This window comes from Geminicoccus sp. (assembly GCF_036263595.1).
In the GTDB taxonomy this organism is placed as follows: Bacteria; Pseudomonadota; Alphaproteobacteria; order Geminicoccales; family Geminicoccaceae; genus Geminicoccus.
Genome location: NZ_DATAGQ010000158.1, coordinates 1 through 55,380, shown reverse-complemented (window position 1 = coordinate 55,380; position 55,380 = coordinate 1). Strand labels below are relative to the sequence as shown.

Annotated in this window: 57 protein-coding genes (1 of these 57 only partly in view); 28 read left to right on the top strand and 29 right to left on the bottom strand. The window is 67.3% G+C overall.

Going from position 1 to position 55,380, the window contains the following annotated elements; all coding sequences use genetic code 11:
• From VHL31_RS17385 to VHL31_RS17375, 3 genes are all read left to right on the top strand, one after another.
• On the top strand, positions 1-527 hold the 3' portion of the coding sequence (locus VHL31_RS17385) for an alpha/beta hydrolase (protein WP_329662504.1). It extends 166 nt beyond the left edge of the window; only the last 527 of its 693 coding nucleotides appear in the window; its start codon lies beyond the left edge, outside the window; it ends in the stop codon at positions 525-527.
• Positions 528-634: 107 nt separating this feature from the next.
• Entirely contained in the window at positions 635-1,957 is a 1,323-nt protein-coding gene (locus tag VHL31_RS17380) for an NAD(P)/FAD-dependent oxidoreductase (protein WP_329662503.1), read from the top strand.
• 9 nt (positions 1,958-1,966) lie between these two features.
• On the top strand, positions 1,967-2,731 hold the full coding sequence (locus VHL31_RS17375) for a DUF1365 domain-containing protein (protein ID WP_329662502.1): 765 nt from the start codon (positions 1,967-1,969) through the stop codon (positions 2,729-2,731).
• A gap of 8 nt (positions 2,732-2,739) precedes the next feature.
• Here the strand turns inward: VHL31_RS17375 and VHL31_RS17370 are convergent, their stop codons facing one another.
• From VHL31_RS17370 to VHL31_RS17345, 6 genes are all read right to left on the bottom strand, one after another.
• Entirely contained in the window at positions 2,740-3,378 is a 639-nt protein-coding gene (locus VHL31_RS17370) for a ChrR family anti-sigma-E factor (protein WP_329662501.1), read from the bottom strand.
• Between the two features lie 22 nt (positions 3,379-3,400).
• Positions 3,401-3,961, bottom strand: a complete 561-nt coding sequence (locus VHL31_RS17365) for a sigma-70 family RNA polymerase sigma factor (protein ID WP_329662500.1) — start codon at positions 3,959-3,961, stop codon at positions 3,401-3,403.
• 196 nt (positions 3,962-4,157) lie between these two features.
• Positions 4,158-4,904 (bottom strand): SDR family NAD(P)-dependent oxidoreductase, encoded by a 747-nt coding sequence (locus tag VHL31_RS17360; protein WP_329662499.1) that lies wholly within the window; start codon positions 4,902-4,904, stop codon positions 4,158-4,160.
• Positions 4,901-5,557 (bottom strand): DUF6134 family protein, encoded by a 657-nt coding sequence (locus VHL31_RS17355; protein ID WP_329662498.1) that lies wholly within the window; start codon positions 5,555-5,557, stop codon positions 4,901-4,903. Before VHL31_RS17355 ends, VHL31_RS17360 begins: the two co-directional genes overlap by 4 nt.
• A gap of 52 nt (positions 5,558-5,609) precedes the next feature.
• Positions 5,610-7,061 (bottom strand): FGGY-family carbohydrate kinase, encoded by a 1,452-nt coding sequence (locus VHL31_RS17350; protein ID WP_329662497.1) that lies wholly within the window; start codon positions 7,059-7,061, stop codon positions 5,610-5,612.
• Between the two features lie 58 nt (positions 7,062-7,119).
• Positions 7,120-7,341 carry a DUF1127 domain-containing protein gene (locus tag VHL31_RS17345; RefSeq protein ID WP_329662496.1) on the bottom strand — a complete coding sequence of 74 codons (222 nt, stop codon included), beginning with the start codon at positions 7,339-7,341 and terminating at the stop codon, positions 7,120-7,122.
• Between the two features lie 128 nt (positions 7,342-7,469).
• Between VHL31_RS17345 and VHL31_RS17340 the strand changes: the two genes are divergently transcribed.
• From VHL31_RS17340 to VHL31_RS17275, 14 genes are all read left to right on the top strand, one after another.
• Positions 7,470-8,384: a LysR substrate-binding domain-containing protein gene (locus tag VHL31_RS17340; protein ID WP_329662495.1), complete on the top strand. Its 915-nt coding sequence runs from the start codon at positions 7,470-7,472 to the stop codon at positions 8,382-8,384.
• Between the two features lie 14 nt (positions 8,385-8,398).
• Positions 8,399-8,875, top strand: coding sequence for a DUF2390 domain-containing protein (locus tag VHL31_RS17335; RefSeq protein ID WP_329662494.1), 477 nt, complete (start codon positions 8,399-8,401; stop codon positions 8,873-8,875).
• A gap of 55 nt (positions 8,876-8,930) precedes the next feature.
• Complete coding sequence (locus VHL31_RS17330; RefSeq protein WP_329662493.1) at positions 8,931-9,848, top strand: sulfite exporter TauE/SafE family protein; 918 nt, start codon at positions 8,931-8,933, stop codon at positions 9,846-9,848.
• A 57-nt stretch (positions 9,849-9,905) separates the two neighbouring features.
• The gene (locus VHL31_RS17325) at positions 9,906-10,346 is read left to right on the top strand and encodes an RbsD/FucU family protein (protein WP_329662492.1); all 441 of its coding nucleotides are present in this window, start codon (positions 9,906-9,908) and stop codon (positions 10,344-10,346) included.
• 3 nt (positions 10,347-10,349) lie between these two features.
• A complete protein-coding gene (locus VHL31_RS17320; RefSeq protein WP_329662491.1) occupies positions 10,350-10,925 on the top strand; it encodes a DUF1349 domain-containing protein in 576 nt (191 codons plus the stop codon).
• 155 nt (positions 10,926-11,080) lie between these two features.
• Entirely contained in the window at positions 11,081-12,901 is a 1,821-nt protein-coding gene (gene typA / locus VHL31_RS17315) for a translational GTPase TypA (protein ID WP_329662490.1), read from the top strand.
• Positions 12,902-13,069: 168 nt separating this feature from the next.
• A complete protein-coding gene (locus VHL31_RS17310) occupies positions 13,070-13,573 on the top strand; it encodes an NUDIX domain-containing protein (RefSeq protein WP_329662489.1) in 504 nt (167 codons plus the stop codon).
• Positions 13,574-14,036: 463 nt separating this feature from the next.
• The gene (locus VHL31_RS17305) at positions 14,037-14,783 is read left to right on the top strand and encodes a GntR family transcriptional regulator (RefSeq protein ID WP_329662488.1); all 747 of its coding nucleotides are present in this window, start codon (positions 14,037-14,039) and stop codon (positions 14,781-14,783) included.
• 44 nt (positions 14,784-14,827) lie between these two features.
• Positions 14,828-15,871 carry an SIS domain-containing protein gene (locus VHL31_RS17300; protein ID WP_329662487.1) on the top strand — a complete coding sequence of 348 codons (1,044 nt, stop codon included), beginning with the start codon at positions 14,828-14,830 and terminating at the stop codon, positions 15,869-15,871.
• Between the two features lie 80 nt (positions 15,872-15,951).
• Positions 15,952-16,689 (top strand): PfkB family carbohydrate kinase, encoded by a 738-nt coding sequence (locus VHL31_RS17295; RefSeq protein WP_349262472.1) that lies wholly within the window; start codon positions 15,952-15,954, stop codon positions 16,687-16,689.
• A gap of 7 nt (positions 16,690-16,696) precedes the next feature.
• The gene (locus tag VHL31_RS17290) at positions 16,697-17,638 is read left to right on the top strand and encodes a threonine/serine dehydratase (protein ID WP_329662485.1); all 942 of its coding nucleotides are present in this window, start codon (positions 16,697-16,699) and stop codon (positions 17,636-17,638) included.
• Between the two features lie 89 nt (positions 17,639-17,727).
• The gene (dgcN, locus tag VHL31_RS17285; protein ID WP_329662484.1) at positions 17,728-18,732 is read left to right on the top strand and encodes an N-acetyltransferase DgcN; all 1,005 of its coding nucleotides are present in this window, start codon (positions 17,728-17,730) and stop codon (positions 18,730-18,732) included.
• Between the two features lie 6 nt (positions 18,733-18,738).
• Positions 18,739-19,722 carry a dipeptide epimerase gene (locus tag VHL31_RS17280; protein WP_329662483.1) on the top strand — a complete coding sequence of 328 codons (984 nt, stop codon included), beginning with the start codon at positions 18,739-18,741 and terminating at the stop codon, positions 19,720-19,722.
• A 15-nt stretch (positions 19,723-19,737) separates the two neighbouring features.
• Positions 19,738-21,477, top strand: a complete 1,740-nt coding sequence (locus VHL31_RS17275; protein WP_329662482.1) for a dihydroxy-acid dehydratase — start codon at positions 19,738-19,740, stop codon at positions 21,475-21,477.
• 20 nt (positions 21,478-21,497) lie between these two features.
• Here the strand turns inward: VHL31_RS17275 and VHL31_RS17270 are convergent, their stop codons facing one another.
• Positions 21,498-22,613, bottom strand: a complete 1,116-nt coding sequence (locus tag VHL31_RS17270) for a cellulase family glycosylhydrolase (RefSeq protein WP_329662481.1) — start codon at positions 22,611-22,613, stop codon at positions 21,498-21,500.
• A 516-nt stretch (positions 22,614-23,129) separates the two neighbouring features.
• Here VHL31_RS17270 and VHL31_RS17265 point away from each other — a divergent pair.
• On the top strand, positions 23,130-25,265 hold the full coding sequence (locus tag VHL31_RS17265) for a family 1 glycosylhydrolase (RefSeq protein ID WP_329662480.1): 2,136 nt from the start codon (positions 23,130-23,132) through the stop codon (positions 25,263-25,265).
• 15 nt (positions 25,266-25,280) lie between these two features.
• On the opposite strand, the gene VHL31_RS17260 is transcribed toward VHL31_RS17265, so the two are convergent.
• The 7 genes from VHL31_RS17260 to VHL31_RS17230 form a co-directional block, all read right to left on the bottom strand.
• Entirely contained in the window at positions 25,281-26,510 is a 1,230-nt protein-coding gene (locus VHL31_RS17260; RefSeq protein WP_329662479.1) for a catalase family protein, read from the bottom strand.
• On the bottom strand, positions 26,507-28,027 hold the full coding sequence (locus tag VHL31_RS17255; RefSeq protein ID WP_329662478.1) for a hypothetical protein: 1,521 nt from the start codon (positions 28,025-28,027) through the stop codon (positions 26,507-26,509). Before VHL31_RS17255 ends, VHL31_RS17260 begins: the two co-directional genes overlap by 4 nt.
• Positions 28,009-29,307, bottom strand: a complete 1,299-nt coding sequence (locus VHL31_RS17250) for a hypothetical protein (protein WP_329662477.1) — start codon at positions 29,305-29,307, stop codon at positions 28,009-28,011. The genes VHL31_RS17255 and VHL31_RS17250 overlap by 19 nt, the downstream gene beginning before the upstream one ends.
• A gap of 18 nt (positions 29,308-29,325) precedes the next feature.
• The gene (locus VHL31_RS17245; protein ID WP_329662476.1) at positions 29,326-29,757 is read right to left on the bottom strand and encodes a hypothetical protein; all 432 of its coding nucleotides are present in this window, start codon (positions 29,755-29,757) and stop codon (positions 29,326-29,328) included.
• 2 nt (positions 29,758-29,759) lie between these two features.
• On the bottom strand, positions 29,760-31,643 hold the full coding sequence (locus VHL31_RS17240; RefSeq protein ID WP_329662475.1) for a GMC family oxidoreductase: 1,884 nt from the start codon (positions 31,641-31,643) through the stop codon (positions 29,760-29,762).
• An 8-nt stretch (positions 31,644-31,651) separates the two neighbouring features.
• Positions 31,652-34,096: a hypothetical protein gene (locus VHL31_RS17235; protein WP_329662474.1), complete on the bottom strand. Its 2,445-nt coding sequence runs from the start codon at positions 34,094-34,096 to the stop codon at positions 31,652-31,654.
• 313 nt (positions 34,097-34,409) lie between these two features.
• Positions 34,410-34,730, bottom strand: coding sequence for an L-rhamnose mutarotase (locus VHL31_RS17230; protein WP_349262471.1), 321 nt, complete (start codon positions 34,728-34,730; stop codon positions 34,410-34,412).
• Between the two features lie 158 nt (positions 34,731-34,888).
• On the opposite strand from VHL31_RS17230, the gene VHL31_RS17225 reads away from it, so the two are divergent.
• A complete protein-coding gene (locus VHL31_RS17225; protein ID WP_329662472.1) occupies positions 34,889-35,602 on the top strand; it encodes an intradiol ring-cleavage dioxygenase in 714 nt (237 codons plus the stop codon).
• On the opposite strand, the gene VHL31_RS17220 is transcribed toward VHL31_RS17225, so the two are convergent.
• The 5 genes from VHL31_RS17220 to VHL31_RS17200 all read right to left on the bottom strand — a co-directional run bounded on the left by VHL31_RS17220 (position 35,599) and on the right by VHL31_RS17200 (position 40,759).
• Complete coding sequence (locus VHL31_RS17220; RefSeq protein WP_329662471.1) at positions 35,599-36,492, bottom strand: amidohydrolase family protein; 894 nt, start codon at positions 36,490-36,492, stop codon at positions 35,599-35,601. The two genes, VHL31_RS17225 and VHL31_RS17220, sit on opposite strands and share 4 nt — an antisense overlap.
• 93 nt (positions 36,493-36,585) lie before the next feature.
• Positions 36,586-37,887, bottom strand: coding sequence for a calcium-binding protein (locus tag VHL31_RS17215; protein WP_329662470.1), 1,302 nt, complete (start codon positions 37,885-37,887; stop codon positions 36,586-36,588).
• 81 nt (positions 37,888-37,968) lie between these two features.
• Entirely contained in the window at positions 37,969-39,027 is a 1,059-nt protein-coding gene (locus VHL31_RS17210; RefSeq protein WP_329662469.1) for a calcium-binding protein, read from the bottom strand.
• A 300-nt stretch (positions 39,028-39,327) separates the two neighbouring features.
• A complete protein-coding gene (locus VHL31_RS17205; RefSeq protein ID WP_329662468.1) occupies positions 39,328-39,978 on the bottom strand; it encodes a MarC family protein in 651 nt (216 codons plus the stop codon).
• Between the two features lie 28 nt (positions 39,979-40,006).
• Positions 40,007-40,759, bottom strand: a complete 753-nt coding sequence (locus VHL31_RS17200) for an SDR family NAD(P)-dependent oxidoreductase (RefSeq protein WP_329662467.1) — start codon at positions 40,757-40,759, stop codon at positions 40,007-40,009.
• 160 nt (positions 40,760-40,919) lie between these two features.
• Between VHL31_RS17200 and VHL31_RS17195 the strand changes: the two genes are divergently transcribed.
• Both VHL31_RS17195 and VHL31_RS17190 read left to right on the top strand, forming a co-directional pair.
• Positions 40,920-41,306: a hypothetical protein gene (locus tag VHL31_RS17195; protein ID WP_329662466.1), complete on the top strand. Its 387-nt coding sequence runs from the start codon at positions 40,920-40,922 to the stop codon at positions 41,304-41,306.
• An 86-nt stretch (positions 41,307-41,392) separates the two neighbouring features.
• Entirely contained in the window at positions 41,393-42,244 is an 852-nt protein-coding gene (locus tag VHL31_RS17190) for a lysophospholipid acyltransferase family protein (RefSeq protein WP_329662465.1), read from the top strand.
• A 35-nt stretch (positions 42,245-42,279) separates the two neighbouring features.
• Here VHL31_RS17190 and VHL31_RS17185 read toward each other — a convergent pair whose 3' ends face one another.
• Positions 42,280-42,615: a cytochrome c gene (locus VHL31_RS17185; RefSeq protein WP_329662464.1), complete on the bottom strand. Its 336-nt coding sequence runs from the start codon at positions 42,613-42,615 to the stop codon at positions 42,280-42,282.
• A gap of 10 nt (positions 42,616-42,625) precedes the next feature.
• Complete coding sequence (locus tag VHL31_RS17180; RefSeq protein ID WP_329662463.1) at positions 42,626-43,813, bottom strand: calcium-binding protein; 1,188 nt, start codon at positions 43,811-43,813, stop codon at positions 42,626-42,628.
• A gap of 183 nt (positions 43,814-43,996) precedes the next feature.
• Here VHL31_RS17180 and VHL31_RS17175 point away from each other — a divergent pair, with 183 nt between their 5' ends.
• Complete coding sequence (locus VHL31_RS17175; RefSeq protein ID WP_329662462.1) at positions 43,997-44,527, top strand: hypothetical protein; 531 nt, start codon at positions 43,997-43,999, stop codon at positions 44,525-44,527.
• A 10-nt stretch (positions 44,528-44,537) separates the two neighbouring features.
• Here VHL31_RS17175 and VHL31_RS17170 read toward each other — a convergent pair whose 3' ends face one another.
• The gene (locus tag VHL31_RS17170; RefSeq protein WP_329662461.1) at positions 44,538-44,690 is read right to left on the bottom strand and encodes a hypothetical protein; all 153 of its coding nucleotides are present in this window, start codon (positions 44,688-44,690) and stop codon (positions 44,538-44,540) included.
• 23 nt (positions 44,691-44,713) lie between these two features.
• On the opposite strand from VHL31_RS17170, the gene VHL31_RS17165 reads away from it, so the two are divergent.
• On the top strand, positions 44,714-45,619 hold the full coding sequence (locus VHL31_RS17165) for a GNAT family N-acetyltransferase (protein ID WP_329662460.1): 906 nt from the start codon (positions 44,714-44,716) through the stop codon (positions 45,617-45,619).
• A gap of 4 nt (positions 45,620-45,623) precedes the next feature.
• On the opposite strand, the gene VHL31_RS17160 is transcribed toward VHL31_RS17165, so the two are convergent.
• From VHL31_RS17160 to VHL31_RS17150, 3 genes are all read right to left on the bottom strand, one after another.
• Positions 45,624-46,049, bottom strand: a complete 426-nt coding sequence (locus VHL31_RS17160) for a CBS domain-containing protein (protein WP_329662459.1) — start codon at positions 46,047-46,049, stop codon at positions 45,624-45,626.
• Positions 46,050-46,119: 70 nt separating this feature from the next.
• Positions 46,120-46,608, bottom strand: coding sequence for a ferritin-like domain-containing protein (locus VHL31_RS17155; protein WP_329662458.1), 489 nt, complete (start codon positions 46,606-46,608; stop codon positions 46,120-46,122).
• Between the two features lie 111 nt (positions 46,609-46,719).
• On the bottom strand, positions 46,720-47,859 hold the full coding sequence (locus VHL31_RS17150; RefSeq protein ID WP_329662457.1) for a ceramide glucosyltransferase: 1,140 nt from the start codon (positions 47,857-47,859) through the stop codon (positions 46,720-46,722).
• Positions 47,860-48,083: 224 nt separating this feature from the next.
• Here VHL31_RS17150 and VHL31_RS26985 point away from each other — a divergent pair, with 224 nt between their 5' ends.
• A complete protein-coding gene (locus VHL31_RS26985; protein WP_414653760.1) occupies positions 48,084-48,542 on the top strand; it encodes an AbrB/MazE/SpoVT family DNA-binding domain-containing protein in 459 nt (152 codons plus the stop codon).
• Between the two features lie 187 nt (positions 48,543-48,729).
• Entirely contained in the window at positions 48,730-49,677 is a 948-nt protein-coding gene (locus tag VHL31_RS17140) for an adenylate/guanylate cyclase domain-containing protein (protein ID WP_329662455.1), read from the top strand.
• 17 nt (positions 49,678-49,694) lie between these two features.
• On the opposite strand, the gene VHL31_RS17135 is transcribed toward VHL31_RS17140, so the two are convergent.
• On the bottom strand, positions 49,695-50,780 hold the full coding sequence (locus tag VHL31_RS17135) for a sensor histidine kinase (RefSeq protein ID WP_329662454.1): 1,086 nt from the start codon (positions 50,778-50,780) through the stop codon (positions 49,695-49,697).
• 149 nt (positions 50,781-50,929) lie between these two features.
• Between VHL31_RS17135 and VHL31_RS17130 the strand changes: the two genes are divergently transcribed.
• The 3 genes from VHL31_RS17130 to VHL31_RS17120 all read left to right on the top strand — a co-directional run bounded on the left by VHL31_RS17130 (position 50,930) and on the right by VHL31_RS17120 (position 53,428).
• Entirely contained in the window at positions 50,930-52,120 is a 1,191-nt protein-coding gene (locus VHL31_RS17130; RefSeq protein WP_329662453.1) for a DUF3182 family protein, read from the top strand.
• A complete protein-coding gene (locus VHL31_RS17125) occupies positions 52,117-52,884 on the top strand; it encodes an alpha/beta hydrolase family protein (RefSeq protein ID WP_329662452.1) in 768 nt (255 codons plus the stop codon). Before VHL31_RS17130 ends, VHL31_RS17125 begins: the two co-directional genes overlap by 4 nt.
• 109 nt (positions 52,885-52,993) lie before the next feature.
• Positions 52,994-53,428 carry a CBS domain-containing protein gene (locus VHL31_RS17120; protein WP_329662451.1) on the top strand — a complete coding sequence of 145 codons (435 nt, stop codon included), beginning with the start codon at positions 52,994-52,996 and terminating at the stop codon, positions 53,426-53,428.
• An 82-nt stretch (positions 53,429-53,510) separates the two neighbouring features.
• On the opposite strand, the gene VHL31_RS17115 is transcribed toward VHL31_RS17120, so the two are convergent.
• The 3 genes from VHL31_RS17115 to VHL31_RS17105 all read right to left on the bottom strand — a co-directional run bounded on the left by VHL31_RS17115 (position 53,511) and on the right by VHL31_RS17105 (position 55,191).
• Entirely contained in the window at positions 53,511-53,732 is a 222-nt protein-coding gene (locus VHL31_RS17115) for a DUF1127 domain-containing protein (RefSeq protein ID WP_329662450.1), read from the bottom strand.
• A 146-nt stretch (positions 53,733-53,878) separates the two neighbouring features.
• Positions 53,879-55,054, bottom strand: a complete 1,176-nt coding sequence (locus VHL31_RS17110) for an HlyD family type I secretion periplasmic adaptor subunit (protein ID WP_329662449.1) — start codon at positions 55,052-55,054, stop codon at positions 53,879-53,881.
• Entirely contained in the window at positions 55,039-55,191 is a 153-nt protein-coding gene (locus tag VHL31_RS17105) for a hypothetical protein (RefSeq protein WP_329662448.1), read from the bottom strand. The genes VHL31_RS17110 and VHL31_RS17105 overlap by 16 nt, the downstream gene beginning before the upstream one ends.
• Positions 55,192-55,380: the final 189 nt, after the last annotated feature.

Genomic DNA, 55,380 nt, shown 5'->3' with positions numbered 1-55,380 from the left:
AAAGCCTGCCCGACGCGCTGTTCATCGCACCCGATGCGCCATTCGCCTACGACATGGCGCCGTTCGGCCGGCAATGGTTCTCCCTCCAGTCGCGCCTGCCTGCCGACGTGGAGGCCGGGATCGGCCGGGCCGGTCCGATCCTGGTCGATTTCATCAAGGCGAAGCTTGAGCGGTACGGCCTCGGACCGGACAGGCTGGCCCTGGTCGGCTTCTCGCAGGGCGCGATGATGGCCCTGCATGTGGGGCTGCGGATGGTCCCGGCACCGGCAGCCGTGGTCGGCTTCTCCGGGCGGCTCGTCCCGGCGGTCCGGGAGCCGGGCCAGCCGTCGGGCACACCGCCGGTCCTGCTGGTGCATGGCGAGGCGGACGATGTCGTGCCGGCCAGTGCCATGCCGGCGGCCGAACAAGCCTTGCAGGCGCAGGGCGTGCCGGTCGAATGCTGCCTGCGGCCCGCACTGGGCCACGCGATCGATGCCGAGGGATTGGCGCGGGCCGCCCAGTTCCTGGTCCGCCACCTGGGTCCCTGACAGGACGCCACGGCCGACGACGACCTCGACACGGGTCTCCGTGTCCCTCTAGCGTATGGAGGGCTGGCCGGGAAACCGGCGGGCGATCCGGGAGAGCGATCGGGCCGATGCGAATTGCGGTTGTTGGAACGGGCATCGCCGGCCTTTCTGCAGCATGGCTCCTGTCGTCCCGCCACGAGGTCGTCGTCTACGAGCGCGAGCCCCGCCTAGGCGGTCACGCGAACACCGTGGACGTGCCTGGACCGGATGGCCCGATCGGGGTGGACACCGGCTTCATCGTGATGAACCGGCGCAACTACCCGCTGCTCACCCGGGCGTTCGAGCATCTGGGCGTCAAGCTCGTTTCGACCGGCATGAGCTTCGGCGTGTCCGCGGAAGGCGGCTCGGTGGAATGGAGCGGTTGCCGGATCGGCGGCCTGCTCGCCCAGCCCAGCAACTTCCTCCGCCCGCGCTTTGTGCGCATGCTGGCCGACATCGCGCGCTTCAACCGGGCCGCGGCCGAGTTCGCCCATGGCAGCCAGGAGGACATGACCCTCGGCGCCTTCCTCCAGCGCGGCCGGTTCGGCGCCGGCCTCCGCCGCTGGTACCTCCTGCCGATGATCGCCGCGATCTGGTCGGCACCGATCGAGACGGTCGCAGCCTTCTCGGCACGCAGCACGCTCCGCTTCTTCGCCAACCACGGCCTGCTGCAGGTCGTCCGCGACAGGGCCTGGTACTCCGTGGCCGGCGGGGCGCGGACCTATGTCGCGCGCATGGCCAGGCCGATCCTGCCGCAGGCCCGCATGGGGGTGGCAGTCGCCGAGATCCGCCCCTCGCACGGAGGGGTCACGGTCATCGACACGAGCGGGGCCGCCGATCGGTTCGACCACGTGGTGGTCGCCGCCCATGCCAATCAGGCGCTGGCCATGCTGTCGCCGCCCACGGAGATCGAGCATCGGCTGCTCGCCCGCTTTCCCTACCAGCCGAACCGGGTCGTCCTGCACGGCGACGTCCGGCTGATGCCGCGGCGCCGGGCGGTCTGGTCGGCCTGGAACCACATGGCCGAACGCCAGCCCGATGGCACGGAAAGGGTAGCCGTCACCTACTGGATGAACCGGCTGCAGCAGTTGCCGGACCACACGCCCTTGTTCGCGTCGCTCAACCCCTACCACGAGCCGGATCCTGCTACCGTCCATGGCGAGTTCCACTATTCCCACCCGGTCCTGACGGCCGATGCCGTGCGCACGCAGGACAACCTCCACCTGATCCAGGGTGCCCGGGGGGTCTGGTTCTGCGGTGCATGGACCGGCTACGGGTTCCACGAGGACGGCATCCGTTCGGGCGTCGGCGTGGCACGAACCCTGGGCGCGGTGGTGCCCTGGGAGAAGGCTTCGGTCCCGCTGCCCTCAGGCCCGCTCATGCCGGAGTGGGCGCCGGCCTTCGCCGTCTAGGCCCCGGGCATGCCCATAGCCTGCCTCTACCGCGGCTGGGTCATGCACTGCCGGATGCGGCCGTTCCGCCACCGTTTCGCCTACCGGGTCTTCTCGATCCTGCTCGACATCGACCGCCCGGACGACCGGCCGGCCACCCGGCTGTTCTCGATCGGCCGGGCCAACCTGTTCTCCTGGCATGCGAGCGACCACGGCCCGCGCGACGGCTCGCCGCTGCGCCCATGGGTCGACGACCGCCTGCGAGCCGCCAATCGTCCGCACATGGGCAGGACCGTGTGGATGGCCTGCTTTCCCCGGGTGCTGGGCTACGTGTTCGACCCGCTCAGCGTCTACTTCGTGTATGCCGGCGCGCAGCTGGAAACAGTCATCTACGAGGTCAAGAACACGTTCGGCCGCCAGCATGCCTATGTCCTGCCGGCCATGGCCGACGGCGACGGCGTCATCCGCCACGGCGCCGACAAGGACTTCTTCGTCTCGCCTTTCATCGGCATGACCGCCCGCTATCGCTTCCGGGTGGCGCCACCCGAGCAGCGCTTCTCGCTGGCCATCAGGCAGACGGTGCCGGAAGGGCTGCAACTGCTGGCATCGCAGACGGGCGAGCGCTGGCCACTGTCCGACCGTGAACTGCTGCGCGCCCTGGTCTGGGCGGGGCCGGTGACCTTCAAGGTCATCACGGGGATTCACTGGGAGGCGCTCAGGCTCTGGTGGCGCGGTGCTGCCTTCGGTGGACCCTCGACCGTCCCCGTCGACAAGGGCGGGACGAGCCGACGCTGAGCTAGCGCTCAGAAGCGGATGAAAGGGTTGAGCAGGCGGCCGAGCGTGCCGGTCAGCCGCAGCCGCGCGTCGGTCACGGCCAGGCAGAGGCATTCCTCGCCCTCGTCGGCCTTGGGCTGGTGATTGATCGAGCCGTCCGCCACGGATAGGTCGCCGCGGGCATAGTGGCCGATGCCGTCGCCGTAGGCGCCGCGCAGCACCACGGTCAGCTCATTGCCGTCATGGGTGTGCTGGGGAACCTTGCGGCCGGCCTGGATCCGCAGGAGCTGGGTCTTGTAGCCTGCCACCTCCTTGAGCAGCGGGTACTCGGCCACCGGGCCCAGGCGCTTCCAGGGAAGCTGGTCGATGGGGGCTGGAAGATATCTGGCGAGCACCGGCGGGATGCTGGGGTCCTGCTGGATGCCCGTTCGCGGCCGCGGCGTCACCGGTGGGGTGTCCAGCAGTGCCATGACCGCATCCAGGCTTCCCGGCGGCAGCGGCTCCGGCTCGAGTTCCTCCAGGAAGCGCCCGCCTAGCTCCTCGTAGGCGCGCACCACCGCATGCGCCTTGGGGTTCAAGGCGACATGGGTCGCGATGGCCAGCGTCACGGGCTCGGCCAGTCGACCGGCCGCGAAAGCCATCAGCAATTCCTGGCGGACGTCGTCCATGTCCATAATACGCGTACGATTCCTAATCGTTCATGTTCATCAACGTGCGCATCTTTGCCAGCGCGAGCCGCAACCTGGACTTCACCGTACCCAGGGGCAGCTCCATTTCTTCCGCGATCACGCTGTGAGACTTTTCCTCGAAATAAAAGACCTTGAGCAGCCGGGCTTGGTCTGGTGGCAGGGCATCCACCGCCACCAAGACCTTCTCGCGCATCTGCCGCGCGATCGCGATCTCGTCGCTCAAGGGCGCGTCGTCCGGCTCCTGCTCGATCGTGTCGTCCAGGCTGGTTTCGGCACCACGGTCCCGGCGCAGGGCGTCGATGCGCTTGTTGCGGGCGATCGTGTAGACCCAGGTCGCAGGCGCCGCGAGCCGGCGGTCGTATTGCCCGGCACGACGCCACACCGAAAGCATCACTTCCTGGGTCAGATCATCGGCCATGGTGTCGCCCACACCAAGACGCCTGAGATACGATCTGATCTTTGGAGCGAAGTGGTGGAACAGCGCGGCAAACGCAGCTTTGTCATGGCTTCCTGCCACACGTTCGATGAGCTCGGCAAAATCCGGCTCGAGCGGGTGATTCATTGGCGACGGCGGCGTTCCCATAGAGCCAGTTAGCTTGGCAGACTGCCTTCCTACAAGCCGCACGGGGCGCCGATCACCATTGAACCGATCGATCCTCTCACCGCGTGGCTACGCGCAGCGTGACGAGCTGGATCACGGATTTACTGGATGCGATCGAGGAATCCGCGCCATCGTGTCGCCATCGAGGTGATGGAGATCACACCCGCGTGGTTCTGGCGACGATCGGGAAGTAGAGCCGGTAGGGCAGGAGGCGCAGGAGCTTCAGGATCCAGCCGAAGCGCCGTGGGAACACGATCTCGAAGGCCGGCTGGTCCAGCCCGTCCGCCAGCCGCCGCGCGGCTTCCTCCGCGGATAGCAGGAACGGCATCGGGAACCGGTTGCGCCGGGTCAGCGGCGTGTCGACGAACCCTGGCTGGACCAGCTGCAGTGCGACGCCTGAGCGGTCGCAGTCGAACTTGAGCGCCTCCACCATCGCCGTCAGCGCCGCCTTGCTCGCCGCATAATAGGCGGCGGTCGGCAGCCCGCGATAGGCGGCGAGCGAGCCCAGCACGGCGATCTTGCCCCGCCGCCTGGCCAGCATCGGACCGAGGAGGGCCTCCAGGCAGTTGGCGGTACCGAACAGGTTGAGGTCGCAGAGCTGTTGCAGCTCGGCGGCCCGGAAGTTCCGCGCCGACACGGGAGCATGTGTTCCGGCGGCCAGAACGGCGATGTCGATCGGGCCATGCGCCGCCTCGATGGCCGTCACCGCCGCGACCACCGCGCCATGGTCGGTGATGTCCAGCGGCCAGCCCACCACGCCCGGCTGTTCGGCCGCCAGCCGGTCCAGCTCGTCGCGGCGGCGTGCCGAGGCGATTACATGGTTCCCGCGGGCGGCCAATTCGCAGGCGAGTGCCCGACCGATGCCGCTCGATGCACCGGTGATCCACACTGTCCGCGCACTCATCCCGCGCGGCCCAGCGGTGATATGCGGCGGTAGGTGATCGAGGAACCGTCGCCGGGGCCGAACCTCAGTCCTACCCAGTCCGGCCCCGTGTACCAGAGGGTCAGGTCGATCTCGCCCTGCATGTCGTAGCGGTCCGCCCCAACTGTAGCCGCGGCCGTTTCTACGTCCTCGCGGCCGGTCTGGACCATGCGTCCATGGATGACCTTGTCGGCCTGCGTGTCCAGCCACGCGTCGCGCTGGACCGTGCGCCGGTCCCAGTAGCTCGTCGGCATCATGTCGGCCGGCAGCTCCGCCCGTCCCTGGACGCTCCGCACCAGCATCAGTGCCCCCTGGTTCTCCGCCCGGACCGACAGCAGGTCGCCGTCGTCGTCGGTCCTGGCATCCAGCGCCACCAGCCGCCCGTCCCGCCAGGTTTCCCGGCTTTCGTGGCGGTAGCCATAGACCGTGAACCCCAGCAACTTCACGTCGAGCGCGACCGCGATTCGCACATGCAGCATGTCGTCGACGGAGGAGAACCGGACGGCATGGGTTCCGATGGTCTCGCCGTTGCGGGCAACCTCGAATTGAATGTCGGCCGGTACGGCGGCACGGCCCGCCGTCGGCAGCATTGCCGATGCGACCAGGGCCAGCGTGGAGCGCCGTGATCGGACCATTTCCATCTCGTTCCGAACCGCCTGCCGGACGGGGCCGTATCGCCCAGAACCGTTACGGTCTCGCGACCGCCTCGCGCCAGCGCGCCCGGTAGTCGGCCAAGCCATCGATTCCTGCTGGCGCCACCGGTGTCAGCGCGATCGGCGGTGTGGGCCGAACAGTGCGCCAGAACAGCTCGGCGGCTCCCAGGGCCGTGCTGTCGGGTTCGCTCGACGATGCCAGCGGCTGCGATGCCCGCAGGGCCGCCAGGATCGGGGCGTAGAGCCGGTCCTTGGCGAGCCCGCCTGCCAGGATTACCTGTCCCTTGCTCTGCAGGAGGTCGAGCACGACGTCGGTGCCCAGCGCCACGTAGAGCGAGGCCAGCGCCTTGGCCTCGGTCGCATCGGCAAGCTCCGGCCCGACCACATGGCCGCGCCCTCCCGTCCCGGGGAAGGTGTCGCCATTCACGTTGAAGGTCGGCAGCGCCATCGTGCCGCGCCGGATCAGCCGGAGGACCGTGTCCCACTCTGGCTCGCCCGTGCCGGCGCCCTTGAGCTGCGAGACCAGGTCGAACTCGCGGCCCGCCATGAACCGCGCGGTGGCCACCGGCTTGCCGGTGAAGTCGGTGTTGCTGACCATGTCCCGCTCGGGATCGAGCTTGGAGAGCGGCAGGTCCGTGTCGAACGTGATGAGCCAGGTTCCGGATGAAAGCAGGGTGAAGTGGTCGAGACCAGCCATGCGGTAGCGGCCATAGTCGGCATTGCTGTCATGGATGCCGACCAGCACCGGCGTCTCGGTCGGCAGGCCGGTCGCAGCCGCGATCTCCGGTCTGATCCGCCCGAGCACGTTGTCCGCCTGCTGGCGCTTGGGGAACAGCCGGTCGAACCCGAACTGTCTGGCGACGCTCGACCATTCGCCGGTAGCGGTCGCGATCAGCTGGGTCTGCGCCCCCAGCGCACAGTGTTCCCAGGCCAGCTCGCCCGTCAGCCGGAATCCCCAGAACTGGGCCAGCGGCACCACGGCCCGCACTGCCTCGAACTGCTGCGGATGCTCGCGCCGCGCGCGCCAGAGCTGGCGGGCCAGCAGCATGCCGTTGGGCGCGATCGAGCAGAAGGTTTCCGCGAACGGCGGCGCCACCTCTGCATAGCTGCGGATCACGTCCGGCGAGTGCTCGTCCTCGTAGTCCATGATCGGGAAAGCCAGATTTCCCTCCGCATCCAGCATGGCGCAGGTGGAGCCGTAGGCGGTGGGCACGATCGCCTGCACGTCGACTGCTGCGGCCAGCTCGCGGATCGCCCCGATCATCCACGCTTCGGTCGCTGCCGTGTCCGGATGCTTCCATGGCGGCCCGGGCAGCGTGGGATTGGGCGTGCGGCTCTGCCCGAGGATCCGGCCGTCCTCGTCGATCGCCAGGAGCTTGACGTTGGTCTTGCCCACGTCGAGCACCAGCACCGCCTTGCGCCTGTCGCCCATCCCGGCCTCCCGCCACCTCGCCTGCCCGTCCGGCGAGGGCATCGGCAGGAACATGGCACAGGTCAAGCATCGCAAGTGCAGGTCACGGTCCGCCGGCCATGACGATGGCCGGTCATGGCTGCCAGAACGGCTTGCACACTTCCTCTGCCACCTGCTGCTTCGTCAGCCCGATGTCATGCAGCAGGTAGGGCCCGAGATCAGCCAGCCGCCTGAGATCCTCCCGGTAGCGTCGGCGAACCCGCCAAGCGTGCAGCAGCTGCCGGGGACGCAGGATCCGCCAGATGCTCCTGGGGCGCGAGAGCGGCAGCATCGGTCGGGCGACGAGATCATTCACGGCATCCTCCAGACCACGGCAGAGGGAAGCTAGGCCATGGAGCCAGAGAAAACGCTTCTTCCGCCGCCGTCGCAAACCAGGTTAGCTTCGCCTCAGCCTCAGGTAAGCTGAGGCTAAAGGAGCCGAGCTTGCCCCTGCCGCCGCTCAATGCTTTGCGTGCCTTCGAGGCGGCCGCTCGCCATGAGAGCTTCGCACGCGCCGCCAACGAGCTGCACGTCACCCAGGGTGCCGTGAGCCGTCACGTGAAACTCCTGGAGGAGCATCTGGGGCTCGTCCTGTTCCGGCGCCTGCCCCAGGGGATCGAGCTGACTGCGCCCGGCCGCGCCCTCCTCCCGGAACTCACGGCCTCCTTCGAGCGCATTGCACGCGCAACCCGTCTCGTCACCGATGGCGACCGGGAGCTGAAGGTGGCCTCGCCGCCGACGCTGGCGGCGCGCTGGCTGGTCCGCCGGCTCTCACGTTTCCAGGAGCTGCGGCCGGACATGCGGGTGACCTTGGGCATCATCTGCGATCATGGCGACTTTCTCCGCGGCGGGTTCGACCTGGGCATCCTCGATGTCCAGACCGACCTGAACCGGCCGGCGCGCCTGGAAGCCGTCCCGCTGCGCCCGGAAGCGATGACACCGGTCTGTTCGCCCGCATTGCTCGCCGGCCCGAACGGCCCCCTGCGCGATCCGGACGACCTGGCCGGACGGATCCTGCTCCATCCCTACGTGGACCGGCAGGACTGGCTGCGCTGGGCTCGGGCGGCCGGGTTGCCCGACCATGTGGCACTGGAGGGCGGCTACGTCTTCGAGACGCTGGAGATGGCGATCGCGGCCGCGATCGGCGGGTTGGGCGTTGCCATCGCGGACCTCCACCTGATCCGTGAGGAGCTGCGGTCCGGGGCACTGGTGGCTCCCTTCGACCTCGTGAGCAGCCATGGGACGGGCTATGTCCTGTTCAGCGAAAAGGGGCGTTTCGACGAGCCGAAGATCGCCGCCTTCCGCGACTGGCTCCTGGCCGAGGTGGCATCCGACGGGATCAGCCCGCCTTCCATTTGAGGGAATGCATCCAGATGCAGCGTGCAGCACGCTCCGAGCTGTTCCGTCGAATCAGTGCCATGTATGGCCGGGATGGTGTCGCCCCTCTATGCCTGCGCCTGCAGGACGAGTTCGGCCTCGACGTCAGCCTCGGACTGTCCGCGCTGGTTGACGGAGCGGGAGGCCGGTGCTGGTCGTCCGCGATGCTCGCGGAGCTGCGGCAGGGCGGATGGGACGATCGGACCGCCGTCACCCGCGCACTCCGGCGGGCGCGTGAGCTGGCAAAGCCGCTTGCGGCCAGTGACCCAGCCGTGGCCGAGTTGCGGACTACGATCCTGCGCCAGGAGCTGGAATCCGAGCGCCTTGCGGTGGTATGGCTGGAAGCACGCCTTGCCGCCCTGCCTGCCGGTGCGGCAAGCGATGGCGCGGCGCTGGCCAACCTGCACCTCGTGGCTGGCGCAGAAGTCCCACACCACCTCCTGGAACGTCTTGTGGAGGTGTGCGGGCATTGACATGGACGGCTGGCTGCCCTGATCGATCATGCCTGTCGCAAGCACAGCAGGCCCGATGGAACTCTATCTGCCGATTGCCGGCATGTCCGTGGACATGGTGCTGCTCCTGGGCCTGGGCTCCGTCGTCGGCTTCCTGTCCGGCATGTTCGGGGTGGGCGGCGGCTTTTTGATGACGCCGTTGCTCCTGTTCGTCGGGATCCCGGCGACGGTGGCGGTCGGCACGCAGTCCGTGCAGATCCTGGCTTCCTCGTTCAGCTCGGTCCTGAACCACGTCCAGCGCCGCACCGTCGACGTGAAGATGGGCGCGGTCCTGGTCGCCGGCGGCTTGATCGGCGCCGGCATCGGCATCGTCATCTTCCGGGTGGTCCGCTCGCTCGGCTATATCGACGTGACCATCGCGTTTTCCTACGTGATCCTTCTGGGCGTCGTCGGCACGACCATGCTGAACGAGAGCCTGCGCACGGTGCTGCAGACCATCCGCCCGGGCCGTAGCACAAGCCAGCCCAAGCGCAGCCACCGCCATGGCTTCGCCCATCGCTGGCCCCTCAAGGTCCGCTTCCCCCGCTCCCGCCTCTACATCAGTGCCCTGCTGCCGGGCCTGATCGGCGGGGCCGTTGGCATTCTCACCGCCATCATGGGCGTGGGCGGCGGCTTCGTGATGATCCCGGCCATGATCTACCTGATCGGCATGCCCGCCTCGATCGTGGTGGGCACATCGCTGTTCCAGATCACCTTCGTGGCGGCACTCACCACCTTCCTGCAGGCCGCCTTCAACCACACGGTCGACATCGTCCTGGGCCTGCTGCTCATCGTAGGCGGCGTGATCGGCGCGCAGGTCGGCACTCGCGTGGCACTGCAGTTGCGCGGCGATTACATGCGCCTGGCGCTGGCCATCCTGATCGTCGGGGTCTGCCTGAAGCTGGTCTACGATCTGGTTGCCACGCCCTACTACCCCTACGAGCTGGTGGGCTGAGGCTTCTTTCAAGCTGGCTGTGCCCCTATGGTGCGGGCAACGCTCGAGGGAGGCGACATGCTCAAGGGAATCGATCCGCTGCTCAATGCGGACCTGCTCTACGTCCTGCGTGCCATGGGGCACGGCGACGATCTGGTCATCGCCGACGCCAACTTCCCGTCCGAGACCATGGCCACCCGCAAGCTCATCCGCATGGATGCCGCGGACGGCCCCCGCATGCTAAAGGCCGTCCTGTCGGTCATGCCGCTCGACGACTTCGTGCCCGATCCGGCCCTGCGTATCGAGGTCGTCGGCGACCCGGACTCGGTGCCAGAGGTCTGCGCCGACTACGCGAAGCTCGTGGAACAGGCATCGGGCGGCTCGGTGAAGCTCGGCGCCATCGAGCGCTTCGCCTTCTACGAGCGCTCCAAGATGGCCTTCGCCGTGATCGCCACCGGCGAGACCCGCCTTTATGGCTGCATCCTCCTGAAAAAGGGCGTCATCCGTCCGGGTAAGTGAGCGATGTTCGAGCGATGCAGCTGGCTGAACGAGCCGCGCAGCTGGCAGTTGGCCGGCGACGTCCTCCGGGTCACCACCGACAAGGGCACCGACTTCTGGCGGGAAACCCATTACGGGTTCACCCGCCATAGCGGCCATTTCTTCGGTGCGCTGGCAGAAGGCGGCTTCACCGCCCAACTGCGGGTCCAGGCGCGCTACGAGCAACTCTACGATCAGGCTGGAGTCATGGTGCGGATCGACGAGGCGCACTGGGTGAAGTCGGGCATCGAGCTGTCGGACAGCATGCCGCTTCTGAGCAGCGTGCTGACGGTCGGCCGGTCCGACTGGGCGACGGGCGCCTTTTCCGGCGACCCCGCCGACTTCTGGATCAGGGCGACCGTAGCCGATGGGGTGCTGCGGCTCCAATGCTCGCTTGACGGCAAGGCCTGGCCGCTCGTCCGCCTCTGCCCATTTCCCGCATCGGCCAGCTACAGGGTCGGCCCGATGTGCTGCACGCCCGAGCGTGCGGGCCTTGACGTCCAGTTCTCGAACTTCACCATCGGGCCGCCCTCAGGCAAGGATCTTCACGACCTGTCCTGACCGGACGGAAAGGTCGCGCATGGCGCAGGTGAGCCACTGTTTGTTGTTGCAGTGCGGCAGAACGGTGGAATTCTTGCCATACTCCCTATATAAGGTCGACCACGATTACGCGAGCAGCCAGCTCGCGCCCAAAAACACGGCCGAGCATAGGTTTCATGGATCTGCGGAACATCGCGATCATCGCGCACGTTGACCACGGCAAGACAACTCTTGTCGACAAGCTTCTCCAGCAGTCCGGACTGTTCCGCGACAACCAGACGGTCCAGGAACGGGCCATGGATTCCAACGACCTGGAGCGCGAGCGCGGGATCACGATCCTGGCCAAGTGCACCTCGGTCGCCTGGAAGGACGTCCGGATCAACATCGTCGACACGCCGGGCCATGCCGATTTCGGCGGCGAGGTCGAGCGTATCCTGGGCATGGTCGACGGCGTGGTGCTGCTGGTCGACGCGTCGGAAGGCCCGATGCCGCAGACGAAGTTCGTGCTGGGCAAGGCGCTCCGGCTCGGCCTGCGCCCGATCGTGGTCATCAACAAGGTCGACAAGCCCGACCAGCGTGCCCACGAGGTCCATGACGAGGTCTTCGACCTGTTCGCGGCCCTGGATGCCAGCAATGAGCAGCTCGACTTCCCGACCGTGTTCGCCTCGGCCAAGAACGGCTGGGCCGCGAACGATCCGGAAGGCCCGCGCGAGAACCTGGCGCCGCTGTTCGACCTGATCGTGTCGCACGTCCACCCGCCGAAGGTGGACCTGGACGCGCCGTTCTCGATGCTAGCCACGACGCTGGAGGTGAACCCCTATCTGGGCCGCCTGCTGACCGGCCGCATCTCCACCGGCAAGATCCGGGCGAACACCACCATCAAGGCGATGAGCCGCACGGGCGAATTGCTGGAGCAGGCGCGCGTCACCAAGATCCTGGCCTTCCGCGGGCTGGAGCGTACCCCGGTCGAGGAAGCCGAGGCGGGCGACATCATCGCGATCGCCGGCATCCAGAAGGCCACCGTCGCCGACACGCTCTGCGACCTGTCGATCTCCGAAGCGATCCCGGCGCAGCCGATCGACCCGTCCACCATCGCGATGACCTTCTCGGTCAACGACAGCCCCTATGCCGGCCAGGACGGCTCCAAGGTGACGTCGCGGGTGATCCTCGACCGCCTGAAGCGCGAAGCCGAGGGCAACGTCGCGATCAAGGTGACCGAGAGCGCCGGCAAGGATGCGTTCGAGGTGGCCGGCCGCGGTGAGCTGCAGCTGGCGGTGCTGATCGAGCAGATGCGCCGCGACGGCTACGAGATGTCGATCAGCCGCCCGCGCGTGCTGATGCAGACCGACGAGAACGGCCAGAAGCTGGAGCCGATCGAGGAAGTCACCATCGACGTCGACGAGGAGTATTCCGGCATCGTCGTCGAGAAGCTGACCAAGCGCCGCTCGGAGCTGAAGGACATGCGCCCGGCCGGTGCCGGCAAGCAGCGCCTGGTCTTCCACAGCCCTTCGCGCGCGCTGATCGGCTATCTCGGCGAGTTCCTGACCGACACGCGCGGCACCGGCGTGCTCAACCGGATCTTCCATGCCTTCGAGCCCTTCAAGGGCACGATCGAGCAGCGCAACAACGGCGTTCTGATCAGCAGTGAGCTGGGCGAGGCCGTGGCCTATGCGCTGAACTATATCAGCGAGCGCGGGCCCTTGTTCGTCCACCCGGGCGAGAAGCTCTATGCCGGCATGATCATCGGCGAGCACACCCGGGACAACGACCTCGAGGTCAATCCGATCAAGACCAAGAAGCTCACCAACATCCGCGCGGCCGGCAAGGACGACGCGATCAACCTTTCGCCGCCGATCAAGATGACCTTGGAAAAGGCCATCGCCTATATCGCCGACGACGAGCTGGTCGAGGTGACGCCCAAGGCCATCCGCCTGCGCAAGCGCTACCTGGACAGCAACGAGCGCAAGCGGGCCTCGCGGCAGAGCGAGGCGGCCTGAGCCTTACAGGTCGCGTCGGAGAATCATGAAGAGCGGGGTCACCCCCGCTCTTTCTGTTTGCAGGGCATGCAGTGGCCATGCTGGCGGAAGAACCATCAAGGATGCAGGGCTGCCACGTCCGTGGCATCCGTGGCTTCAGCAACCGCGCCGCCTGAGCTGGAACCATTCATGCCGATGTCCGACTACGTCCGAAAGCTCCGCACTCATCTCGGCCACGACCTGATCCTGCTGCCGTCGGTGGCGGCGGTGATCCGGGACGACCGGGACCGAATGCTGCTCGTGCGCCAGATCGACAGCGGTATCTGGTCCACCCCGGGCGGGGCCATCGATCCGGACGAGAACCCCTCGGATGCGGCGGTGCGCGAGGCGTACGAGGAAACTGGCTACCATGTCGAGCTGGTCCGGGTTCTCGGCGTCTATGGCGGGCCGGACTACCGGGTGACCTATCCGAATGGCGACGTCACCTCCTACGTCTCCATCGGCTTCGAGGCGCGCATCGCCGGCGGCACGCCGCGACCGGACGGCGAGGAAACCTCGGAGCTGCGTTGGTTTTCGGAGGCGGAGCTGGCGAGTGCCAAGCTCAGCATCTGGGCGCGGGTGATGTCTGCCGATCTCTTCGCCAATCGCCCTGCGACCCAGTTCCTGCCGCCAAGCTGGGGGCCCGCCGTCTGACCGGCTGGCCTGCTCGCCGTCTCGCTCGTGCTGCCGGCCGCCTTCACGGCCCGGTCGTCCCTGGACGACCTGCCCTGCCCGTTATGAATCCTGCAACCCGGTGTCTTCGTCGCCGCCGGCGTGGTGCTCAACCTCCGCTTCGGGCCGAGGCCCCGCCATTGCGGTGCCATGATTCTCTCGTCGGTCGCCGATACCGCCGGGACGCCGAAGTTCGACCGTCGTCCCATGCGGCGTATGCCCCCGCTCCCCCGCCGTGCCTGGCGATGGCGGCCTTCTTGGCTGCACTCCTCGCCCTGAGCAAGGCAGGCTCGACCGTGCTGGCGTGCGGCGGCGGGCTCTGCCTACACAACTCGACAGGTCAGGAGCTGTTGCCCGATGCCGGTTGACACGGCGCATGGCACGGCTTGACAGAAGCACCTGCTCGACGCAGTAGATGTCATCAGACGTCTGATGAGTTGCGCTGATGCCGATGACTGCCTTAGAGCGCCCCGCCTTCCACACGTCCAGTGCCGTCGAGCGCGCCAGTCGCGCGGTCGCCGCGATGATCGGCGACGGTGGGCTGCGGCCCGGGGCGCGGCTGCCGTCCGAGGCCGATCTCGGACCCAGGCTCGGCGTGTCGCGGGCCACGCTGCGCGAGGCCATGAAGCTGCTGGAGCAGGACGGCCTCATCCAGACCCGCCATGGCAGCGGCCGCTACGTCACGGCGGCAGCCGCCCTCAAGGTCGAGCGCCCGATCACCACCTACGAGAGCATCAGCCAGATGCTGCGCCGGCAGGGATGGCTGCCGGAGGTGGACGTCCTGTCGGTCGAGGTAGGTGCCCCGGAGGCCGAGACGGCCACGGCACTGCAACTGGAGCCCGACCACCCGGTGGTCCGGATCGAACGCCTCTACCGCCATGCGGACAAGCCGCTGGTCTTCTGTATCGACGCGGTGCCGGCCGACCTCCTGCCGGAGCTGCCGGACCATGCCGACCTGTCCGCGTCGCTGAACGATCTGCTGGAGCGCCACGGCTGCCGGCCGCGCATGTCCACGGCGAACGTGTCGGCCGTGATCCTGCCCAAGCCCCTTGCCCAGCGTTATCGGGTCACCGGGCTCGACCCCTGGCTTCTGGTCACCGAGACCTGTCTTGCGGATGATGGGCGGCCAGTCATGCATGCCCGCGACCACCATCGCGGCGACATCTTCTCCTTCAACTTCTCTCGGCGCTGACGCACGAGGGGCCCAATTTCCCGTCGCTAACGGAGTTCGATATCGTGGAAGAACTCGCCACCTACGTGGCCAAGGCCAAGCAGTCGCTCTACTTCAGCGGCGCCGTGATCGAGCGTGACCTGGGTGGCTTCCTCAAGGAGCACACGGATGCCGCAAAGAGCATCGGCAAGGATTTGTCCGGCAAGATCGACGGAATCACGCTGATCGGCAGCGGTGGCTCCTGGGCGACGCTGCAGACCGCGAAATATGCGCTGGACGGCGCGCTCGACATCCCGGTCGAGTGCTATTTCAGCTTCGACCTGCTCTGGCGCCAACCCAGGCGGATCGACGGCAACAAGCTGTTCGTGTTCGCGAGCTACTCGGGCGAGACCGACGACGTCGTCCGCGCGCTCCGCTTCGCCAAGTCCAAGGGTGCCCGCACCCTGGGTCTCGTCGGCAAGGGCGGCTCGACGATCGACCGGGAATGCGACCACTCGATTGTCTACGAGAACGGCGCGATCTTCGAGATCCCGGTCGCCGCGCTGATCCTCCTGGCCCAGGGCCTGCAGTCCGGCTCCACCGACGAGCTCGCCGCCAATCTGCCGGCCATCCCCGCGGCCCTGGGCAAGGTGCTCGCCAAGGCCGATGAACGCGCCGAGGCGGATGCCCGCCGCATGCTGTCCGCCACCAGCATGATGGTGCTGGGTGCCGGCCCGCACAGCCCGCTCGCCTACAAGGTGGCGCTGACCGTGGTGATGGAGAACATTCGCATCAACGGCACCTATTGCGACGCCGCCGAGTTCCGCCACGGTCCGGCCGAGGCCTTCGAGCGCCTCAAGCCCGACATGATGTTCTTCCTCGGCAAGGACCAGTCGCGCGAGACCACCGAGATGGTGCTGCGCTTTTGCGAGAAGCAGGGTGCGCGCACGGTCGTCTACGACGCCAACGACTATGGCGACGTCCATCCGCTGCTGGCGCCGCTCGTCACCAACAGCCTGACGCAGTACTTCACCGTGTACTCGGCGATCCTGCGCGGCATCACCGATCTCGACCCGCGCGTGTTCATGGGCCACGGCGTGCTCAACGCGGCCGGCGCCTCCTGGCCGTGAGCCCCGCCGCCGCTCGCGGCGGCTCCCAAGGGTTGCTTGCTACCATCGGCGACAACTGCATCGACCGGTTCCAGCCGCCCATGGGCTACTCGCTCGTGGGCGGCAACGCGGTCAACGTCGCGGTCCAGCTCGCCATGCTGGGCCGCACATCAGCCTATTTCGGGGCGGTGGGGGACGACGCACCGGGTCGGCGGACCATCGATGCGCTGGGACGTGCCGGCGTCATCACCGACCATGTCCAGGTCCTGCCCAGGGTCACCGCCTATACGATCATCGAGGTCGATGCGAACGGCGAGCGGCGGATTGGTTTCGAGGAGTTCGGCGCCTGCGCCGTCTACGAGCCCACCGAGGCCGACATGGAGGTCCTGGCGCGGGCGAGGCACGTGCATATCGGCTGGTTCCCGCTAGCCCCTCGCTGGAAGAACCTGCTGCGCGAAGCCGCGGTCCCCGTCTCCCAGGATCTGGCCGTCAACAAGGGGGACGGACCGATCGACATCGCGTTCGATTCGGCAGGCGAGGACCGGGCGCGTGCCGAGCAGCTGCTGGCGCGCGCGCTGGCCGGTGGCGCCAGGCTCGCCGTGATCACCATGGGTGCGCTCGGTGCAATTGCCGGCGACGGCGGCCCGATCCTGGCCATCGACGCCCTTCCGCTCACGCCGGTCGACACGACCGGTGCCGGCGACAGCTTCATCGCGGGCTTCCTCGACGCCCATCTCTCGGGCAAGAATGTCCAGGCCAGCCTCGCCGCCGGACGGGACGCCGCAGCCAAGACCTGCCTGCACCCCGGCGGCTTTCCGCAGCCGCTCGAAAGGCTTTGATCCTGCCATGCTGATCGACATCGAGGACGTCCGCGCCGCCGCCGCCAGGCTGAAGGACAAGGTCCGCCGCACGCCCATGGTCATCGCGGACCAGCTCCTCGAGACGCCGGCCGAGGCGGCCTTGTGGATGAAGCTGGAATGCCTGCAGGTCACCGGCTCCTTCAAGGCGCGCGGTGCCACCAACCGCCTCCTGCAGACGCCGCCGGAAAAGCTGAAGAACGGCATCGTCACCGCGTCCGGCGGCAATCACGGCCTGGCCGTGGCACGGGCCGGCCGGCTCGCCGGCGTGCGCACCACCGTGTTCCTGCCCGGCAATTCCTCGCCCGCCAAGCGCGCCAAGATCGCCGCCTGGGGTGCCGACGCCCGTGTGGTCGGCGACCAGTGGGACCAGTCGAACATCGCCGCGCACAAGTTCGCTGAGGAGACCGGCGGCACCTATTTCCATCCCTTCGCGGACAAGGACGTGGTGGCGGGGCAGGGCACCGTCGCCCTGGAGGTCCTGGAAGAGCACCCGGACACCAACGTCTTCCTGATCGCGATCGGCGGCGGCGGACTGATTTCAGGCATGTCGACCGCGATCCGCGCGATCAAGCCCGACGCCCGCATCATCGGCATCGAGCCCACCGGCTCGCCCACGCTGCAGGCCAGCTTGGCAGCCGGCGAGGTCGTCACCCTGCCGAAGGTCACCACGTCAATCCCGACCATGGGCTGCGGCCGGACCTCCGAGGGCATCTACCAGATCGTCGCCAAGCACGTCGACGAGGTCGTGCTGCTCGAAGACCAGGAGATGGCCGACGCCGCCAAATGGCTCTGGTTCGAGTTCGGCCTGGCAACCGATTCCAGCGGCGCCGCCGCCGCGGCTGCCTTGCGCATGGGCAAGGTGAAGGTGAGCAGGAGCGACAAGGTCTGCGTCCTGGTCTGCGGCTCCGGGACCGACGGGCTGGTCTGACCGACGGCGGGGAGCCCCGGCGTCCTTGCCTTGGGACGCCGGCGACCTACCATGTCGGCGTGCCTGCCAATGCCGATGCCCAGGGTTCGATGACCAAGCTCGCCAGTCCCTACCTCCTCTATCTCGGCGACGTCACCGACCCGATCAGCGCCAAGACCGCTCGGGGAATCGCCTTCTTCCGCCCGGAACTCTGTGTCGGGCAGTACCGGCTGCCGGGCTGCCCGCTCTCGGTCGGGCTGCCGGATGTCGGGCTGGAGGAGGCGGCAGCCAAGGGTGCCAGGACGCTGGTGCTGGGGATCGCCAACCATGGCGGCTATATCGACCAGGCCTGGTTCCCGGCGATCCTGCAGGCGCTGGAACTCGGCATGGACGTGGCCAACGGCCTGCATGCCCGGCTGTCGGACCAGGAGCCGATACGGCGCCGGGCGGAGGAACTCGGCCGCCAGCTGCACGATGTGCGGCATGCCGGCGGCCCCTACCCGGTCGGCAAGGGCAGGCGGCGGACGGGCCGGCGCCTGCTGACGGTTGGGACCGACTGCTCGATCGGCAAGATGTACACGTCGCTGGCGCTGGAAGCGGAGATGAAGCGGCGCGGCATCGATGCCGAGTTCGCCGCGACCGGGCAGACCGGCATCCTGATCGCCGGTGGCGGCGTGCCGGTCGATGCGGTCATTTCGGACTTCATTTCCGGATCGGTGGAATGGCTGACGCCCGACCGCGACCCGGACCACTGGTGGGTGGTCGAGGGGCAGGGCTCGCTCTTCCATCCCTCCTATGCGGGCGTGTCGCTCGGGCTGCTGCACGGGGCGGCCGCGGATGCGCTGGTCATGTGCCACGAGCCGACCCGGCCGCACATGCGCCACATGCCGGATTTCCCGGTGCCGCCGCTCGGCCGCTGCATGGAGGCGAACCTCCAGGCGGCCCGGCTGACCAATCCGGACGCACGCTTCATCGGCCTTGCGATCAACACCCAGCACATGGAGCCGGCCGAGGCCGACCTGCTGTGCCGCGTGCTGGAGCACGAGTTCCACCTCCCCTGCGTCGATCCCGTACGGCATGGGACGGCCAGGATCGTCGACAACCTGCCGGGCTGAGGATCGATGGAACTCGAGGTCGCCGTCGAGCGGCACGAACTGGCAGCCGAGTTCCGGATCTCGCGCAGCAGCCGGACGGCCACGGACGTGGTGGTGGTCACGCTCCACCAGGACGGCCTCATCGGCCGCGGCGAGTGCGCCCCGAACAGGCGCTATGATGAGACCCCCGAGACGACGTTGGCGGAGCTGAAGGCATGCCAGATGGACGGGCTCACGGCCAATTCGGCCGGGCGGGCGCGCCTGCAGGGATGTCTCCATGCCGGCTCGGCTCGCAACGGCCTCGACTGCGCCTTATGGGACCTGGAAGCCAAGCTGACGGGTGTCCCGGCGGCGACGCGGGCGGCGGTGCAGGTGCCGGCCACCTTCCGGACGGCGCTCACCCTTAGCATCGACACGCCCGACCGGATGGCGGACGCGGCCGACAAGCTCGGGCCAGGGCAGCTCATCAAGGTGAAGCTCGACAGCGAGTTGGTCGTGGAGCGGGTGCGCGCCATTGCCGACGCCGTGCTCGGCGCGCGGATGATCGTGGATGCCAACGAGGCCTGGTCGGTGGATCTGCTGTGGGCGGTGCATGGCAGGCTCGCCGATCTCGGTGTGGTCGCGATCGAGCAGCCCCTGCCGGCCGGTGCGGACGACGGCCTGCGCGGCCTGGGCAGCCGGGTGCCGATCATTGCGGACGAAGCCTGCCATGTCGGCGCTGACGTCGCTTCGCTGGCGGACCGCTACCACGGCGTGAACGTCAAGCTCGACAAGAGCGGCGGGTTGACCGAGGCGCTGGCGGTGGCGAAGGCGGCCCGCGACCATGGGCTGACGCTGATGGTCGGCTGCATGCTCGGCACGTCGCTGGCCATGGCCCCGGCGAGCCTCCTGGCAGCCCATGCCGCGCTGGTCGACCTGGACGCGCCATTCCTCCTGAAGACGGACCGGGCACCATCGATGGCGGTATCGCCCGGCGTGCTGGCAGCGCCCCTGCCTGAACTCTGGGGCTGAGGTGAGGAGCCAAGCATGACGACCGGCAAGGGCTTCGCGCGCGGGCTCACCAATTACGGCGATCGGGAGTTCAGCCTCTATCTGCGCCGCTCGTTCGCCAGCTCGATGGGCTATAGCGGTGCGATGCTCGACCGGCCCATCGTCGGCATCGTCGACACGCGCAGCGGCTTCAACAATTGCCACCGGCACTTCCCGGAGCTGATCGAGGCGGTCAAGCGGGGCGTGCTGACTGCAGGGGGGCTGCCGATCGCGTTCCCCACCATCTCGCTGGGCGAGGTCTTCCTCCACCCGACCAGCCTGAAGTTCCGCAACCTGATGTCGATCGACACGGAGGAGATGATCCGGGCGCAGCCGATGGATTCGGTCGTGCTCGTGGGCGGATGTGACAAGACGGTGCCGGCACAGCTGATGGGTGCCGTATCCGCGGGGCTGCCGGCCGTTCAGCTGGTCGCAGGGCCCATGTCGACCAGCCGCCATCGCGGCGAGCGCCTGGGAGCCTGCACCGACTGCCGGCGCTTTTGGGGGCGCTACCGGGCGGGCGACGTCGACCAGGCCCAGATCCGTGAGGTGGAGGGGCGCCTTGCCACCACCGCCGGCACCTGCGCGGTGATGGGAACGGCCAGCACCATGGCGATCATCGCCGAGACGCTGGGGCTCATGCCCGCCGGAGCTGCGAGCGTGCCGGCGGTGGATGCCGAACGGCTCCGGATTGCGGAAGAGTCGGGGCGCGTTGCCGTCCAGCTGATCGGATCCGACCTGTCGCCGGCCGCCATCATCACCTCGCAGGCGATCGAGAACGCGCTACGCGTGCTCCTCGCGATCGGCGGGTCCACCAATGCCATCGTGCATCTGACCGCGATCGCGGGGCGGGCAGGGCTGTCCGTGGACCTGAAGCGACTGAACGAGCTGAGCGACACCACGCCGGTCCTGGTCGACCTGAAGCCGACCGGCAGCCACTACATGGAAGATTTCGACGCGGCCGGTGGCGTGCCGGCGCTCCTGGCCGAGCTGCGCGACCTCCTCCACCTCGACTGTGCGACCGTGACCGGGGAAACGATCGGCGAGCGGATCGAGCGGCGCTCCTCCTGGGTGGACCGGTCGGTGATCCGGGCGAGGAACGAGCCGGTGACGAAGCTCGGCGGACTGGTCGCGCTTTATGGGAACCTGGCACCGCGCGGTGCGATCCTGAAGCGCTCGGCGGCCGATTCCAGCCTGTTCGAGCGAACCGGCCGGGCGGTCGTCTTCTCCTCGCTGGAGGATCTGGCGCGCCGGATCGACGACCCGGACCTGGACGTGGCGGCCGACGATTTCCTGGTGCTGCAGAATGCCGGGCCCTGCAGCGACGCGGCCATGCCGGAGGCCGGATACCTTCCGATTCCCTCCAAGCTGGCCCGGGCCGGGGTGAAAGACATGGTCCGGATCTCGGATGCGCGGATGAGCGGCACCGCGTTCGGCACGATCGTGCTGCACGTTTCGCCCGACGCCGCGTCGGGCGGGACGCTGGGGCTGGTCAGGAATGGCGACCGGATCAGGCTGTCGGTCGAAGAGCGGCGGATCGAGCTGCTGGTGGCAGAGGACGAGCTGGCGAGAAGGCGGGCGGCCCGGCAGCCGGCGGTGCCTGCCGCCCCGCGCGGCTATGCACGGCTCTACCAGGAGCAGATCCTCCAGGCAGACGAAGGCTGCGACTTCCGTTTCCTGCAGCATCCGGACCTGGCCGGGCAACAGGAAGCGGAGCCGACTAGCCAGCAGGGCTGACCGGCTACGACTGCGACCAGCTAGGCGGCCTGGGCCGGGTTCTCCAACATGGCCGGCTGGACGAAGAGGGGCTGCTCGGAGGGAGCGGTGCCGAGCGTCATGGCGCGGATGAAGCTCGTCTCCTCCTCCAGATACGGCGTTCCGTCGGCGTGGAAGATGTCGTGGAACCAGAGGTCGGCGGCCTCGGCGCTGGCGGGAGAGGTCCAGGACTCCCAGGGCAGATGCGTCTGGGTCTTGCCGCACACCAGCCCCCAGTTGAACACGCCGATCTTGTGCGCCTTGGCGAAGGGGAGCACCGAATGGAACGTGCTGCCGGTGGCACGCGCCAGGTACTCCGTGCAGAGCAGCGGCCGCCCGAACCGCTCCAGCCAGCGGGCGCGCTGCGCGAAGTCGTCGCCGTCGCCATAGGTGTGGAAGGAGATCACGTCCGAGTGGTCGAGCTGGATGCGCTGGAGCGGGGTGAAGTTCTCGTCCGCCGACCAGTCGCCGATCCAGATCCCGGAGGTGAGCGGCTGGGTCGGGCCCGCTTCCCGCGCCCAGTCGAACGCCTTAAGGAGCAGGGGCGTCACCAGCGCCGCCTTCTCCGCCAGGCTCTCCGGGCTCCAGGTATTCACCAGCCGTCCATTGTCCGGCTCGTTCCAGATGTCCCAGGCCAGTACCCGTTCGTCGTCGGCGAACGCACCGACGATATCATGCACATAGGCTTGCAGCCGCGCGTGCTGGGTCGTGTCGATCAGCGCGGCGGCGCCGGGCGACTGTACCCACCCGGAATTGTGGATACCCGGCATGGGTGGGTTCTGCGGGCCCAGAACCGGCTCCGGGTTCCAGTAGGAATCGAACAGCACGAAGGTCGTGCGGATCCCGTGGCGTGCCGCGATCGTGAGGTATGTGTCGATGCGCCCGACGAACCCGGCCGAGTCCTGCAGCCACAGGAGGTCGTGCAGGTACACCCGCATGGTGTTCATGCCGATGGCAGCCGCCCAGCCGAGCTCGCGGTCGATCTCGACCGGGTTGAAGGTCTCCGCCTGCCACATCTCGAGCTGGTTGACGGCGCTTGCGGGCGTAAAGTTGCTGTCGACAAGCCACGGTTGCTGCGCATACCACCGTGCCGCTTCGTCCCGTGTCCAATGGGACACTCGACTCCGTCCCGCCGCTCGGCCACCATTACAGATGTCGCCCGTATTTTCCGGCAGCCTGACGGCGTCGGCGGCAAGCTCTGAAGGAAGCGGGAGCGTCATGCTCCCAGGGTCGCTGGAAACGGCTGCTTCTGGTTCGCGCATGGGAAATCCTGCTCTGGCGCACGCGGTGGGCAGCCCATCTGAACAACAAGGCAACGCGATTGGCAATAGCGGATATTCAACCTACCGTTGAATATGTGCTCTGTCAGACACGTTGGTGCGATCAGGCTTCCCCGGCTCGGCGGGCATGTCCTCGCAATGGCGCGATTCGCCGTTGGTCATTGGGCAGATCGTGATGTGAAAAGGATCCTCTACCCTGATGCGGCGTTAGCCTGGGCGCGTGACATCTTGTGGCGGACCTGCTCTTTGCTGAAAAATCGGATCGACGAGCCGGCGGAACTCTACTCCGAGCGACTGCATGATGATGCAAATCATCCGGTCGCAGCACTTGCCGACTCTGCTCTGCCTGGATCGATGTCTGTCGAGATCTGGGGAGGGATCGAAGCTACCATTGTCCGGGTCGGCGATCGCTGGCGTGATCAGGTCACGGAGACTGGTCATCGCGGTCGCATTTGTGACCTGGACGCCATAGCCGGGCTCGGCATCAGGACGCTGCGCTATCCGATCTTGTGGGAATCGGTGGCTCCCGATCATCCAGAGAAGCGGAACTGGCAGTGGCATGACGAGAGGCTGGCGCGGCTGCGTCAGCTGGGCGTGCGGCCGATCGCCGGCCTGGTCCATCACGGCAGTGGTCCGCACTACACGAACCTGCTCGATCCGTCGTTCGGCGAGAAGCTGGCCGTGCATGCCAGGGCGGTAGCCGAACGCTATCCCTGGATCGAAATGTTCACGCCGGTCAACGAGCCGCTCACCACGGCCCGGTTCAGCGCGCTCTACGGCCACTGGTACCCGCACCGGCGCGACCACCGCAGCTTCCTGCAGGCGCTGCTGAACCAGTGCCGCGCGGTCGTGCTCGCCATGCGTGCCGTCCGCGAGGTCATTCCGTCCGCCCGCCTCGTCCAGACCGAGGATCTGGGCAAGGTCTTCAGCACGCCGCTCCTCCAGTACCAGGCGGACTACGAGAACCACCGGCGCTGGCTCTCCTTCGACCTCCTGACCGGCCGGATCGACCGTCATCATCCGCTGTTCGGCTATCTGGTCGAGAACGGGGTTACCGAGCGCGACCTCGCCTTCTTCCTGGAGAACGATCGCCCGCCCGACCTGCTCGGCATGAACCACTACCTGACCAGCGAGCGGTTCCTGGACGAGGACGTCGAGCGCTACCCGAGCTGGTTCCGCGGGGGCAACGGGCGGCATGCCTATGCGGATGTCGAGGCCGTCCGGATGGACATGCCCGAAGGAATGACGGGCGCCGGAGCCAGATTGCAGGAGCTATGGGAGCGCTACCGGCTCCCGGTCGCGGTCACCGAGGTCCATCACGGTTGCACCCGCGAGGAGCAGCTGCGCTGGCTCGTCGAGGTCCATCGGGCGGCGGTCGAGCTCAAGGCGGCGGGAGCCGACGTCCGGGCCGTGACGCCCTGGGCCCTGCTCGGCGTGGTCGACTGGCGCTCCTTACTGCTGCGCGAGGAGGGTTTCTACGAGGCCGGTGCGTTCGACGTCCGGTCCACGCCGCCTCGCCGCACCGCCCTTGGCCATGCGATCGCGGCGCTGGCGCAAGGCAAGCCGATGGACCACCCCGTCCTGGACAGCCAGGGCTGGTGGCATCGCGCCGAGCGCGGCTATGCGGCGGTGACGTCACGCTTCCTCGGACGATCGCCGGACAGGCCACGTCGCCTGCTGATCGCTGGCGATGAGGGGCTGTTCGCTGCCAATCTGGCCGAGATCTGCCGCCAGCGTGGCCTTGAGCAGATCGTGGTGGCGCGGGATGCCGATGGCTTGGCCCAGGCGCTGGATCAGGCAGAGCCCTGGGCGATGATCGATCTGGCAGGCCATGGAAGCCATGTCGGCCATTCGGCAGGCATGTCCGACGAGCAGGAATTCACGCATCTCCTGGCGGCGACGGCTGCCGGCCGGCGCATCCCGTTCCTGATGTTCTCTTCCGAGCAGGTCTTCGACGGGCGGCTGGGGCGTGCCTATGTCGAGACGGATCAGGTGGGCCTCGACCTCGCGAACGGGTGGGGATGGGCCGATGCGGAGCGGGCGGCCCTGGACGGGCACCCGTCGGCGCTGATCGTCCGCGCCAGTTCGCCCCTGTGCCGGCGCAGCCGTCATCACCCGATTCACCGCGCCTTCGCCTCGATCGAGCAGGACCAGCATTATCACGGGCAGCCCGGCGATCCCGCCGCCTTCAGCTATCTGCCGGACCTGATCCATATGGCCCTCGACCTGCTGGTCGACGGCGAGGACGGATACTGGCACCTGGTCAACGAGGGCACCGTGTCCTGGCACGTGGTGGCCGAGCGCCTTGCGGAGGAGGCGGGCCGCCGGTTCAGGCCGGTCCTGTACGACCCGCAGGCGGTCCGGCCACCGGTGCAGCTGGCCTCTGCGCGGGGCAGGCTGCTGCCGAGCAACGAGAACGCTCTCAGGCGCTTCCTGCACGATGCCTGCTTCAACTGGCAGCGTACGGCGGTTCCGGAGGCGGCAGAATAGCCCGGACCGCTCCGTTCATCCCAGGAGTTCGTTGCCGGTCGGTTCGACATGCGGCGTACCATTCCGTTCCTGCCGCAGGCGGGACAGCTCCGCATACATCCGACGCCGCGCCCGGCTCTGGTTGCCGAGCGGCCGGTGCTCGGGCAGGCAATGCCAGGGGTTGAGCGACAGCCGCTTGCCAAGTTCGCGATGCGCCGGCGTATCGAACACCTGCCTGGGGATATGGATCGTGGCGACCGGGATAAACGGCGACAGCCGCTCCGGCCAGCGCACCGCAGCATTCTCGATCGGCATCGCGTGCGGATCGGTCTGCACCTGAACCATCAGGTCGAACTCGACGTCCTGCCGTTCCAGCGTCGCCACCATGTTGTCGCGCAGGTAGTTGGGCGGCACCTTGCCGAACGGCACGCCCGGGATGTCCGTGACGACCTGCGACGTCGGGATGAACGAGTACATCATCGCCTGCCCATGGCCCAGCAGGTAGGGCACGCAGCTCCAGTAGCGAGCGCCCAGCGGGTTGTACTGTGTCTCGTTCCACAGGGACTGCATGAAGAAGTCGAGCAGGTGCGTGTCGAGCGGGTTCAGGAAATAGAAGACCGGCAGGTCGCGGAAGCTCCAGAGCTGCAGCTTGGCGTTCTCGCGCGTGTTCGGCGTCACGAAGGTTGGCGTGCAGACGGCCAGGAAATCCTGCGTGAACTTCTCGTCCTCCATCAGCTTCGGGCCAGGCACGCCCATCACCTTCACGGTCATGCTGACGAAGCCGACGTCCTCGATGTCCGGCGGCATGTCGGGGCCTGGGCCGGAGAAGCGGACATAGGCGGGATAGCGCGCAGGCGTGGCGAAGAGGCCGTGGCGGAGGTGGGAGGGCAGGCCGTCGCGGACGATGAGTTCCGCACGGACGATGCCGTGGGTCTTGGTGTTGCCGCCGCGCTCGAACTGCCCGGGCTGGTAGGTCCGGCGGAGATAGTCGGCAAAGCTGGCGATGATGGAATCCAGGCTCGCTTCCTCGTCCGGGGCGACCCGCTCCTCGGCCAAGCCCAGTCCCTCGTCTGGGCGGCGACGGTTGATCAGGTATTGCAGGAAGCCCGCCAGCGGCTCGCGGAACGCCCGGTTGAAGGCGGGCCGGAAGAACGGCTCCAGCCGGCGCTCCACCCGCAGGCCAGCCTGGAGTGACCGGTGCAGGGCCTTGAGAAAGGCGTCGCGGTCGGCGCCAGCACCCGGTCGTCCGGCAATCTGCGTGCTCATGGCAAGCCTCCCGCGATATAGCGAAGTGCCCGGATGCCCGGCAGGAAGAAGTAGGCGCCGCCGCGCACGGTCACGAAGCGAGGCAGGCCCTCGATGCGCTGGGGCGGACCGTCATGCCTGGGCATGCTGAACCGGTTCGTGCTCGTGCCGCCGCGCAGCGGCACCCTGTTGCCGAGGAGCGGGTCCGCCTCGTCCGGCAGGCCGTCGAACTTCGCGCTCGTCATCCAGGCGTTCTGCACGAACTCGAACTGCCGGGCGATGTTGGCGCAAAGGCAGATGAAATGGATGCCCCGCGGCTCGTCCGAAGGTCCCGGCTCCAGCGCATCGTCGGGCAGGAGTTCGGTACCGTACTCGCGGCCGCGGCGCAGCAGGCGATGGAAGCGGGTCGAGGCGACGAAGTCCTCGCGAAATCCGGCGCGCTTGAAGCCGAGCGTGCGCAGCAGGCGTGACCAGAGGTCCTGCTGCCCTCCCGGCAGATCGGCGGTGCGCGGGTTGGCACGGCGGATATGGGCGCCGAACGGGCAATGCGTGCCGTCCGGACCGCCCGCATAGGTGAAGTCGTTCAGGGCGCCGGGTGGCGAACCGTTTCCAGGAATGGTCTCGCTCGTAGGCGGTGCCAGCGGCTCGCCCGTGATGCGGCGGCCGACCATGGATTCGGCCAGTTCCGTCCGGCGCACCGGATCGGAGCCGGCCGCATGGTCGAGGAACTGCCAGAAGCCGCGCACGTCCTGGTGCAGCTGCCGGAAGACGAGGTAGCTGCCGTTGCGGCCCAGATCGCACCGCTCCGGCACGTCCTCGGCCAGCGGCAGGCCAGCGGCCCTGTCGTCGGTGCTAGGATTGATCAGCGGCCGCTCCGTGTAGAGGCCGTACTCGTTGGGATAGCCCAGCAGCACCTCGCCCAGGGCAAGCATGTTGCTGTAGGTGAGCCGCTCCTTCTCGCCCACCGGCAGCTTGCGCTGCCAGTCGAGATGGGGCTGGCTGATGCCGTCGGGAAAGCCGAACGGCTCGATGTCGCCGATGTCGAAGGTCGCAAGCCGGGCCAGCAGCTCGAAGGCCGTCGGCCAGGGCTCGGCCTGGACGGCCTCCTCCCAGGCGGCAAGCCCGCCCTCCCTTGCATAGGCCATGACGACGAGGTGCGGAACGGCCCCCTCCTTGCCGCCCCAGTCCCATCCGGCGGGATCGTTCGCCTCGACGTCGCCCAGGCGGCGCGCGCGGTTGGGCTCGCTCATGCCGGCGACGAACTCGGGCGAGAATCCCTGGATGACCTCCGGCCGAAGGCCCATCGCTTCGAGGCCCTGCCGCGTGAACGCGACCTGCAGCGCGGTGGCTGGCGGCGGCGTGCTGGTGACGGCGGTGGTGACCGGGGCATCGCGGAGCCAGGCACGGGCGGCCCCGGCGTCGGCGATCCGGAGGAGAAAGAAGGACGCCTCCGTCAGCCGGCCATGGCCGAAGCGGACGATGCCCTGGATGTCCGCCAGGTCCGGCAGCTCGCCCGTGCTCACAGGAGGCTCAGCCATTCCCTCACCTCCCGCTCGCTTGCCATCTGCCGCTCCAGGCCCAGGCGGATCTGGCTGTTGCGGTTGAGGTCGACCACCGACAGGTCCGGGTAGGCCTTGTACCAGACGGCGGTCGGGATCTGGTGGCGGCGCAGGTAGCGCTTGTACTTGCCCTCGAACCTGGCGCCGCCCTTGATCAGCCAGGAGACGCGCGGAAAGCCGATGCCGTTGCCGAAGACGAGGTTGATGCCCCAGGCGACCTTGTTGATGAAGTCGTCCATGTAGCTTTCGAGGCTGCCGTCATAGTTGCTGGCGAAGAACAGCCGCCTGCGGTCGTCCAGGAAGACCCAGCGGGCGAAATGGATCGTCTGGACCCTGGTCAGGTAGCCGCGCCGGAAGATGTGGCGGGAGGCATAGTCCAGGAGCCAAAGGAGGAAGACCACCAGCCAGCGGCGGAAGCGGCCGGGCTTGATGTCGCCCATGGCGCTGAACTGGTTGGTGACGTCGTGGTCCTCGAGGTCCTCCAGCTGCCGGACATGCGCGGGATCGGGCGGTGGCGCGAGCTCGGGATCGGACGTTTCCCGGGAGCGCAGCATGAAGATCAGGACCGGCGAGGCCACCAGCAGGAAAGGCGCCAGGACCAGCAGGATGACCGGCACGCCCACCGCATGGACGGCGTTGCGCAGGCGCCAGTCCAGTGGCGTCGTCGGCGGCGGGGTCAGCGTCAGCCGGCCGGCCCGGCGCTCGGCGGCGACGAAGGTCAGGATGCGATTGCGCAGGGTTGCGGCATCGACCGGCTCGATCCTGCGGCTCTGATCCACATACTCGACCAGCGCCTTGCGCAGCGCCGCTTCCTCGCGGATCTGCACGACGGTGCGGCCGATCCAGTTGACATAGGTCGCGGCGGACGGCTGCTCGCGGGCGCACAACCAGGCCAGGATGTCGCCATCCGGTGCGAAGCCGCGGCAGCAGGAGAAGATCCGGCAAAGCCCGGGTCCCGCTTCGCGGACCAGTTCGGCCAGGAAGGTCTCGGCGGGACCGTCGCAGTCGCCGAGAAAGGCCAGGGTCAGGGGCCAGGGCGTCGGGCGGAGGCCATAGACTTCGATGTCGCCTTCGGCCGGCGGCTGGAGGAACGTGAAGCGCGCCACGTGAAGCTGTTCGAATCGTTCGAACGGGACCAGCGCGTTGGCCGGGTCGGCCATGCCGGGCTCGACATTCATCGTCGCCAGGAGGTCGCGGAGCGACTGTTCCCTCTCCGGGATCACCTCGGCAAGCACCAGGAAGGTCGATTGCGGCATCATGGCCGTTGGTCGGTCACGTCAGAACTGCAGCGCGAAGTCGATCAGCCGCTGGCTGCCCCAATAGACCTTGCCGAGATAAAGCCTGGGCTGGATCTCGCGGATCTCGTCGCGGATCCAGCGGGCGATGAGCGACGTCTCGGAATAGTCGAGGACGATGCACTCCTTCTTGTCCAGCCAGCTTTCGCCCTTGTAGACCTTGGCGATGATCGCGTTCAGCCCGAACGGCAGGATCTTGTTGCGCAGCACGTTGTGCTTGTCGTCGAAGACCTTGCCCTGCCAGGCGAAGTTGCTGATGAACTCGGCGATGTCCGGGCTGAAGCGCGTGCCGGGCGCGATGATCGCGGTGCCGGTCGCCTCCCCGGTCGGGATCGGCCCGGCCGGGCTCTGCGTGAACAGCGCATCCAGCTCTTCCTGCGACATCTTCAAGAGCTGCTGAACGTCGTAGGCCATGATCAATCGACTCCCTGCTTGGCGGCGTCGGCCAGGATCATGTCCGCAGCCTTCTCGCCGACCATGTAGACCGCACTTGCGATGAAGAATCCGGGGATGCGCGGGAACACCGAGGCATCGACGACCCGCAGTCCCTGCACACCGTGCACGCGAAGCCGCCCGTCCAGGACGCCGCCAGCGCTTCGATCGCCGATGGCGCACGAGCAGGAGGCATGGTGGCCCCAGGCGTTGGCGCGCACGTAATCCTTGAGCTGCGCGTCGGACTGCAGGTCGGGTCCCGGCATCTCCTCCTGCGCGATCAGCTCTTCTTCCCTGAGCCTGTCGGTGATCCGCCGCACGGAGCGGATCCCCTCGACCACCGCGTCGAGGTCGCTGCCGCCCTTATCGTCACCTTCCTCGAAGAAGTGGAAGTTGACGGATGGCGGGTCGCAGGGATCGGCCGAGCGCAAGGTGATCGTGCCGGCGCGGTTCTCGGTGTGCGCCTTCAGGATCGCCCAGCTCAGGTAGTTCAGGTTCTCGGCCAGATGGCGGGCATAACCTGGGAAGTAGCCGGCGAAGCGCCCGAGCAGCGCCATCAAGAACAGGTCGGGGATCGGCCGCTCCGGCTTGGAGCGCTGGATGACGGCGAGGCCGGCGCCGTTGGTGGCATAGAGGCCGCCCCTGCCGGCTGCCCATTCCTTGTAGAGCCGGTCGTCGGTGGAGAAGCGCGCATCGGCCAGGGCTTCCCAATGGTCGAAGTTCATGCGGCTGACCACGCAGACCTCGTAGCGGTCCTGCAGGTTCCGGCCCACGCCGGGCAGGTCGACTCGGACGTCGATGCCATGCTTCTCCAAGTCGGTACGCGCGCCGATTCCGGACAGCATCAGGAGCTGCGGCGTGTTGAAGGCGCCACCGGACAGCACGACCTCGCGGGACGCCCGTGCCACGAGTCGCTCGCCCGGCTCGTCATTCGGTCGGCGATGGGCGCGGTAGAGGCGCTCGCCCTTCAGGTATTCCACGCCGACAGCCCGGTTGCCGTCGTCGAACAGGACGCGGGTGACCAGCGCGTTCAGCTCCAGGCGCAGGCGGTCCGGAAAGCGGGCGGCAACGTCCAGGACGCGCTCGCGCGACCCGATGCGGCGGTGGTCCCGGGTCGTCAGCGGCGTGTAGCGTACGCCCTCGGCATTCGACCGCACCAGGTCCTTGTCGTTCGGATCCGCCGCACCTTGGATCAGCCGCTTGAGGCGCTCGATCAGGTCGCCGCTGCGGTCGAAGGCGATGCGGGCAGACGCGAGGATGGTCCGCAGGAGCCGCTCGTCGCCCAGCACGCTGCGCGGCAGGCACTTTTCAGTCGTGAGCCACCCATCCCAGCCATGGCCGGTCCGATCGATGCCGATCCGGGCAAGCTGGCGCTGGAGCGGCCGGTGCCGGCAGTCCTCCAGGCGCTGGAAATAGGCCTGCATGGGACCGGCACCCCAGGACGGGTCGCCGGTCAGGCTGGCGATCGCGTCCCAGTCCGCATCGTGCGGGCAGACCAGGATCATCGCGTTGTGGGCCGTGCAGCCGCCGAGCGTGCCGGCGCGCGGATAGAGCACGCCTCCTTGATCCGGCCGGTACTTGGGGTCGCGGCGCTGCAGTTCGTCGTCGGCGTAATGGCGGACGAAGAAGTCCCAGCTGATCGCATCGTTCTCCGACGCGAAGGGGTGGAAGGCCGGCACGTCGTAGTCGTCGGGCATGCGATTGCCAGGTGCGCCCGGCACGCCGCCCGCCGTCTCCCGTGGATCGCTTCCTGCCTCAAGCAGCAGCACCGTCCTGCCCGCCTCGGCCAGCCGGGCCGCCAGCGTCCCGCCGCCGGCACCCGAACCGACGATCACGTACTCCGCTTCCGTTTGGCCTGCCTCCGCCATGCCCGCTCTCAGAACGTCTTCAGGAACTCGACTAGGTCGAGCTTCTGCTGGTCGCTCAGGCCCGGCTCCTCGGCAAAGCGGTCCGTGCCGAAGTAGTGGCCGCGATTGACCACGTAGTCCGGGCACTTGCTGAGCTCGAGCAGCGGGTCGACCAGGTCGGCGAAGACCTTGCGGGCCCGCTCGTCATCGGCATCGGCCGGCAGCGCCAGCAGGTCCCGCTTGGCCTTGATCGCGACCTCCGCCAGCTTGAAGTCGTGCCGGACCCGGTCCAGCAGCTCCATCCGGTCCGGCCGGAGGTCGAGGTTGGAGATCAGGCCGATCGGCGTGCCGGCCGGGATCGGCCCCAGCTGGAAGTCGCCCTCGGGTGTCAGCAGCTTTGGCAGGTCGTCGCGGAAGGGCCGGAGCAGCCACTCGACCAGGTCCGGCTGGAAGCCCACGGGAATGGTCACGTAGGAGCGCGCCGTGGTGCGGTCGATCAGGCCCGGCACCTTGTCGCCCAGGATCGGGTCCTTCTGGCGCCGCTCCGGCCAGAGCAGCTGCTCGATGCTGTCCTGGAACGAGCGCATGCGCGCCTCGACCGAGGGGCTGGGATCGAAGCGGCCCAGCGAGTTGTTGATGAGGAAGGGTGCGGTCGACCAGAGGCTGACCAGCGTCGGCGGCCTCGTATAGCCCCGGCCGTTCGCCGGCATCTGGTAGGGCCTGGGCTCGCCGGTAATGGGGTGATGCACGGTCACCGTGCCGACCGAGGGCAGGTCCTTGTAGGTGCGCGAGGAGAAGTTGTCCCAGATGTTGCCTTCGATCGCGTTGGTCGCGAGCGGGCTGCAGATGTTGGTTTCCAGGAGCGTGACCGGCACGCGCTGGTCGTGGGACAGGTAGTTGTCGTCGAGGAAGTCGGGGGCCAGGACGATCTCGCGCATCTGCGCCTTGAAGTCCTCGGTCTTGGTGGCTTCCCAGTAGCGGTTCCAGCACTGGAGGTAGTTCGGGCCGGAGCAGCCGCCGGGATCGAGCCCGGGAACGCTGGCCGGCAGCTTGCTCGAATGGCAGCGGGCGCAGCGCTCGGCGAACACGACCTTGCCCCGCTCCAGCACGGCCGGGTCGTTCGTGAGGTAGGCCTGGCCGCCGGGCGCGTCCTTCAGCCGGTCGGGCTGGCCCGCCTTCAGGAAGAACTTCGCCATGAACGGGGTCTGCTGTTCGGTCGCCTGCCAGTAGGGCGACTTTGCCTGCGCGAAATTGATCGGGATCGGCGTGATCGTCTTGCCGCCGACCAGCGGGTTGAAGTGCCGGAGCCATTCCTCGCTGTAGAGGCCGATGTTCAGGTAGACGCGGTTCAGCGCACCCAGCGCACCCACCGAGTCCGAACCATCCTTGAGCACGCGCGGAGAGAACGAGATGTCCGGCGGCTGGAAGAAGGAAGCGAGCGGGCCGTCCGGGTCGAAGTCGTTGAACTGCTTGTTGTCCAGTTCCTCGCCCTTCAGCGTCTCCTTGCCGAAGCGCTTGGCCAGTTCCATTCGCGCACCGAGCAGGTAGATCGCGTTCATCGTGCGCGGGTTGTTGATGTAGTCGGTCGACACGAGCGAGGTGTCGAGCGTGCCCGGCCGCGAGGTATGGACGAGCTGGTACATGTAGTTCCTGGGATCTGCCTCCCAGGCGAAGATCCGGTCGATCCAGAAATACTGGGCACCCACCGTCGAGCTCAGGTTCTCGAACGCGGGGTTCTCCGGATCAGCCGGCGGCCTGGTCGGGATCGGCCCGACATGGCAGAAGGCGCAGGACATGCCGACCCGGTAGGGCCGGACCAGGTCCTTCTGCAGGTAGTAGGACGGATCCTCGTAGAAGCGCACGGGATCCCAGCGCCGCTGGGCCTCCTCGTCGAAGGCGGGGTTGGGGAACAGGCGCAGGCCGATGATGCCGGTGGGCTCACCGTAGAGCGATCCGACCAGCATGTTCCTGCCACGCGCGCCGATGGCGACGCCCGGGTACTTCTGCTCGTTCGCGAACGGGTCGGGCGCGCAGTCGCCGGTTCGCTGGTCGATCCACAAGCCGAAATGCTTGGGATCCGGGCCTGTGGCCTTCTCGAAGCACGGCTCGTTCACGAGCCCCAGATAGTTCCAGCGATTGCCGCGGTTGTTCTTGAGCGAAGGGTGGGACGAGATCGTCTTGAGGAGGTCGAAGGCGCCAAACGTGCGCTGGGACATGATGTCCCAGAACCGGTCGTTCCCGCCGGTCCAGACCAGCCACATGTTGCGGCCCTTGACCTCGTCCGGCGTGAGCGCGATCCCGCCATCCATGTCGCGGAAATAGTCCTCGTCGGCGGGCGGCAGGGACTCGGCCGTACGTCCGGCCTGCATCGCCTCGTCGGGCACGCCCTGCGCCCCGGCCGGCCCGCACCAGGCAACCAGCAGCAGGACCGCCAGGAGGCCGGTCGTCCGCACGAACTCCAGCACGTACGCCATGTCATTCTTCCCGCGCAACGCACCGGTCAGCGGGCCTTGCGCCACGACGCCACTCCGACGGCAATATGCCGCCTTGCCGCTCGGCTACGGCTACTCCTGAACAACCACCGCAATATTCATCAAAACGCCAAACAGCACACCCATGTCATGGTCAGCCCACGACATGCACTCGCCGGATCATCTTCGCCGGCGCGTCCACTGCCCCGGCGCATTGTCACTCGGGCGCTACTGCAGCGTATATCCGCACCATTCTGAATACTGCTGGAACGCCAAGGAGCCAAGACGGAAAACGTCGGCGCCGCTGTGACCGATATCACGCCAAGTGGAAGACTTCCTCCAGCGGGACCATGCCCTCGTCCGGGCGCCGGCCATCCAGTGCCTCGAAGAAGGGCTGCATGGTGGCCTGCCAGCGTGTGTTCACCTCGGTGGCGGCCATGCCGGCCAGGGCTGCCTGGAAGTCGTCGGTCTCGAGATATCCCACGAGCAGGCCGTCCTCGCGCAGGAACAGCGAGTAGTTCCGCCAGCCGGTCCGGGACAAGGCGTCGAGCATCTCCGGCCAGACCTTGCGATGGGCTTCCCTGTACTCGGCCAGCCGGTCCGCCCGGACCTCGAGGAGAAAGCAGACGCGTTCCATGGTCATGTCCTTCGTCGTCGTTGACCGCATCCTGCCGCGGCAGGATGCGGTGCCCCCATTCCGTTCCCACGCTGTTACGGATCGCAAGCGGGACGACATGCGGCAGAGACAGTGCCGTTCCATGATGGCCGCAGGTTCACCCTTCGCAGGCCAAGTCGATGACCGATGTTCCTGTCCGCCTGCCGCGCCGCCTGGCCCTCGCGGTGCCCTTGGCTGGCCTTGCCGCCGGCACGTTGCGCATCGGCCAGGCAAAGGCCGCTCTTTCCTCCGCCCAGGCGCAAGAAGCAATGTGCGTCCTGACGCCGCAATCGACGGAAGGTCCGTTCTTCTTCGACCCGAAGCTCGTCCGCCGGACGATCGCCGACGGCTGTCCTGGCGCGCCGCTGCGTCTCGTCCTGCGCGTCGTCGACGCCGCGAGCTGTCAGCCCATGCCGGGTGCACGAGTGGACGTGTGGCATGCGGATGCCCAGGGTCGTTATTCCGGCTACCCTCGACAAGGGGACGGTCGCGACATCGACACGAGCGGAGAGCAGTTCCTGCGCGGCACCCAGTTCGCCGACGCATCCGGCGCTCTGATGTTCGAGACGATCTGGCCCGGCTGGTATCCCGGCCGTGCCACGCACATCCACTTCAAGCTGTTCCTGGGCGAGCGGGACGTCGCGACTGGCCAGATCTACTTTCCCGATGCGGTGAGCGAGCAGATCTATGCCGATGCAGCCGCCTATGGCGGCCGCCGGGCGCGCCGCAACGTCGACAATAGCAATGATCGCATCGTGCAGGCGGACGACCCCGATCATCTCGGCTTTTGCACCGTCACGGCGGAGCCGGACGGCTTTCGCGCCAGCCTCACGATCGGGGTTGCCCCTGCCTAGATCCGGTAGACCCGCTCGGCATTGGTCCGAAACAGCGCCGCCTTCTCGGCCTCCGACATGTCGGCCACGATCGTCGCGAATGCCTGCCAGAGCTGCTCGTAGCTGCTGAACAGCCGGTCCACCGGGAAGTTGGAGGCGAACATGGCGCGCTCCGTGCCGAACGCGTCGACCGCCTCCAGCACGTAGGGCCGCAGGCTTTCCACCGTCCAATGGTGGTCGAGCATGCCCAGCCCGGAGAGCTTCACCGACACGTTCGCTTGCCCGGCCAGCAGGCGCATCCCGTCGCGCCAGATCCGCCAGCCCTGGACGCTGTTGCGGTCGGCGAACATGCCGGTGTGGTTGAGGATGATCGGGATGTCCGGGTTCCCCGCCGCCAGCCCGGCTGCGGCCGCCATCTGGTCGGGATAGATCTGCAGGTCGAAGGACAGGCCGTACTTCGCCAGGAGCTTGAAGTTCTTCCGCCAGCCGTCATCGGCCATGAGCTGCCGGCCGACGAAATCCAGGCGCTTGTCGGGATGGACGTTCAGGATCTGGCGGATGCCGCGCATGTTGCGGTGCTCCGCATGGGCCGCCAGCAGCCGCTCGACGTCCGGCTTGGACAGGTCGGCGCCGGCCACGATCGCGTTGGGCATCCCGTTGGACGTGGGATCGTCGGCGATGGCCTGCAGCCAGCGCGTCTCGCCCAGCGGGTCGGACGGGTCATGGCCGGCATCGATGTGCACGATCTTCTGCACCTGGATCGACCCGGCATCCGCCAGGAAGTCCTCGAGCAGGTGCGTCTTCGCGATGGCGTGGTAGTCGCCGATGAACATGTCGCCCGGCGGCTGCAGCCATGGATAGCGGTGTGTCTCCAGATCCCAGAGATGCATATGCGGATCGACGACCTGCATCGGACTGTGCCTCCCTTTCCTACGCACGCGGCGGTTCCGGTCAGGTTGGCCCAGCCGATGCAGGGCATTCAAGCTCCACGGTCCGACGCGGGTTTAGGCAATATCGGCGCTGGTCATGCCGGTCGTGCCATGCAGCGTGATCTTGCCGAAGACGTCGAACACGGCCGTCAACGGCGGCACGGCGGCGATGTCGATTACGGTCGACTGCCTGGTGCTGCCGTTCAGCGTATGGTTCTCGATCTCGACGGCCCTGTCCGCGTCGTCCAGCACGCTGTTCTTGTTGGTGTCGAGGTCGGCGAAGACCAGGCGGTGCGATCGGGTGACAATCTCGTCGCCGTCGATGGAGTTGTAGCTGGCATGGACACTGAGCTTGTCCTGGCCGCGCACGAAGTCGGTGATCACGTCGTTTGCTTCGTGGACGCGCAGCCAGGTGAGGCCATCGCCTTCGTTAAAATTGTAGCGGAAGATGTCATTGCCGGCATTGCCGGTGAGCATGTCGAAGCCGTCCTCGCCGCGGATCAGATCGTTGCCGATACCGCCACGGATCACGTCGTCGCCGAAATTGCCGATCAGCTCGTCGTTGCCGTCGCCACCCTGGATGAGGTCGTTGCCCCAGTCGCCCCAGATATAGTCGTGTCCCTTGTCGCCGAAGAGTTCGTCATGCGAACCGCCCGCCAGCATCTCGTCGTCGCCATCGCCCCCGTGGACGATGCTCCATCCCTCGCTGCGTGGGCGGGGCGTCTCCTGCTCGAAGGTGTGTCCCTGGAACAGGTCATTGCCGGCACCACCATGGATGATCCCTAGCCCGCCAAGCGAGAAAAGGGTGTCGTTGCCATCGTCGCCATAGAGGACATCCTCATGGCCGCCGAAAAGCAGGTCGTCGCCTGCATCGCCGTGCAGGTTGTCGGTGCCGGCGCCGCCATTCAGCGTGTCGTTGCCGGTCCCGCCCCACAGCCTGTCGTTGCCTTCATCCCCGAAGAGAGAGTCGTTGTTGGCGTCGCCCCAAAGTCGATCGAAACCTTCGTCGCCATTGATGTTGTCGTTGCCGTCGCCACCCGACACGACGTCGTTGTCTTCCATGCCCCTGATATGGTCGGCGCCGGCATTGCCGTACAGCAGGTCGGCGCCGGCTCTGCCGAACAGGGTATCGTTCCCGATTCCGCCATGGATCGTGTCGTTGCCCGTGCCGCCATCTGCGAAATCGTCGCCGCTCTGACCGTACAGGTGGTCATTGCCTCCCTCGCCATAGAGAAAGTCGTTGCCGCCCTCTCCATAGATCGCATCGTCGCCGAGCCGGCCGTACAGGCGGTCATTCCCGCTCCTGCCGTAGATCGTATCCTTTCCCCCGGTGCCGATGCGGGTGTCGTCACCCGACGTTCCGGTGATCGTCGCCATGATCTTCTCCCTGTGGTCTGGTTGGCCCGAAAGACGGCTGGATGATGAGCTGCCTTTGCTGGCAAGGAGCCGCTGCCTTGCTCAGGCGAAGTCCGTCGCCGTCATGCCGGTGACGCCATGAAGCGTGATGGTGCCGAACACGGGCAGGACCGCCGTCATCTCCGGCACCGCTCCGATGTCGATGACGGTCGACTCCCTGCTGCTGCCGTCCAGCGTGTGGTCGACGAGGGCCACCGCATCGTCCGCCTCGTCCAGGACGTCGTTGCCGTTCGTGTCGAGGTCGTCGAAGGACAGAAAATGGACGCGGAAGTCGCCGGGCATGTCGTAGGTGACACGCACCTGCAGCTTGTCCTCGCCGCGCTTGAAGTCCGCGACGACGTCGTTGGCCTCGCGGTTCCAGGCCTCCGGGAAGCTGTCTGCTTCGACAAGGAAGTAGGCGAACCGGTCGTTGCCGCTGCCGCCGACGAAGAGGTCCTTGCCGTCCCGGCCGACGATGACGTCGTTGCCACCGCCGCCCAGGATGATGTCGTCGCCCGCAAGGCCGTCCAGCGAATCGTCGCCGCTCCCGCCTTCGAGCCGGTCGTCGCCGTCATTGCCGTCGATGATGTCGTTGCCCGCATCGCCGCGCAGCACATCGTTGCCGGTTCCGCCGATGACCAGGTCGTTGCCGCCGCCGCCGCTGACGATGCTGCGCGACAGGTAGCCCGAGCTGAAGTCGTTCGCCCAGTACTGGTCGTCGCCATCGCCGCCGGAGAAGGTCATCAGGCCGGTGCGGCCCCAGGCGATGTCGTTGCCGGCATCGCCGTAGAGAAGATCCCCGTCGCCGCCGATGAGGACGTCGTTGCCCGCATCGCCATGGAGGACGTCGATCCCGCGGCCACCGTTCAGCGTGTCGTCGTCGGCGCCGCCTGCCAGGAGATCGTTGCCGAGACCGCCTTCGAGCAGGTCGTTGCCCACCTGGCCGTACAGTCGGTCGTTGCCACCCCCGCCGAAGAGGCGGTCGCCGCCTCCTTCGCCGAACAGGGCATCGTCACCCAGGCCGCCATGGACTTCGTCGTTGCCTGCTCTGCCGTAGATCGTGTCTTTCGACGAGCTGCCCAACAAATCGTCGCTCTTTGACGCGCCTATAATAGTTGCCATGACCTGATCCTCCGGTAATCGAAGGCATAGGCGGAATTCTAGTCGGAAAAGAAAAGGTGAAGGACTAGCAGTCTGCCGTGCCAAACTTTCTCATGCTGAGCAGGCTCTGTAATCCTACAATGAATGCTTTTCTTGGAGACGTCAGCGCCGGCATGTGTGTGTATGCAGCCGCCACGTCCCGCGATTGCGGGTCATCTTTCGATGACGTGACAGCATAGCTCAACATGAACAAAAAGCAATTTTTGTTATCGAGAAGTTTCGACAACGGCCGGAGATGAGGCTTCGTCGCAACAGGAACAGTCAGACGCCGAAGGCGCGCTTGATCCCGTCGATGATGAACTGGACGGCCAACGCCGCCAGCAGGAGGCCGAGCAGGCGGGAGAACACGCTGATCAGGGTGGGACCGAGATAGCGCTCGAGCCGGCTGGCCAGGAACAGCGCGATGCCGACGACCACGAAGGTGGTGAGCAGGGCGGCCAGCACGCTCAGCTGGTCCGGCCAGGAGCCTTCGCGAGCACCCATCTGCAGGATGACGGTGGTGATGGCGCCGGGCCCGGCCAGGAGCGGGATCGCCATCGGGAAGACGGAGATGTCGGTCACGTGGTGCGGGACGGCATGGCGCTCGTCGGCCACGTGCTCCGCCGTGGTCTCCCGGCGCTGGGCACGGCGCTCGAACACCATCTCCAGCGCCACGAGGAAGAGGAGGATCCCGCCCGCGATGCGGAAGGCCGGGATCCCGATGCCGATCGACGTCAGCAGCTCCTCGCCCAGCAGCGCGAACGCGACCAGCACGCCGGCTGCGATCAGCACGGCCTTGAGCGCCATGCGCTGGCGAGCGGCCTGACCGGCACCCCGCGTGAGCGCGATGAAGATCGGCACGAGGCCCAGCGGGTCGACGATGACGAGGAAGGCGACCAGGGCGGTGGCGTAGGTCCCGAGAAGATCCGACATCACCACCGCCCCTGCATCGCCTTGATCGTCAGTAGGTGGTGCGGCCGCCCGACAGGTCGAAAGTGGCGGCCGTGGTGAAGCTGTTATCCTCGGAGACCAGCCACGCGATCATCGCGGCTGCCTCGTTCACGTCCACGAACCGGCCACGCGGCACCTTGGCCAGCATGTACTTCACCTGCTCCTCGGTGATCTGGTCGAGGATCCTGGTCTTGGCGGGCGAGGGGGTCACGCAGTTCACCGCGATGTTGTAGCCCGCCAGCTCCTTGCCCAGCGATTTGGTGAGCGCGATCACGCCGGCCTTGGCGGCGCTGTAGGGTGCCGCGTTCGGGTTGCCTTCCTTGCCCGCGACCGAGGCGACGCTCACGATCCGCCCGTAGTTCTGCTGGATCATCAGCGGCACCACGCAGCGGCAGCACCAGAACACGCCGGTGAGATCGACGTCGATCACCTGGCGCAGCGCATCGACGGGGTACTCCCACAAAGGAGCGGCCGGGCCGGCGATTCCGGCATTGTTCACGAGGATGTCGATGCCGCCCAGTGCCGCCACGGTGGCCTTGGTGGCGGCCTCGACCGTTTCGAGCGAGGTCTGGTCCACGCAGGCGCCGTGCACCTTGCCGCGCTGGTGCAGCTCGTGGATCGTCAGTTGCAGGGTGTTGTCGTCCCGGTCCCAGATGGAGACAGAAGCGCCGCTGTCGAGAAGGCGCTCGACGACCGCGCGGCCGATCCCCTGGGCACCGCCGGTGACGACGGCGCGCCGGCCGGCGAGGTCGATCCGATTCATCGCGTACTACTCCCTGCGATCAGCTTGTCGGCCCATCATCCCAGGGCGGGGGGTACGCTCGCAAGGGGCGTCTGCCGCTCACTTGCCTTGCCGGTCCCCTTTCGCCGGGCAAGGCACTGCTCTAAGAGCGCGGGCATTCCTGAACCGCCGGGCGGATCCGATGCTGGCTGCAGTACCTTTGCTCGTGCTGGTCGTGGGCGCCTACAACTTCATGGCCATCACCGGCATCGACATCCACTGGCAGCTCGCCAGCTTTGCCATGCCGTCCGGCGCGCTCCTGACCTTCCATCTCGGCGACCTGCTGGTCATGCTCGGGATCATCCTCCTCTACCTGGAGATCTGGAAGAGCACCCGGATCGGCAACAGCTCGGTCCTGGACCATCTGCTGTCGATGGGCCTGTTCGTGGTCGTGCTGATCGAGTTCCTGCTGTTCCAGCGATTCGCCACGACCACCTACGCGATGATCCTCTGCCTCACCCTCGTCGACGTCATCGCCGGCTTCACCGTCTCGATCTCGACCGCACGGCGCGACCTGAACATTCGCTGAGCACCGCGCACGCACCAGTCCGCCATGTCCCTGTCATGGGTCGGGTGCAAGTCCCGCGACGGGTCCACCATGTCGGGATAGCCAGGATGCCGCCCGTCGAGCAGTTCTCCTATGCCGATAGCGGCCATTACCCGGTCAAGCGCCTGGCGATCAGGGGCATCGAGCGCCTGACCGGCCAGCCGCGACTGAAGCGGATCTACGAGGACCAGCGCAACCGGCCCACCATGGGCGAGGACTTCTGGCACGGCGCCATCCGCCGGCTGGAGCTGCGGGTGCGCTACGACGAGGCGGCGCTGCGGGAGGTCTCTGCGGTGGGCCCGCTGATCGTCGTCGCGAACCATCCCTATGGCGTGCTGGATGGGCTGGTGATGGGCTGGCTCCTGGCCAAGCGGCGCCAGCGCTTCAAGATCCTGGTCAACAGCGTGCTCTACCGGGTCGAGGACATCCGCGACTTCCTCCTCCCGATCGACTTCACGGCGACGGAAGCGGCGCTGCGCACCAACCTCGCCTCGCGCAACGCGGCCCGCGCTTTCGTGAAGGATGGCGGCTGCGTCGCCGTGTTCCCGGGCGGCACGGTCAGCACGTCGGAGAAGCCCTTCCTGCCGGCGGTCGATCCGCGCTGGAAGCCGTTCACGGCCCAGCTCGTGCAGTCCACCCGCGCCACGGTGGTGCCGGTCTTCTTCGAGGGCCAGAACTCGCGGCTGTTCCAGCTGGCCAGCCAGATCTCGGCGACGCTGCGCCTGTCCCTCCTGTTCAAGGAGGTCGCGGCACGGATCGGCACCGATCTCGGCGTCCGCATCGGCACGCCCGTTCCCTTCGACGACCTGCCGGCCTTCGACGACCGGCAGATGTTCGCCGACTGGCTGCGCGAGCGGACCTATGGGCTCGGCCCCAGCAACGCGCAGGGCCGGATCATGCTGCCGCTGCCGGAGAACTGAGCGGCGCCCCCTGGCTCAGCTCGCAGCTGCTGCGATCAAGGCGCGTACGCCTCGCCGCGCAGGCTCATGATGTAGGCGATGACGTCCGCCGCCTGGTCGTGCGACAGGCGGATGTTCGGCATGTTCTCGTGCGAGCTCTGCAGGAAGGCCCGCAGGGCCGCCTCCGTCACGGCCGGATCGTCGGCGACCTCCAGGAACGAGGGGGCCGCGCTGTCCGGCGGACCCACGTCGTCGGGCAGCACCGCATGGCACTCGCTGCACCAACCTTGCGCGAATTCCAGGCCCTCGACCGGGTCGCCCGGGAGGTCCTGTGCCGCTGCCGATCCGGCGAGCAGTACCAGGATAAGAGCAAGCGGCGCGCAGGATGTCATCGAACTCCCCTCATGCAGGCGGGGCGAAGTCGCCCGCCGTCAGTCTGGTGACGTCGAAAAGCTGCATCTTCGCAACGAACGGATCAAAAACGTACTCGGAATCCACGGTGATGGCATCGACCCTGGCGAGGTCGATCGAGAGGGAGGCCTTGGTCACGCCGTCCACGGTCCGTTGCACGAGGTCGACGCCCTTGTCAGCTCCGTCCACGCGGCCGTCACGATTGCTGTCGAACGCCGAGATCGTGAACTCCTGGATGCCTCCCAGGTCTTCCTGGACGATGCGCAGCTTGTCGGTCCCGCGCACGAAGTCGGTCATGAGGTCGACGCCGCCGCCTTGCGTATCGTCGGCAATGAACAGGTCGTCGAAGAAGGCGACGCGCATCTGAAAGACATCGCTGCCAGCGCCGCCGGTCAGGAGGTCGTCGTGGCCGTAATAGACGCCATCGCCTTCCAGCAGGTCGTTGCCTGTGCCGCCTCGAAGCGCATCCTCGCCGCCACCGCCGTCAAGGCGGTCATTGCCATCGTCGCCCCAAAGCTGGTCCTGGCCGTCCTGCCCCAGCATCTCGTCATGGCCAGCATCGCCATGGAGAAGATCGTTGCCGAAGTTGTCGTAGTAGCCGACGAGCGGCTCCAGATCGCCGCTGATGAAATCGTTCCCGGTACCTCCCCAAACCTGGTCGGATCCCCAGCTGGCGATGATGCGGTCGTTGCCGCCATCCCCATAGATCTTATCGTCATCCCCGGGACTGCCGATGTCGGTGAAGATCCCTTCGCCGCCGTCGAGGATGTCGTTGCCGTCGCCGCCGCGGATCAGGTCGCGTCCGCTGCCGCCGTACAGCGTGTCGTTACCGGCGTTGCCCAGGAGGGTGTCCCGGCCGCTCCCGCCATCCAGGAAGTCGTTGCCCGCGTCCCCGTAAAGGAGGTCGTTGCCGGCGGCGCCATAGACGCGGTCATTGCCGTCATTGCCGTGCAATTGGTCATTGCCGTTGCCGCCGCGCAGGAGATCGTTGCCAGTCTGGCCATACAGCCGGTCGTCGCCGTCCTGGCCCCAGAGGGTATCGTTGCCCTTTTCGCCGTAGATGGCGTCGTTGTTGAGACCGCCGATCAGCAGATCGTTGCCGGTGCGGCCAAAGATCGTGTCCTTGGACGCGGTGCCAGTGAGCTGGTCGTTGCCTGCAGTACCCACGAAAGTCGACATGGCCGCGATGCTCCCTGGCTGGACGGCTACTGTCGAACAGATTAGCGGATATGCAGGCGGATACATTGATCCTGATCAAGGATGCCGCAGCGACATGGAACCGACGTGCAGCGGATGGAGTTTGCGCCGTGGCCGGCAAGTAAAAAGGATCCAGTACAACCGGTGCGCCAGGAGAGCAGTGGCATGATCGAGGACAGCGACCGCTTTCACGCCATCCAGTTCACCGATGCCGGCGCCATCCCGAACCATCCCCGCCTGCCGCTCCTCTGGTGGCGCGGTGCGCTTCCCGCCGATCCCGGCCCCGAGGCGTTCGAGGCGCTGTTCACGCGCAACGGCTGGGGACAGACCTGGCGCAACGGGATCTTCACCTACGCCCACTTCCACTCGACCAGCCACGAGGTCCTAGGCATTGCCCGGGGCTGCGTCCGGGTGAGGCTGGGCGGTGCCACGGGCGTGGACGCCGATCTGCAGGGCGGCGATGCCGTGCTGATTCCGGCGGGCGTGGGGCACCAGAACCTGGATGCCTCGGCCGACCTGCTGGTCGTGGGCGCCTATCCGCCGGGTGCCGAGGTCGACCTGCTGCGCGACGCGACGGACGATGCCGCCACGCGTGCCCGCATCGCCGCGGTGCCCTTGCCCCCCACCGATCCGGTCGGGGGCGGATCGGGCGAGATCGGCAGGATGTGGGCGGCCGCCCTGCAGGCGGCAGGCTGAGCCGGACGGCCTAGTCGATCAGCGAGAACAGCAGGTCCAGGAGCAGGCCCAGCGCCAGGACCGGCGTTCCGCCATAAAGGGCGATCATGATCGCGCCATGCAGCGTCAGCCGCGGCGACGGCACGACACGACCGGCAATGGCGTGGGGCTTGCGAACGCTCATGGCACCCGTCTATCAACCGGTGGATGAATGAGCAAGGCGATCACTCGCGCGAGATCGACGACGCCTCCTTCCATGCGCTGCTGAGGGAGGCTGGGCGCGTGCCGCTGCAGCAATCCTTCGCCTATGGTCAGGCGATGGCGGCCGCCGGGCGGCTGGTGAGGCGGTTCAAGGTGGGACCGGACCATGTCGCGCAGGCCGCCGCGCGCCGGTTGCCAGGCCGGGCCGGGCTGGTGCTGCTTGCCCGTGGTCCGCTGCCCATCGCGGGCGATCTGCTACCGGCGCAGGACCAGCTCTATCGCAGCGTTCGTGCCAGTCTGGGCCGCAGCCTTCTGCTGTGGAGCCCGATGCAGCCCGCAGCCGGCCTGGTTCGGCCGGTCGTGACCGGCTATGCGACCGTCTGGATCGACCTTCGGCCCGACCATGTCCAGCTGCGCCGGCGACTGGACGGCAAGTGGCGCAACCAGCTCGTGCGTGCAGAGGCGCAAGGCCTCCAGGTCCGGCAGGTGCATGGGGGTTCGGCGGTGCGCTGGCTGGCCCAGCGCCATGACATCCACCGCCGTGAGGTGGGCTACCGGGCGCTGCCCGTGCCGTTCCTGGAACGCATGGCGCAGGCGAGCCCGGGATGCCGCGACCGGCTCGTTCTGGTGGCAGCCTGCAAGGGAGTGCCGGTGGCAGGCATCTGGCTGCAGGTCCACCATGGGTCGGCGACCTACCTGATCGGCTATGCCGACGACGCCGGCCGGCGCACCGACGCCATGCGGCTGCTGCTGTGGCAGGGCATGCTGGCGCTGCGCGAGCGCGGTGTCCAATGGCTCGATCTGGGCGGGGTGGCGACTGATCGCGCACCCGGCCTGTCCAGGTTCAAGTTCGGCATGGGCGGGACGGTCGGGGTGGAAGCCGGCATGTACTTTCGGCCGCTCCTGGTCTGAACCGTCAGCGCCGCTCGTCGCCAGGGTCGGAGATCTCTTCCAGGACACGCCCGACATGCTTGGAGCGGTCCTCGCCGGCGATGTCGCCCAGCGACAGGATGCCGGCCAGCTTGTCGTTGCCGTCCAGCACGACCAGCCGGCGCATCTGCAGCCTGGCCATCTGCTCGGCGGCCGAAGCGACGTCGTCGTCGTCCCGGCAGGTCTGCACGCCCTCGGTCATGATCTCGGCCACCGGCGTGCCGAGCTCGCGCCCCTCGGCAACCACGCGCAGGACGATGTCGCGGTCGGTGACGAGGCCCACCACCTTGTCACCCTCGCAGACCGGCACGACCCCGCTGTCGATCTCCGACATGATCCGGGCGATCTGCTGCACCGGGTCGGTGGGACGGCCGGTCACCACCTGGGCCGTCATGACGTCACGTACTCTCACTGTGGCCCCTTAGCGGTCGATGGACGGCGAAGATAAGGCCAGGACCCCGAGGTCCTGGCCCATTGGCAGATCAGGCCGCCTTCGGATTGATTGCATCCTCGGCGAGCTCGGACAGGAGCTCGTCGGTGCTTTCCTCTTCCGCCAGCGTCTCCTTGAGGAGATCCTGGACGTCCGTCATGCCGAGCTGGTTGGCCCAGGCAATCATGGTACCGTAGCGGGTGATCTCGTAGTGCTCGACCGCCTGCGCGGCCGCGATCAGGCCGGCATCCAGCGCAGCGCTGCCGCCGAATTCTTCGCTGACCTCGTCGCCTTCCGCGATGATGCCCATGATCGCCTTGCACTCGACGCCCTGGGGCTGCTCGCCGAGCTTCTGGAACACCTGGTCCAGCCGCTTGATCTGGTTCTTGGTCTCTTCGAGGTGCACGGCAAACGCGCCACGCAGCTCTTCGGTCTGCGCCGCCTGCGCCATCTTCGGCAGCGCCTTCACGATCGCGTTCTCGGCGTAATACGTGTCCTTCAACTGGTGAAGGAACAGCGCCTTCAGGTCTTTCTCTGCCATGTCGTCAGCTTCCCGTCCGCTGGATATCGAGTACCAGCACGAACCCGGCGGCCCCGCCCCCGGTTCCGGCGCCACGGCGTGCAGCGGAGAGGGCCAATCAATGGCCCGGCATCAGGAGCGGGCTTCGCGAACCGTCATCGCGCTGCCGCGCCACACGAAATCGTGACCGAGCCAGGCGGCGGTCCACAAGACCGGCAGCGCCAAGTCGCGGGCCAGGAAGGCAAGGGGCATGCGCCAGGAAAAATGCCATCCGGTCGTCCGGGCGAGCACGGCTTCCGGGACGTACCAGGCCATGAACACGGCGGCTGCGGTGGTAAGCGGACTCCAGCCCCAGGAGGTGGCGGCCAGGGAGGCGGCCAGTGCGATGACGAGGGGACCCGAGAAGATCTCCGGGAAGAAGAACAGTGGGAACGTCGCCCGCCGCAGGCGTGCCCAGCGCAGTTGCCGGGCCCAGACCTCCTGGACCGGCCGGTAGCCCAAGGGCTGCTCGAACGGCATGTCGACCAGGTGCACGTGCCGTCCGGCCTGCCGCACCAGCTTGGTGGCGGCCGCGTCCTCGGCCAACTCAGCCGCGAGCGCCCGGATGCCGCCGTGCCGCTCCAGGAGGTCGCGATGCCAGAGCATTGTCTTGCCCTGGGCGAAACCCAGCCCGACCGCTTCGCCTACATACTGCCAGCGTGCCTGCAGCGTGTTGAGGAAGGCGCACTCGACCTCGGCCCAGAAGCCTGCGGGCCTGGCACCGATCGGCGTGGAGCAGACAAGCCCGGTATCCGGCCGCCAGCTGGCCAGCAGGCGCTGCAGATAGTCCCTCGGCATCAGGACGTTCGCATCCGCCAGTACGATCCAGTCATGGCGGGCTGCGTCCCAGCCCCGCACGCAATTGTTGAGCTTTGGGTTGGCGCTCACCGGCTCGTCGCCGATGATCAGGCGGGAAGGGATTTGCGGGTGGGCGTCCATCAGGCGCCGCGCCAACGGCACGACCGGGTCGGATCCGCTCGCCACGCAGAAGATGACCTCATAGACGGGATAGTCGAGCTCGTAGGTCGAGCGCAGTGTTTCTTCGCAGAAATTGTCCAGACCGCAGAGCGGGCGCACCACGGAAACGGCAGGTGCGTCGGCAGGTGCTGGCAGGAATGCCATGCGCGGCCGGCAGCGGACCATGGCAATGACGAGGCTGACGAAGTTGGCGAGCAGCGCGACGGCGCAGAGGATGCCAACCCAATCAAGAAAGCCCATGCGCTCGATCCTCATGACCTGGCGCGCCTGACCTGCCTTGCAATGATCCGGTAGTCCAGGGGCCGCGACGAAATTCACCGGCCGGCAGGCACACGTCAGCCCGACAACAGGTGGATATATAGGAATATAAACCTATTAACGTGATTTTCCAGGATATGGATTTCCGAAAAACCCATGCATGCTCGAAAACCAACTATTCAGTATCGATGACGACTTGAAGCGCATTGATGATCGGCTAGATGTGGGGTGGCGGTTCATGCTATTGCGTGGACCGACAGGCTGCTTACCTGCCCCGCCTGCGCTCTCCGGCATCTTCCGACATGGCTTTGTGGCCGTGCTCGGTCACAACTCTAACAATAAAGCCCTCACGCATGACTACCATACAAGTTCACTACGACGGCTGGCTCAGCCTCCCGGCAGATGCGCGCCAGACGCTGGGAGTTTCTACTGGCGATCGCTTGGACGTGGAAATGGTCGACGGCGCGCTTGTTCTGCGCCCGGCCCGCCTGCCGAAGGCAATGGCCGCCATGCCGTCGGAAGATCCGGCGGAGACGAGCGAAGCCACGCCTGCCCCAGCCGAGACGGCGCCCAAGCGTGGCCCCGGCCGGCCGCGCAAGCTGAATGGTCCTGGTCTCGTCCCCAACATCAAGGTCGGTGGACGCCGCCGCAGCGCGGCTCCGCTCGCACCGCAGGGCTGACCCAGGGGCCACGCGGCAGCTACGCCATCGCCTCGATCCTTTAGGATGCCGGGATCCTGGGAGGTGCTGGCGTGGCCATGCCCTGTAGAGGGCATGGAGGATCGGTGCATCGACCGGCAACCGTGTCGCTGGATCTGTGTTTACTCCGGTGAAGACGCAGGCCATCCCCGACGCGCGACCGGATGACATGGAAGCACCTCCTCTCGACCGCCGGCTGGTGGCCATTCTCGCAGCGGATGTAGAAGCCTACAGCCGCGCCATGGCGGCGGACGAGGAGGCGGCGCTGGCCGTTCTGTCCGCGCATCGCAAGGTGGTGGACGACCTGATCGTCAGCTATCACGGCCGTATCGCGAACACGGCCGGTGACAGCGTGCTGGCGGAATTTTCGAGCGTCGTCGATGCCGTGCGCTGTTCCATCGAGATCCAGCAGGCCATCGCGGCCAGGAACGGCGCACTGCCCGACCCGCAGCGCATGCAGTTCCGCATCGGCATCAATGTCGGCGATGTCATGGCCAAGGACGGCGACATCTTCGGCGACGGCGTGAACATTGCGGCCCGGCTGCAGAGCCTGGTCGGCGGGGGGGCGATCTGCGTGTCGCGCGGCGTGCGCGACCATATCCGCCATCTCGGCACGTTCCGCTTCGAGGATCTTGGCGAGCAGCAGGTCAAGAACATCGACCGGCCGGTCCGCGCCTTTAGGATCGTCATGGACGGCTCGCAGCCTGCGGTCGTGCAGCCAGCGGTGGAGGAACCCCCGGCCGTGTCCACCGAGCAACTTGTCGCCGAGACGATCGCCGTCGACCTGGTGATGTGGCAGGCTATCGCCAACAGCGAGCACGTCGAGGACTTCCTCCATTACTTGGAACGATTTCCGGAAGGAGAGTTCGCCGCCCTGGCCCGCGCGCGGATCGCTCATCTGTCCCAGGCACCGGTGGCGTCGCCACCCGCCATGGACAAGGAGACAGTCGTGGAGATCACGTTCTGGGAGAGCGTGAAGGACACGGACAATCCAGCACTGTTCGAGGCCTATCTGACCAAGTATCCGGATGGCAACTTCGCGCTGATCGCACAGGCCCGCCTGGACGAGTTCCAGTCGGACGCGGAGCCCGGCAGGCGTGGGTCTGTCCAGGCCTGAGCCGACCTGGCCTCGGCTCAGGCGTTGCCCGGAGCTGCGGCCTTGCGGGCGAAGCAGATGATCGCCCTGGTCCCCCCGTTCGGACCGGATTCCAGCTCGAACGTCGCCTTGGCATTGGTCTGCAGGGACTTGACCATGAGGGCGCCGAGCTTGCCGGGCTGCGGCCACTCCATGCCCTCGGGAAGGCCGGCACCGTTGTCGGCGACCACGACGCGGCAGCCAGTGTCGTCCACCAGGCTGTGCAAGGTGATCTCGCCGCCGTCGCGGTCGGCGAAGGCATGCTTGAGCGCGTTGGTTAGCAGCTCGTTGACCACGAGCCCGGCAGGCATCGCCACGTTGACGGAAACGGGAAAGCTGTCGACCTTCAGGTCCAGCCGCACCCCTTCGGTGGCGTGGGCGCGCATCACGGCGGATGCGATCTGGCTGAGATAGATGCCGAGATCGATGGCATCGCCCTGCGCGTCCTCGGACAGCGACTGGTAGAGGTACTTCAGTGCATCGATGCGCCCGGCCACCCGCGCGAGACGTTCGTCCTGGACGCCGCCCGCCTGGTGCGCTTCCAGCCGGATCAGCGCCGTGATCATCTGCAGGTTGTTGCGTACCCGGTGCTGCAATTCCTTGAGAAGCGTGTCCTTCTCCAGGATGCGGCTCTCCAGCTCCTGCCGCTGTTCCTGCGCGTGCGTCTGCACGTCCACCAAGGCGGCAAGGCGGAAGGCGGCCTTGCCGTGATCGTCCTCGATCAGGTTCGAATAGGCGTCCACCACGGCCGGCTCGCGTCCGGCCCGCTCGATACGGAACGCGCCCACCCGGTCTTCCATCTCGGTGACCGCATCGCCCAGCTTGCGGGTCGGGTCCGAGCAGTCCTCGCCGCGCAGGGCCGTCCAGCTCTGGCCCTCGAGCTCCGTCACGGCCTGGCCGGACAGCTCCTCCCATTCAGGGTTGACGTAGACGATCCGCTCCTCGTCCTTGAGCTCCGCGACGATGATGGCAATCGGGATCTGGTCCAGGAAGCGACGGAACTGCTCGCTCTCCAGCGCACCCGCCAGGTTCGGCGTCGAGAGCAGGTGGTCGACCTGCCCGGTCTTGTCGGCGTCGGCCGTCATGTGATCGCTGGTTGCCATGTCGTTCTGAGCATCAGAAACGGACCATACCGGGACAGCCGCCAAGTGAACAGGTAGGCTCGCCAACGGGCAGGAACCTCCAGCGCCCTTGCTCGCTTGCTGCAGCAGTGCGGCCAGACGAAGAGAATGGCGTGACGACAGCTGCCATCATCGACTCCTTGTCGTGCAGCGTGGCGGTTTCGGTGCCGTTGCAGCCGGCGGAACCGAGTGCGACGGCCACTTCCCGCCGGCAGGGCTCGATCGCCAACTATACCGAGCGCGGCCGCGCCCATGCCCTCGGGCATGAAGGCACTACCCACGCAGCAATCGCCAGGCGACTGGGTGCTCTGCTCGGGCTGGACTACCTGGACCATCCGGATCTCCGCGATCGGCCAGCAACCGGCTGCTATCTCGTACCCAGTGATACGCTGGTGGACATCGAGCGGGCCCAGGCGCTCGGCGTCTTTTCCGCGGACGATCTGTTCGGCGCGGTTGTCCCGCACAGCTTCATCGCGACCAAGGCGATCACCCACCCGATCATCAGCCCGGATGCCGTGGCACCCGATGGCTGGATCGCTGCCTTTGCCGAGCAGGTCCGGGACGCGGTCCTGTCCGGCCTTGCCGCCTTCAGCCTGGACGACGCACGCAGGGCCGGCCTCCTCCTCCTGGAGGACGGACCGGTGCGCCTCAAGTCCGTGCTGGGCGTAGGCGGCAGAGGCCAGGTCACGGTCAGGGACGCGAGCGCGCTGGATGCCGCGCTGGCGGCCATCGACCCCCAGGAGATCGCCGGTCATGGGCTCGTCCTGGAAGAAAACCTGGTGGACGTCGTCACCCTCAGCGTCGGCCAAGTCCAGGTCGGCGGCATGACGGCCAGCTATCATGGATCGCAGCGCCTGACCCGCGACCACCGCGGTGAACTCGTCTATGGCGGATCGGACCTCCATGTCGTGCGCGGCGGGTTCGACACGCTTCTCGCCGTGGACCTGCCGGAGCATGTCCGGCTCGCGATCGTGCAGGCCCGTCGCTACGACACGGCCGCCGACCACCTGTTCGCTGGCTTCTTCGCGTCGAGGCGCAACTACGACGTGGCGCAGGGCCTGAACGGACGGGGCGAGTGGCGGTCCGGCGTGCTGGAGCAGTCCTGGCGAATTGGCGGCGCCAGTGGTGCCGAGGTGGCCGCACTCGAGGCATTCCAGGCCGATCCGCGCCTGTCGTCGGTGCAAGCCTCGACCTTCGAGTGCTATGGCGGCACGAAGGCGCCGGCTGGCGCTATTGTCTCGTTCGACGGCGTCGACCCGGAGTTGGGCCAGATCCTCAAATACACGGTGGTCGAGCCGTCATGACGACGCGGGACAGCACGATCCGGATCGATGTCGACCGCGAGCATATCGTGGGCACGCTGGTCAACCCGGCGACCATGGTGCCGGGCGTGCTGTTCGTCCACGGCTGGGGCGGTACGCAGGAGCAGTACCTGACGCGGGCGCGGGAGATCGCCAAGCTCGGCTGTGTCTGCCTGACCATCGACCTGCGCGGCCATGGCGGCTCAGGCAACCGGCAGGAGGCGGTGACGCGGGAGGACAATCTGCGCGACGTCATGGCCGCCTACGACAAGCTGGTCGAGCAGCCGCATGTCGACCGCTCGACCATCGCGGTGGTCGGCAGCAGCTATGGCGGCTACCTCGCGGCCATCCTGAGCTCGCTGCGCCCGGTCCGGCTCCTGGGACTGCGCGTGCCCGCCCTCTACAAGGACGAGGACTGGGCACGGCCCAAGGAAGACCTCAAGAAGTACGAGCTTGCCGCCTATCGCCGGGGATTTGTCAGCCCGGACGAGAACCGGGCGCTCGGTGCCTGCGCGATGTTCGAGGGCGACGTGCTCCTGGTGGAATCCGAGCACGACGACATCATTCCTCATCCGGTGTTCGCCAACTACCGGGCCGCCTTCACGAATGTCCGCTCGCTGACCTACCGGCTGATCCAGGGAGCGGACCACGGGCTGTCCGAGCCCTCATGCCAGCAGGCCTACACCAGCCTTCTCGTCACCTGGCTGACGGAGATGCTCAAGGGTGCCCGCGACGATGCGTCCTCCCGCAAAGCGCCATCGGGCTGAAGGCGTGGCGGGCCGGCGACCGATGCAACATGCTTGCCGATCTTGCCGTTGGACGGTCACACTGTGATCTTCCGGGAAGATCCGCAGAACCAAGCAGGGAGGCCCCATCATGCATGTCGATGCGATCCTGGGCGTCAAGGGCAGGGAAGTCCGCACCATCGGACCGGATGTGACCGTGGAAGAGGCGATGCAGACGTTGCATCGGTCCCGGATCAGTTCTCTCGTCGTGTCGAGGGACGGGCGCGAAATCCAGGGCATCATTTCGGACCGGGGGATCATGAACCTGATCGCCGAGCGCGGCGTTGGTGTGATGAGCGAGCCGGTCGAGCGTGTCATGACCAGGGAAGTCATCACCTGCAGCCTGCAGGACGACCTGAGCGCCATCATGGGCACCATGACCAACCGGCGGATCCGCCACATCCCGGTCGTCAAGGACGGGCAGCTCTGCGGCCTCATCAGCATCGGCGACGTGGTCAAGTACCGGATCGACGAGATCCAGACCGAGGCCGACGCGATGCGGGAATATATCAGCGGCGGACGCTAAGGCGCTGGCGCGAGCCAGGAAACGCCACGAATCAAAACGGGCGCCCGAGGGCGCCCGTTCCGGCATCCTGCGTGGTCAATCATCAAGCCTGCCAGAAGTTCTTGCGGCACTCGCCGCGCACGTCCATCCGGCTCAGGCCGATGTCCTTGAGCATCTCGTCGCTGAGTTCGGCCAGCATCTTCCGCTGACGGATGCGGTCGGCGATCACCGCGTAGAACTGGATGGGCCGCATCAGCATCTGGCTGAACGAGCTGGAACTACTCGTGGCCTGGCTGGCACTGCTCGTCATCATCATCGTACTCATCGTCTGCAACCTTTCCCTCGTTGCGGCTGCCGGACCTCCCGGCCGCCGGTGACACGTCCTTCTGAACCACGGATGTTTCCGTTTGACGGCCGCAAGGCGCGTCCCGTGTTTCAATGGCGTCGAGATACGGTGCGCTGGCGGCGCTCTCAGCTTTCGTTCAGGCCGCGCCGCCAGAGGTCCCGTACCGGTTGCAGAAGATATTGAAGGGCGGTTCTTTCGCCTGTGACGATCATCACTTCCGCCGGCATGCCGGCCGTCATGGTCACGCCGTCCGGCAGGCTGCCAGGCGCCACGCTGATCCGGGCCCTGTAGTAGGGCTGCCCGGTCTTCTCGTCGGTCAGCCGGTCGGCCGAAACGGCGCTGACCCGGCCCATGATCTGCGGCAGGTTGCGGCTCTTGTAGGCCAGGAGATGCACCCGCGCCTCCAGCCCGCCATGGACCTCGTCGACATCCACCGGTGCCACCCGCGCTTCCAGGACGAGCGCGTCGCCTTGCGGCACGATGTCGAGCACGGGCTCGCCAGGGCCGATGATGCCGCCGATGGTCTTCACCCGCAGGTCGACGACCGTGCCCTCGACCGTCGCCCGGATGACGGCGCGCTCCAGGCGGTCGGCCGCCACGCGCAGCTTCTCGCCGCTGGTCGCGAGGGCACGGCGGACAGCCGCCAGCTCGCCCGCCACCTGCTCCGCGCGCTCGCTGAGCATGGCCTCCTTCTGGCGCTGCGCCTCGGCGATCGCCTGCCGGGCCTGCGCGATGGCCGACACGCTCTGTGCCCGCATGCCCTCGATCTGGGCCTGGGCGCGCTGCAAGGCCAGCAGGCGCGGCTTGCGCTCCAGGCCCTTGTCGAACAGCTCCTTCACGCTCACGAACTCTTCGGCGACCAGTTCCAGCTGCCGCTCCGCACTGACGATCGCCTGCTCGTAGCCGGCGATCTCCGCCTGGCCCTGCCGGATCCGCTTGTCCAGCACGGCCAGCCCGTCGGCCAGGGCCTCTTTCCGGGTGCGGAACCGGGCCGCCTCGGTCGAGAGCAGGCTCGCCAGCGCGGCATCGCCCGCGGCGGCGTCCGTCAGGTGCGGCGGGAAGACCGGCATGTCCTCGCTCGTCTGCTCGGCCAGGAGCCGGGCCTCGGTGGCCGTCAGCGCCTGCCATTCGCTGAAGCTCGCGGCGTGCTCGGCCCTGGCGCGGGTGTCGTCCAACTCCACCAGCACCTGGCCCGGCCGTACATGGCTGCCGTCGCTCACCCGGATCGCCTGCACGATGCCGCCTTCCAGGTGCTGCACCGTCTTGCGGCTGCCTTCCGGCACGATCACGGCCGGGGCCATGGCACCGCCGGCCAAGGGGGCGGTCGCCGCCAGCCGCCCAGGCCGCCGAAGAAGGCGAGTGCGATGGCAGCACCGGCCAGCAGCGGCGTGCGCAGCGACGTCTGCCCGGCCAGGGAGGCGAGCTTGTTCTCGGACATGGAGGTCATCCTTGGCTGGCAGTGGTCAGGCGGCGCGGGCGGGACGGACGAGCTGGGCCATCACCTCTTGGCGAGGGCCGAAGCGCCTGACGGCGCCATCCTCCAGCACGAGCACATGGTCGGCGCGCTGGAGCGCATAAGGGCGGTGGCTGACGATGATGGTGGTGACACCGGCTTGCTTGAGCACCG

Coding starts and splice junctions, on each gene's coding strand:
- VHL31_RS17380 (WP_329662503.1), top strand. CDS start 635: ATGCGAATTGCGGTTGTTGGAACGGGCATCGCCGGCCTTTCTGCAGCA.
- VHL31_RS17375 (WP_329662502.1), top strand. CDS start 1,967: ATGCCCATAGCCTGCCTCTACCGCGGCTGGGTCATGCACTGCCGGATG.
- VHL31_RS17370 (WP_329662501.1), bottom strand. CDS start 3,378: ATGGACGACGTCCGCCAGGAATTGCTGATGGCTTTCGCGGCCGGTCGA.
- VHL31_RS17365 (WP_329662500.1), bottom strand. CDS start 3,961: ATGAATCACCCGCTCGAGCCGGATTTTGCCGAGCTCATCGAACGTGTG.
- VHL31_RS17360 (WP_329662499.1), bottom strand. CDS start 4,904: ATGAGTGCGCGGACAGTGTGGATCACCGGTGCATCGAGCGGCATCGGT.
- VHL31_RS17355 (WP_329662498.1), bottom strand. CDS start 5,557: ATGGTCCGATCACGGCGCTCCACGCTGGCCCTGGTCGCATCGGCAATG.
- VHL31_RS17350 (WP_329662497.1), bottom strand. CDS start 7,061: ATGTTCCTGCCGATGCCCTCGCCGGACGGGCAGGCGAGGTGGCGGGAG.
- VHL31_RS17335 (WP_329662494.1), top strand. CDS start 8,399: ATGCAGCGTGCAGCACGCTCCGAGCTGTTCCGTCGAATCAGTGCCATG.
- VHL31_RS17330 (WP_329662493.1), top strand. CDS start 8,931: ATGGAACTCTATCTGCCGATTGCCGGCATGTCCGTGGACATGGTGCTG.
- VHL31_RS17325 (WP_329662492.1), top strand. CDS start 9,906: ATGCTCAAGGGAATCGATCCGCTGCTCAATGCGGACCTGCTCTACGTC.
- VHL31_RS17320 (WP_329662491.1), top strand. CDS start 10,350: ATGTTCGAGCGATGCAGCTGGCTGAACGAGCCGCGCAGCTGGCAGTTG.
- typA (WP_329662490.1), top strand. CDS start 11,081: ATGGATCTGCGGAACATCGCGATCATCGCGCACGTTGACCACGGCAAG.
- VHL31_RS17310 (WP_329662489.1), top strand. CDS start 13,070: ATGCCGATGTCCGACTACGTCCGAAAGCTCCGCACTCATCTCGGCCAC.
- VHL31_RS17305 (WP_329662488.1), top strand. CDS start 14,037: ATGCCGATGACTGCCTTAGAGCGCCCCGCCTTCCACACGTCCAGTGCC.
- VHL31_RS17295 (WP_349262472.1), top strand. CDS start 15,952: ATGGGCTACTCGCTCGTGGGCGGCAACGCGGTCAACGTCGCGGTCCAG.
- VHL31_RS17290 (WP_329662485.1), top strand. CDS start 16,697: ATGCTGATCGACATCGAGGACGTCCGCGCCGCCGCCGCCAGGCTGAAG.
- dgcN (WP_329662484.1), top strand. CDS start 17,728: ATGACCAAGCTCGCCAGTCCCTACCTCCTCTATCTCGGCGACGTCACC.
- VHL31_RS17280 (WP_329662483.1), top strand. CDS start 18,739: ATGGAACTCGAGGTCGCCGTCGAGCGGCACGAACTGGCAGCCGAGTTC.
- VHL31_RS17275 (WP_329662482.1), top strand. CDS start 19,738: ATGACGACCGGCAAGGGCTTCGCGCGCGGGCTCACCAATTACGGCGAT.
- VHL31_RS17265 (WP_329662480.1), top strand. CDS start 23,130: ATGTCTGTCGAGATCTGGGGAGGGATCGAAGCTACCATTGTCCGGGTC.
- VHL31_RS17260 (WP_329662479.1), bottom strand. CDS start 26,510: ATGAGCACGCAGATTGCCGGACGACCGGGTGCTGGCGCCGACCGCGAC.
- VHL31_RS17255 (WP_329662478.1), bottom strand. CDS start 28,027: ATGGCTGAGCCTCCTGTGAGCACGGGCGAGCTGCCGGACCTGGCGGAC.
- VHL31_RS17250 (WP_329662477.1), bottom strand. CDS start 29,307: ATGATGCCGCAATCGACCTTCCTGGTGCTTGCCGAGGTGATCCCGGAG.
- VHL31_RS17245 (WP_329662476.1), bottom strand. CDS start 29,757: ATGGCCTACGACGTTCAGCAGCTCTTGAAGATGTCGCAGGAAGAGCTG.
- VHL31_RS17240 (WP_329662475.1), bottom strand. CDS start 31,643: ATGGCGGAGGCAGGCCAAACGGAAGCGGAGTACGTGATCGTCGGTTCG.
- VHL31_RS17235 (WP_329662474.1), bottom strand. CDS start 34,096: ATGGCGTACGTGCTGGAGTTCGTGCGGACGACCGGCCTCCTGGCGGTC.
- VHL31_RS17230 (WP_349262471.1), bottom strand. CDS start 34,730: ATGGAACGCGTCTGCTTTCTCCTCGAGGTCCGGGCGGACCGGCTGGCC.
- VHL31_RS17225 (WP_329662472.1), top strand. CDS start 34,889: ATGACCGATGTTCCTGTCCGCCTGCCGCGCCGCCTGGCCCTCGCGGTG.
- VHL31_RS17220 (WP_329662471.1), bottom strand. CDS start 36,492: ATGCAGGTCGTCGATCCGCATATGCATCTCTGGGATCTGGAGACACAC.
- VHL31_RS17215 (WP_329662470.1), bottom strand. CDS start 37,887: ATGGCGACGATCACCGGAACGTCGGGTGACGACACCCGCATCGGCACC.
- VHL31_RS17210 (WP_329662469.1), bottom strand. CDS start 39,027: ATGGCAACTATTATAGGCGCGTCAAAGAGCGACGATTTGTTGGGCAGC.
- VHL31_RS17205 (WP_329662468.1), bottom strand. CDS start 39,978: ATGTCGGATCTTCTCGGGACCTACGCCACCGCCCTGGTCGCCTTCCTC.
- VHL31_RS17200 (WP_329662467.1), bottom strand. CDS start 40,759: ATGAATCGGATCGACCTCGCCGGCCGGCGCGCCGTCGTCACCGGCGGT.
- VHL31_RS17195 (WP_329662466.1), top strand. CDS start 40,920: ATGCTGGCTGCAGTACCTTTGCTCGTGCTGGTCGTGGGCGCCTACAAC.
- VHL31_RS17190 (WP_329662465.1), top strand. CDS start 41,393: ATGCCGCCCGTCGAGCAGTTCTCCTATGCCGATAGCGGCCATTACCCG.
- VHL31_RS17185 (WP_329662464.1), bottom strand. CDS start 42,615: ATGACATCCTGCGCGCCGCTTGCTCTTATCCTGGTACTGCTCGCCGGA.
- VHL31_RS17180 (WP_329662463.1), bottom strand. CDS start 43,813: ATGTCGACTTTCGTGGGTACTGCAGGCAACGACCAGCTCACTGGCACC.
- VHL31_RS17175 (WP_329662462.1), top strand. CDS start 43,997: ATGATCGAGGACAGCGACCGCTTTCACGCCATCCAGTTCACCGATGCC.
- VHL31_RS17170 (WP_329662461.1), bottom strand. CDS start 44,690: ATGAGCGTTCGCAAGCCCCACGCCATTGCCGGTCGTGTCGTGCCGTCG.
- VHL31_RS17165 (WP_329662460.1), top strand. CDS start 44,714: ATGAATGAGCAAGGCGATCACTCGCGCGAGATCGACGACGCCTCCTTC.
- VHL31_RS17155 (WP_329662458.1), bottom strand. CDS start 46,608: ATGGCAGAGAAAGACCTGAAGGCGCTGTTCCTTCACCAGTTGAAGGAC.
- VHL31_RS17150 (WP_329662457.1), bottom strand. CDS start 47,859: ATGAGGATCGAGCGCATGGGCTTTCTTGATTGGGTTGGCATCCTCTGC.
- VHL31_RS26985 (WP_414653760.1), top strand. CDS start 48,084: ATGTGGGGTGGCGGTTCATGCTATTGCGTGGACCGACAGGCTGCTTAC.
- VHL31_RS17140 (WP_329662455.1), top strand. CDS start 48,730: ATGGAAGCACCTCCTCTCGACCGCCGGCTGGTGGCCATTCTCGCAGCG.
- VHL31_RS17135 (WP_329662454.1), bottom strand. CDS start 50,780: ATGACGGCCGACGCCGACAAGACCGGGCAGGTCGACCACCTGCTCTCG.
- VHL31_RS17125 (WP_329662452.1), top strand. CDS start 52,117: ATGACGACGCGGGACAGCACGATCCGGATCGATGTCGACCGCGAGCAT.
- VHL31_RS17120 (WP_329662451.1), top strand. CDS start 52,994: ATGCATGTCGATGCGATCCTGGGCGTCAAGGGCAGGGAAGTCCGCACC.
- VHL31_RS17115 (WP_329662450.1), bottom strand. CDS start 53,732: ATGAGTACGATGATGATGACGAGCAGTGCCAGCCAGGCCACGAGTAGT.
- VHL31_RS17110 (WP_329662449.1), bottom strand. CDS start 55,054: ATGGCCCCGGCCGTGATCGTGCCGGAAGGCAGCCGCAAGACGGTGCAG.
- VHL31_RS17105 (WP_329662448.1), bottom strand. CDS start 55,191: ATGTCCGAGAACAAGCTCGCCTCCCTGGCCGGGCAGACGTCGCTGCGC.